Raw genomic sequence first — 45,550 nt, 5'->3', positions numbered from 1 at the left:
CGCCGGGTCCGCCGGGCTCGCCGGGCTCGCCGGGCTCGCCGGGTCCGCCGGGCTCGCCGGGCTCGCCGGGCTCGCCGGGTCCGCCGGGTCCGCCGGGTCCGCCGGGCTCGCCGGGTCCGCCGGGTCCGCCGGGTCCGCCGGGTCCGCCGGGTCTGCCGGGCTCGCCGGGCTCGCCGGGGACGACGGGGACGACGGGCTCGATCCATCGTGCCTGCCAGTCGGCGGGGTCCAGCAGGCCGGTCTCGAACCAGGCCTCGCGTGACCACGCGCTCTCGCCGAGGTCGGTCCAGACCTTGACCCGCCAGGTGATCCGTTCCCCGGAGCCGGGCGGCGGCCCGCCGTACGGCACGTGCGTGCTGTCGGCGGAGCCGACCCGGCCGGAGTCCCAGCCCGCGCTCGTGGCGACGCGGTACGCGAACTGCTCGCGCGAGCCGGGCGGCAGCCACCAGGACAGCCGGGGACGGCGGTTGCCGAGGCCCAGCGGCTGTTCCAGCTCGTCGGCACGCAGAGCGGTGGGAGCGGCGTTCATGCAGGTGACCAAACGTTCGAGGAGGAGTCAGGCCGGGTCGGGAAGCCCGAGGAGGCCGCACACCCGGGAGGCGAACTCCAGGGCTTCGGCGAACACGGTCTCCGGATCGGGCAGCCCGGCCCAGAGATGGTCCGCGTCGTCGACCAGGTGCAGGCTCACCCGGCACCCGTGGGCGCGCAGGGCCGCGGCGAGCTGTTCGCTCTGCCCGCTGGGGACGAACCGGTCGGCGGTGCCGTGCGCGAGCAGGAAGGGCGGGGCGGCGGCGGACACATGGCTCACCGGGCTCGCCGCGGCGGCGCGTTCCGGCGCCGCCGGTACGGGTGCGCCGATGAGCAGCGCCTCCCGCGAGTCCACGGCGTCCGGGGCGCTCACCGCGTCGGGCCGGGACTGGTGCTGCATGGTGCGCAGGTCCGCGGGTCCGTACCAGTCGACGACCCCGGCGACGGTCACGCCCGGACCGGGCTCCGCGACGTCGCCCTCCCACTCGGGCCTGCCGGCGGTCAGCGCGAGCAGGGCCGCGAGATGACCGCCCGCCGACTCGCCCCACAGCACGACCCGTCCGGCGTCGAGCCCCAGCGCGTCGGCGTGCGCGCGCAGCCAGCGCAGCGCGGCCTTGCCGTCGTGCAGCTGGGCCGGGAAGACGGCCTCGCCGCTGAGCCGGTAGTCGAGGGAGGCCACCGCGAAGCCCGCCCGGACGAGACGGTCGAACGGGCCGACCGGCCAGCCGGCGAAGGCCGGGCCGAACTGCTCCCGCCGTCCGGTCCGCCAGCCGCCGCCGTGCAGGAAGACGATCACCGGGGCCGGGCGCTCCGGGTCGTGCGCGGGGCGGTACAGGTCGAGCAGCAGCGGCCGGAATCCGAGCGCCGAGCCGTACTCGACCCCCCGGAGCACCCGGGAGCCCGCGGCGGTGGTCTGCTCCGCCGGGAGGGCGGAAGCGTTCGCCGCCATGTCAGCCGTCCAGGGGACGCAGGTCGAACCGGAACTCCTGCCGGTGCTCGCGGGCGGCCCGGGCCAGCTGCTCGTGGGAGGGGACGTAGGGCGGGTGCGGAAGCTCCGGCGAGTCCGTGCGGGTCCCGGCGTCGCCGAAGAACCGCTCGAAGCCGCCGCTGGACGCGCCCATGATCTTCGTGTCGTCGGCCTCGACCCGGAAGGTGTGCAGACAGCCGGCGGGCACGTATCCGAAGTCGCCGGGCTTCAGGAGCTTTTCGTACGTCTCGCCGTCGCCGTCCTGGATCCACACCCGGGCACGCCCGGACAGCAGATAGAAGGTCTCGTGCACATCGGCGTGGCTGTGGGTGGGGATCGCGTCGCCCTTGGGCGCCGCGTAGGTGAAGAGGCCGAACTGGCCGGCGGTCTCGTCCTCACTGAGCAGAACGGTGATGAGGGCGTCGAACAGATGGGCCCGCTCCCCCTCTCCGGCTTCCAGGAAGAAGGGCACCGGCTTCCCCGGCAGGGGGAGGCGCTTCGCACCGCCGCTCTGGGCGAACTCCGCAGTCATGGGGTCTCCTCGGAAATCTGGTCGGCCCGGCCCGAGGCGGGCAACCCGTCGAGGTGTGTTGCGGGAACGGGCGCCGTACGGACGGGTGCCGTAAGGATGGGTCCGTCGTCACCGCCCCACCAGGCGGAATCCCATTGAATGGCATGCGATCGAAACCTGGACGCCATGCGTTCCTGCTGGCGGAGTGGGTCACACTGCACGGGTGACGAACAATGCGGGCACCTCCCGTGCCGCCGCCCGGGGAAGACGGCCACCGCAGGGCGAGCCGGTGATCGACCGTGCGTTCGCGCTGCTCACCGCCTTCACCGAGGACCGCCGTGCGCTGACCCTCGCCGAGCTCAGCCGCGTCACGGACACCCCGCCGAGCACGACGCTACGCCTGGCCCGGCGGCTCGTGCACTGGGGCGCTCTGGAGCGGGACGCCGACGGCCGCTACGTCGTGGGCCTGCGGCTGTGGGAGGTGGCCTCGCTGGCGCCGCGCGCGCACGGGCTGCGCAGGGTGGCGCTGCCGTACATGGAGGATCTGTACGAGGCGACCCACCAGCACGTCCTGCTGGCCGTACGGGACGGCGCGGACGCGTTGCTCGTCGAGCGGCTGTCGGCGCACACCGCCATCGACGTGCTGTACCGGGTCGGCGGCCGGCTGCCGCTGCACTCCACCGGCGTCGGTCTGGTGCTGCTGGCCCACGCCGGACCCGACTTCCAGGACGAGATCCTCGCGCAGGCCCTGTCGCACGAGCCGGAGGGCGTACCGCTGTCCTCCGCCGCGCTGCGGCGTTCCCTCGCCGAGATCCGCAGCACCGGGGTGGCCGTCGTCAACCGTGCCGAGCCCGTCCCGCTGCACGCCGTGGCGGCACCCGTGCGAGGGGCCGGCGGCGAGGTCGTCGCGGCGCTGTCGGTCGTCGTGCCGGCCGGCCACGCGGAGCCCCGCGTGCTCGCCCCCGCTCTGCGCGCCACGGCCCGGGCCCTGTCCCGCAGCCTCGGCGCCGTCACGGCCCCGCCGGCTCAGACGCAGGGCGGCATCCGCCGGCGGCAGTGAAACCGTGAGCGGATCCCCGTGAGGCGACGTCGTCGCCCCCCGCCCTGGGACCCGGCAGGGGGTGACGGTGGCGGTGCGGCTCGGTCAGGCGGCGCCGGGGGCCGCGTCGCTCTCCGCCGGGTCCCGCAGTGCCGGGATGAACAGGGACACCGCCAGCGCCGCCAGCAGGATCAGCGCTCCGGTCCAGAAGACCCAGGTGTAACCCCCGTCGAGGTAGAAGGCGGTGCCGTTCAGAACCGTGCTGTGCGCGGCGAGGACGGCGAAGCACACGGCGGGGACGACCGTGCCGAAGAAGTTGAAGAGCATCTGCATCAGGCCGCTGCCCTGCCCCTGCTCCTCCACCGAGACCACGCCCAGGACCAGCACGGGAGCGATGGAGACGATGAGGCCGGTGCCGACGTTGGCCAGACACGCCGTCAGCACGAGCTGGGTGGAGCTGGTGTGGAAGAGGCCCATCAGCCCGTATCCCGCCGCGCCCAGCCCCAGTCCGACCGCCCACAGCAGGCGGGCGTCGGCCTTGCGCAGCAGGCGGCCGGCGACGAATCCGGTGCCGAGCATGACCAGGTTCCAGGTCAGACCGACCCGCGCGTTGTGCGTGCTGGTCCAGCCCAGCCCGTCGGAGACCCCGGGGATCCGTGGGTAGAGGGCCAGCAGGATGCCCATGGAGGCCATCGCCAGCGCGGTGGCCTGCCCCACGGCCGCGGCGCCGACGGTCAGCGCGACCGGTCGCCGGCCGAGGACGCGCAGATCGAGGATCGGATGGGCACTGGTGCGCTGGACGAGGACGAAGGCGATGAGCGCCAGCAGTCCGCCGGCCGTCCAGCCGAGGGTCGCACCGCTCGTCCAGCCCCAGCTCTGTCCCTGGCCGACCGCGTACACCACGGCCGTCAGGCCACCGCCGAGCAGCATCCCGCCCAGCCAGTCGAAGCCGTTCTGGAAGTCGTGCCGCGGGGTCTCGGGCACCAGCACGGCCACCAGGACGAACGCCACCGCGGTCGCCGCGGCGATGAACCACAGCGCGGCCCGGTAGCCCCCGGCGTCGATCAGCCAACCGGCGAGCAACGGCCCCACGACGCCCACCAGACCCATGCTGCCGCCGAGGACGGCGCTGGCCTGCCTCACCATCCGGGCGGGGAAGAGGTCACGCACGGCAGGGAAGGACAGGGCGGCGAACGGGGCGTAGCAAGCGGCGATGCCCCGGCCGACCAGCAGCAGCCAGAAGCTGCCCGCCATGGCCGCGATGATGTCGCCGACGACCCCGAGGCCGATCATGGCGAGCATGATCCGCCGCCTCCCGTACCGGTCACCCGCCTTGATGACGAACGGGATGAGCAGGGTCGAGACCATGGTGACGATCAGCGAGAACCAGGCGACCTGGGTGGTGTGGAAGCGTTGCGCGACGTCGGCCGTCGTGTTGGCCGTGACGATGCCGGCCACGGCCAGCAGCTGCGTCGGCCAGATCAGGGCCACCAGCAGGGCCACCAGCCGGGGGTTCCAGCGTTCGGAGGTCCGGGCGGACGATGCCGTGAGCGAGGGGCTTGCAGACGTCGATGTCACGCAGCCGCTCCTTTCGCGAGCCGGGCGGTAAGGGCAGAGCGCTCGGGAGCGGCATGTCCGACACATGACGGTCGGCCCCCACGAGGCGTGCGGCAAGAATGGGCGTCCGCCTCCATGGCCACCAGGCAGATTTCCATTGAATGGCACGCGACCGAAACGTGTCCGCACGCGTGTCCCGCGCCCGGCCGGGTCCGCCGGGCCGGACGCCTTTCCGTCCACGCCCGCGGGTGCGTTGCGGACCGGGGGTGTCCGCAACTGCCGTTACGTTGCCGTACATGACGAAGACGACGTACCCGGCGGGCCCCGTGCTCGGCGCTCGTGCCCTCAACCGCGCCACCCTGGAACGGCAGTTGCTGCTACGGCCGTCGTCGATGTCCGCCGGGGCCGCCGTGGCGCACCTGCTCGGGCTCCAGGCGCAGAACGTCAAGCCGCCGTACTACGCGCTGGCCGCCCGTCTCGACGGCTTCGTCCCCGAGGAGCTGTCGAAGCTGATGGCCGGCCGCGAGGCCGTCCGCATCGTCAGCATGCGTTCGACCATCCATACCCACACCGCCGACGACTGCCTGTCGCTCCGGCCGTTCGTCCAGCCCGCCCGCGACCGTGAGCTGACGTCCTTCCGCAAGGGCCTCACCGGAGTCGACCTCGACCGGCTCGCCGCCCTCGCCCGCGACCTCGTCGAGGCCGAGCCGCGCACCATGAAGCAGCTGCGCGAGGCCCTCTCCGTCGAGTGGCCGGACGCCGCCCCCCAGTCCCTCGCCGTCGCCGCCCGCTGCCGTCTGCCCCTCGTCCAGGTCACCCCGCGCGGACTGTGGGGCGGGAGCGGGCAGGTCGCGCTCACCACCGCGGAGCACTGGCTGGGCCGGCCCGCGCAGCCCGCCCCGACGGCGGACTCCGTGGTCCTGCGCTATCTGGCCGCCTTCGGCCCGGCCTCCGTCAAGGACATGCAGACCTGGGCCGGCCTGACCCGGCTGCGCGACGCCTTCGAACGCCTGCGCCCGCAGCTCCTCACCTTCCTCGACGAGCACGGCGTCGAGCTCTTCGACCTCCCCGACGCGCCGCGCCCCGACCCGCACACCCCGGCCCCGCCCCGCTTCCTCCCCGAGTTCGACAACCTCCTCCTCTCCCACGCCGACCGCACCCGGGTCGTCCCGGCCGAGTACCGGGGGCGCTCCTGGCAGGGCAACCAGGCGTACTGCACCCTGCTCGTCGACGGCTTCCTGGCGGGCGTGTGGAGACGGGAGCAGTACGCCCTGGTCGTCGAGCCCTTCGGCAGCCTCACCGAGGCCCAGCGGCGGGACGTGACCGCCGAGGGCGAGCGGATGCTGGCCACCATGCACCCGGGGCAGCCCCACGACATCCGGTTCGGGACCGTCGTACGGCCGTGACCACCGCGCTCCACCCGGCAGCCGAGAAGCCCCCACCGGCGACCGGTGAGGGCTTGGAGAGGGGGCGCTGCGGGCCGCTCGTGGAGGCTCGCAGCGCCCCCCGGTCTTTCCCTGAGGGGTACTCAGGAGTACTCGGGGACTGCTACGCGGTCACCGGTCAGGAGCTGACCGGCTAGGAGTTGACCTGCGTCGTCACCAGGCTGGAGAAGGTGGTCAGCCGGGTGTAGACACCCGGGTAACCGGCCTCCGCGCAGCCCTCGCCCCAAGAAGTGATCCCTGCCAGGACGCCCCCGATGAGCAGGGGACCGCCGCTGTCGCCCTGGCAGGTGTCTACGCCGCCGGATGTGTATCCGGCGCAAACCATGTCGGTCGCGACGAAGTCGGAACCGTAGGAGCTCTTGCAGCTGGTGTCGGACACGATCGGGACGGTCGCGGTCCGCAGCTGGTTGGAGGAGCTGCCGTTCTCCGAGGTGGTGCCCCAGCCGATGATGCGGGCGGTGGTGCCGGCCGCGTACACGCCGGTCTGGGACGAGGAGACGTACGACGCCGTGGTGTACGGCATCGACGTCGACAGGGTCAGGACGGCCACGTCGTCACCGTTGGTGGCGTCCGTGTAGCTCGGGTTGATCCAGATCTTGCTGACCCGGCTGACCGTGCCGTTGGTGCCGTTGAGGTAGGTGCGCCCACCGACGACGCGCACACTGCTCGTGGTCTCGCCGACCATACAGTGGGCGGCCGTGACCACCTTGGTCGCCGAGACGAGGGTGCCGCCGCAGAACTGGTTCTGCGAGGCGTCCGTGATCTGCATCATGAACGGGTACGACGTGGTCGTGGTCGTCGTGCCGCCGACGATCGGCTGCGGCGCTGCGACAGCGGTGGGGGCGCTGAGCACTGCGGTCGCCGCGGCCGCGGCGGTCGCCGCGAGGACGGCGGCGGTCTTCTTGAACCGGTTGAGCCCGAACATGGATCTCCTCGGTGGGGGATTGCCGGTGGGGGGTCGCGCGGGTGTGGGGGGTTACACGGGGGTCGCGGGACCGACCCCCGTATGCCCGGGCGAGCGGCACATCCCTTAAGCTAGAACCCGGCACCCGCTTCCCCCAATGAGGGAACCCCCTAAGGGAGTTGGGGCAGGGAAAACCCTCGGTCGGCTCAGGGAAGCCACAGACGCCGCCGAGGGGCCGCTCAGAGAACCCGCATCGCGGGGCCCGGCACCCGCCGGGGGTGGGGAGCCCCTGAGGGGCAGTTAACCCGCGGCTTCCTCACTTCGCGTGACGCCCCGCCGCCAGTCGGACGATGTCCACCCGCGAACGGATCCCCAGCTTGCGGTAGACCCGGGTCAGGGTCGCCTCGACCGTCTTGACGCTGATGAACAGGCGCGCGGCGATCTCCCGGTTGGTCGCGCCCTCCATGACGAGCGCGGCGACCTGACGCTCCATCGAGGCGAGTCCCTCCAGCGCCTCGGACGGGGGAGCGCTCTGCTGGGGCACGGCGACCGCCTCGGGCGCGGCCGCCGCGGCCGCCGCGTCCACCTGGCGCAGCCAGGGCAGCGCCCGGCACCGCCGGAACAACCGCGCCGCCTCGTCGTACGACGTCGGACCCGGCCGCCCGGTGCGCAGCATGGCCAGCGCGAACGCCGCCCGTGCCTCCTCCAGGCCGTACCCCAGCTTGGCGAGCCGGTCCTGAACGGACGTCAGCCGGGACAGCGCCGCCTCGTGGTCGCCGCGCGCCGCCCGCACCATCGCCTCCGCCCGGTCCAGCACGGCCAGCACGCTCTCCCGGCCCAGCCTCAGCGCGTGCTCGCGCGTCACGTCGACGACGTCCTGTGCCTCGCCCGGCTCGCCGACCCGGACCAGCGCCTCGGCGAGGTCGCCCTGCCAGCGGCCCCGGGCGGGGTCGGTGATGCCCAGACCCTGCTCCAGTTCCCGCACCCGGCGCAGCGAGCCGACCGCGCCCGCCGCGTCCCCGGCCACCAACTGGGCGTGGCCGAGCGCGGCCAGCGCGCGCGAGACGTACATCTGGTCGCCGTCCTCCTCGGCCTTCCCCGCCGCCTCCCGGGCCAGCGCCAGCGCCCGGTCGACGTCACCGCCGGAGGCCTCGGCGAGGGAGGCCAGCATCGCGGAGGCGCCCAGGCCGATGCCGGAGTCCCGGGCCAGCCGGAGGCTCTCGCGGGCCAGGTCGAGGGCGCGCCCGCAGTGCCCGGAGCGCAATTCGGTCTCGGCGAGGAAGCGCTGGAAGTGCACCTCGCTCTCGACCATGCCGCGCCGGCGCACCTCGCGCAGCAGCGCGGTGATGGTCGACCGGGCCTCGGGCAGCTGATCGCTCATCAGCAGCCAGCGGAACCGCGCCGCCCCGACGCCGTTGTGATGGCACGCCACGTAGGGGTCCTGGGGTTCCCGCAGGGCCCGCTTGATGGTGGTGGGGGCGTTCGGGTGGCCCATCAGGGTCTCGGTCGAGGCCTGGAAGGAGAGCGCCATCAGCTCGGTGCGCCGGTCGTGCCCGCGGGCCGCCAGGTCGGCCGTGTGCGCGGCCTCCTCGCGGGCCTCGGCGAAGTCGCCCTCCACGATCAGCTTGCGCCAGGCCAGCCGGTAGTGGACCAGGGCGAGCAGCCGCGGGTCGTCACCGGCGTCGGCGAGGGCCTGCGGGAAGACGGCGTCGACCTCGCCCAGGGACTGCCCGGCGGCCTCGATCACCACCTCCCAGGCCCGGATCCGCTCGGCGGGCACGGTCGCCCGGGTCAGCACCTCGCGCGCGATGTCCCGGGCGAGGTCCACCTCGCCGGCGGTGATCGCGTCCTCGGCGGCCTGGAGCCGCCGGTCGTCCGGGGCGGGGGCGCCGTCCGGCGGGGTGTGCCGGGCGGCGAGCAGCCCGAGCGAGGCGGCGACCGAGGGGGCGCCCCGGTCGCGGGCGAGCGCGGCGGCCTCGGCGAGCCGGGCGGCGACCTCCGGGTCGGTGCCGGTGGTGGCCAGGGCGAGGTTGCGGGCCCGCTCGATCGGATCGGAGGCGGCGGTGGACAGCGCGGCGTGCGCGGCCCGGCGCTCCTGGGCGGGCGCCTCCGCGTACAGCGCGGCCGAGATCAGCGGATGCGCGAACCGTACGGCCGGCCCCTCGGGTTCCGTCGCCAGCAGCCCGAGCGCCGCGGCCTGCGCCGTCTCGGCCTCGGCGTTCTCGCGGCCGGCCGCGTGCAGCAGGGCCAGCGTGGGGCGGGCGCCGGCGCTGGCCACGAGCAGGGTGCGGCGGGCCTCGTCGGACAGCATGTCGAGGCGGCTGAGGACCAGGGCGCGCAGCGAGGTCGGCACCGGCAGGGGCTCGCCGGGCCGGGGCGGCGTCGGGCTCTCGCCGAGGGCACGGCCCAGTTCCAGGGCGAAGAGCGGGTTCCCGCCGCTGGTGCGGTGGATCTCCCGCATCGTCGAGCGGGGCAGGTCGGTGTAGCCGCGGTGGTCGAGCAGCGCGGAGACCTGGGCGCGGGAGAGGGGGTTGAGCCGGACGGCCAGGGTGTCGGGCGGGGACGCGCGTAGATGACGGTCGTACTCCTGCTCCTCCGTCCGTACCGCGCACAGCAGCTGGACGGGGGTGTCGCCGAGGCGGCGGGCGGCGAAGCCGAGGAGTTCGGCGCTGGCCGAGTCCAGCCACTGCAGATCGTCGGCGACGAGCAGGACGGGACCCGCGGCGGCGAGGGCGCGCAGGGCCGACAGCACGGCCAGACGCAGGGCGAGGCCGTCGCGTTGGAGAGTCGATTCGCCTCGGCCGGTGAGCGCCGACTCCAGGGCCGTGCGCTGGGCGACGGGCAGCTTGTCCGAGATCTCGTCCAGCACGAGGCCGAAGAGGTCGGCCAGAGCCAGGAACGGGAGGTGCGATTCGGACTCGGTCGCCGAGCAGCGCAGGACGGTGCGGGCCGACTCGCCGTAATCCGCGGCCAATGCCCGCAGCACGGTCGACTTTCCTATTCCGGCCGGGCCGTGCAGCAGCACACTGCCGCCCCGCACCAGCTGGTCCCGGGCGGCCGTGAAAAGTTCGTCCCTGCCGATGACCAGGTCGGGGCGGCATCTGGCAGGCTCCTTGAAGTCCCGTCGCACGGTCACCGCTCCCCTCCGAGTGTCGTGTCCGGGCCAAATTCTAGGCAACGTCCCTTTGAAATTCGGAGACACGGCGTGGTGAGGCATATAACAACGGGACGCATAGGGAAATTCATGGAGACGACGAATGAATGGTCACTTGTCGTGAGGGGCCTCCCTGGCTTGATGTGATCGCTGCTCCCAGGCATCTTGCACCGCCCGCGCTACGGGCGTGTTGCGCGCCCCGCGTTCAGGGCAGCAGGCCCGCCCGCCGGGCCGCGACCACCGCCTCTCCCCGGGTGCGCGCGCCCAGCCTGCGCATCGCCGACCTCAGATAGCCCTTGACCGTCTCCGGGCGCAGCCCCAGCCGCTCGGCGGCCGCCGCGTTCGTCGCCCCAGCCGCCACCCACGCCAGCACGTCCAGCTCACGCGGGGCCAGGGCGACCGGCTGCCCCGCCGACCGCTCCGGCGGCCTCGAGGTCAGCAGCCCGCAGACCTCGAGGAGCTCGGCGCGCAGGGCCGGGTCGGCGATCCGCGGAGCCAGGGCGCGCAGGGCCGTGTGCGCCTCGCGCACCTGCTCCCAGCCGGCCCCCGCCCCGGCCCCCGTCCCGGCGCCAGGACCGGCGGCCGGACCGGCGGCCGGACCGGGTCCCGTGCCCGTCGTGCCCGGCCGGGCCGCCGTCAGCAGGTCGCGCGCCTCGTCCCCGACCACCAGCGCCTGCTCCACGTCCCGCGCCGCCTGCACCGCCGCGGTCAGCGTGCGGTCGCCCAGCGGCTGGGCCGTGCGCAGGGCGCCGTACAGCACCCCGCGCACCCGGCGCCGTACGACCACCGGGATCGCCACCACCGAGCGCAGGCCCTCCTCGGCGACGGCCGCGTCGTACTCGTGACTGATCTGCCGGGAGAGGGAGTAGTCGGTCACCGCGCACGGGCGGGCCAGTGCCACCGCCTTGCCGCCGAGGCCGTTGCCGGAGGTCACCGCCAGTCCGCGCAGCGCGAGACCGGCCGCGCCGCTGAACTCGCTGATCCGCATCCGCTGCCGCCCCGGCTCCACCAGACCGCCGAAGGCGACCGGCAGCCCCGTCGTGCGCCGCAGCCGCGCCAGCGCACCGCGAATCTCGACCGTTCCGGCCGCGTCTGCCGCCACGTTCTCGCCCTTTCCGCGCGGCTTGGTGCCGCACACCCCCGTCCGGGGGTAGTGAGACCTGCATCACGGATTACACGATGGCAGAGAGCCGCCCGGCAATGGTCCGGCACCACGGGAGTGCGCCGCAGGGGCTGAGAGCGCCCCGAGGCGGACGACCGGGCAAGCCAAGAAAGCACGGAGGACAGATGACGACGGCGACGGCGACGGCGACGGAGCGTTTCCGCAGGGCCCGCGACTTCCTGCTGGAACACCGCGAGGACTACACAACCGCTTACGAGCGTTTCGAGTGGCCCCGCCCGGAGCGCTTCAACTGGGCCCTCGACTGGTTCGACGTCATCGCCGAGGACAACGGGCGCACCGCCCTGCACATCGTGGAAGAAGACGGTTCCGAAACCCGTCTCAGCTTCGCCGAACTGTCGGAGCGTTCCGACCGGGTCGCGAACTGGCTGCGCGGGCAGGGCGTCGCCGCCGAGGACCGGATCCTCGTCATGCTCGGCAACCAGGCCGAACTGTGGGAGACCGCGCTGGCCGCGATGAAGCTGCGCGCCGTCGTCGTCCCGGCCACACCGCTGCTCGGCCCCGCCGACCTCGCCGACCGCGTCGACCGCGGCCGCATCCGGCACGTCCTCGTGCGCACCGAGGACACCGGCAAGTTCGACGAGGTGCCCGGCGACTACCGGCGCCTCGCGGTCGGCGGCGCACCCGGGGGCTGGCAGTCGTTCGAGGACGCCTACGCCGCCCCGGCCGGCTTCACGCCCGACGGCCCCACCCTCGCCGACGACCCGCTGATGCTCTACTTCACCTCCGGCACGACCGCCCGCCCCAAGCTGGTGGAGCACACCCACACCTCGTATCCGATCGGACATCTGTCGACGATGTACTGGATCGGGCTCCGGCCCGGTGATGTGCACCTCAACATCTCCTCGCCCGGCTGGGCCAAGCACGCCTGGTCCAACCTCTTCGCCCCGTGGAACGCCGAAGCAACCGTTTTCATCCACAACTACACCCGCTTCGACCCGGCCCGGCTGATGACCGAGATGGACCGGGCCGGGGTGACGACGTTCTGCGCCCCGCCCACCGTCTGGCGCATGCTCATCCAGGCCGACCTCACCCAGCTGCGCACCCCGCCCCGTGAGGCGGTGGCCGCGGGCGAGCCGCTCAATCCCGAGGTCATCGAGCAGGTGCGGCGCGCCTGGGGAGTGACCGTCCGGGACGGCTTCGGGCAGACCGAGACGGCCGTGCAGATCGCCAACAGCCCCGGCCAGGAACTGAAGACCGGCTCGATGGGCCGGCCGAGCCCCGGCTACCGGGTGGAGCTCCTCGACCCGGTGTCGGGCGCGCCGGGTGCGGAGGAGGGCGAGATCGCGCTGGACCTGACGGCCCGGCCGGTCGGCCTGATGACCGGCTACCACGGCGACCCCGACCGGACGGCGGAGGCGATGGCCGGCGGCCACTACCGCACCGGCGACATCGGCAGCCGTGACGAGAACGGTTACATCACCTATGTCGGCCGGGCCGACGACGTCTTCAAGGCCTCCGACTACAAGATCAGCCCCTTCGAGCTGGAGAGCGCGCTGCTGGAGCACGAGGCGGTCGCCGAGGCGGCCGTCGTCCCCGCCCCGGACCCACTGCGCCTCGCCGTGCCCAAGGCGTACGTCGTGCTCGCCGAGGGCTGGGAGCCGGGCCCAGACACCGCGAAGGTGCTGTTCGAGCACTCCCGCGAGGTCCTCGCCCCCTACAAGCGCGTCCGCCGCCTGGAGTTCGCCCCGCTGCCCAAGACGGTGAGCGGCAAGATCCGCCGGATCGAGCTGCGGGAGGCGACCGAGGCGGGCTCGCCCGACGAGTACCGCGAGGAGGACTTCCGGTGAGCGAGACGTCGTACGCGCACGGGACGAGCGCGACCGCGCTGCTCGGGGACACCGTCGGCGCCGACCTGGACCGGACCGCGAGGCGTTGGCCGGACCGCGAGGCGCTGGTCGACGTGGTGTCCGGGCGGCGCTGGACGTACCGCCAATTCGTCGAGGACGTCGACCGGCTGGCGTACGCGCTGCTCGCGAGCGGCGTCGCCAAAGGCGACCGGGTGGGCATCTGGGCGGTCAACTGCGCCGAGTGGGTGCTCGTCCAGTACGCCACCGCCCGCATCGGCGCGATCATGGTGAACATCAACCCGGCGTACCGCACGCACGAGGTCGAGTACGTCCTGCAACAGGCCGGGATCTCCGTGCTGTTCGCCTCGCTCAACCACCGGACGAGCGACTACCGGGCGATGGTCGAGCAGGTACGCGGAAGATGCCCGCAACTGCGGGAGACCGTTTACTTCGGGGATCCGAGCTGGGACGCCCTGCTGCGGCGCGGAACGCCCGACCTCCACGAGGACCTCCGCACCCGCCGAAACGAGTTGTCCTGCGACGACCCGGTCAACATCCAGTACACCTCGGGCACCACGGGCTTCCCCAAGGGAGCCACCCTGTCCCACCACAACATTCTCAACAACGGTTACTTCGTGGGCGAGTCGATCGCCTACAGCGAGCAGGACCGGATCTGCGTCCCGGTGCCCTTCTACCATTGTTTCGGCATGGTGATGGGAAACCTCGCGGCCACCTCGCACGGCGCCTGCATCGTCGTCCCGGCCCCGTCCTTCGACCCGAAGGCCACGCTGGAGGCGGTCCAGCAGGAGCGGTGCACCTCCCTGTACGGCGTCCCGACCATGTTCATCGCGGAGTTGAACCTGCCCGACTTCGCGACCTACGACCTCTCCTCCCTGCGCACCGGCATCATGGCGGGCTCACCCTGCCCGGTCGAGGTGATGAAACGGGTGGTCGCCGAGATGAACATGGCGGAGGTGTCGATCTGTTACGGCATGACCGAGACCTCGCCCGTCTCCACCCAGACCCGCCGCGAGGACGATCTGGAGCACCGCACCGGCACCGTGGGCAGGGTCCTGCCGCACATCGAGGTGAAGGTCGTGGACCCGGTGGACGGGGTGACCCGGCCGCGCGGAGTCGCGGGCGAGCTGTGCACCCGCGGCTACAGCGTGATGCTCGGTTACTGGAACGAGCCCGAGAAGACCGCCGAGTCGATCGACGCGGGACGCTGGATGCACACCGGGGACCTGGCGGTGATGCGTGAAGACGGTTACGTCGAGATCGTCGGCCGGATCAAGGACATGATCATCCGGGGCGGGGAGAACATCTATCCGCGCGAGATCGAGGAGTTCCTCTACGGCCACCCGAGGATCCGGGACGTCCAGGTCGTCGGCGTCCCGCACGAGAGGTACGGCGAGGAGGTCCTCGCCTGTGTGATCCCGGCCGACGCGGCGGACCCGCTGTCGCTGGAGGAGTTGCGCGCCCACTGCGAGGGCCGGCTGGCGCACTACAAGATCCCGAGCAGGCTCCGGATCATGGAGGCCTTCCCGATGACCGTCTCGGGGAAGGTACGCAAGATCGAACTGCGTGAGGGGTACGCCCCTTAGCGGTGGCCGTCGCCCGTGGCCCGTGGCCCGTGGCCCGTCGCCTGTCGCCTGTCGCCTGTCGCCTGTCGCCTGTCGCCCGTCGCCCGTGGCCTGTCGTCCGTCGCCCGTAGCCTGTCGTCCGTCGTCCGTGGCCCGTCGTCCGTCGTCCGTCGCTTCAGGCGCCCCCGGCGTCGAGGGCGTCGGCCATCGAATTGACCGGCTGCGGGGTGCCCGTGAGGTCCAGGACGAAGAGCGGGACGCACAGTTGGTCGGCGCGGGCCCGGGCGTCCTCGGCGTACCCGGCGAGGGAGAAGTAGACACAGTCCGCGGATTCCGTCATGGCCGTCAGCCACAGACACTCCACGTCCCGCAGTGAGGCCGGGCGCACGCTGGGGTCCACCTGGGCCACCAGCCCGCGGGCGGCGAGGCCGATGCCGGAGGTGGGCCGCTGATCGGCCCGCCGGATGTCCCCGTGCCCGAGCCAGGTCAGATAGAGCGCTGCGGCGGTGACCGCGTCGCGGGCGGTACGGATGGCGAGCGGCCGGAAGACACGCCGTTGCGCTGCGGGTGCGGGTGCGGGTGCGGGTGCGGGTGTGGGTTCGAGTGGCGGTGCCGGTGCCGGTGGGGATGGCGGCGGAGGTGTCGACGGTGGCATCGGCGCCGTCGGTTCGGGCCCCGCCCCGGGTTTGGGCCTCGGCCCCGCTCCCGGCTCTGGCCCGGGCCCCGCTCCCGGCTCTGGCCCGGGCACCGCTCCAGGTTCGGGCCTCGGCTCTGGCCCGCGCCCCGCTCCAGGCTCTGGCCCCGCCCCCGGTTCGGGCCTAGGCAATGCCCCGGGCGCCGATCCCGGCCCCGATCCCGGCTCTGGCCCGGGCGCCGATCCCGGCCCCGCTCCCGGCTCTGGCCCGGGCGCCGCTCCCGGTTCGGGCCTCGGCTCTGGCCCGGGCGCCGCTTCCGGTTCGGGCCTCGGCCCCGCCTCGGGCCGCGCCCCCGGCTCCGCATCAGGCCCCGCTCCCTCCCCCGGCTCGGGCTCCGGCTCGGGGGGCGGGTCGGTGACCGGGATCCGTATCACCGCTCCGCAGGCGCAGCCCAGTTCAGGGTGCGGCCACTGGTGGCGACGGTGGCAGGCGGGGCACCGCAGGGCGACCCACTCGTCGTCCCACGCCCGGTGCACGACGGTCGTCGGCGTCGTCCGCCGGTCGAGCACAGGCGTGACGGGAGCACCGCACGCGCACGGGTAGCACGGTGCGGTGTACAGGCGCTCGCGTCGGCAGGCCGGGCAGCGCACCGTCACGCTCTCGGACATGGCCCCATCGTCCTCCTCGGGCCCCCGCTTGTCCGTCTCTTGACGACCTTCGCGTGCCCACTTACATTACTTCCAGATAGCAGAAAACGTTTTCCGCATTACGGAAGCATGCGGATGCTCGAAACCGATGGAAGGGCTCACCGCGGGGCGCGACGGGAGAGCGAATCCGACAGCTGAAGCAGCTGAAGCAGTCGAAGCAGGAGTAGCCCATGGCTCGTATGACCGCTGCCCGCGCGGCAGTCGAGATCCTCAAGCGCGAGGGCGTCACCAGCGCGTTCGGTGTCCCCGGCGCGGCGATCAACCCCTTCTACGCGGCGCTCGAGGCCTCCGGCGGCATCAACCACACCCTCGCCCGTCACGTCGAGGGCGCCTCGCACATGGCCGAGGGCTACACCCGTACCCGTCCGGGCAACATCGGGGTCTGCGTCGGCACCTCCGGGCCGGCCGGCACCGACATGATCACCGGGCTGTACTCCGCCATCGGCGACTCCGTCCCGATCCTGTGCATCACGGGCCAGGCCCCGACCGCCGTGATCCACAAGGAGGACTTCCAGGCCGTCGACATCGCCTCCATCGCCAAGCCGGTGACCAAGATGGCGGTCACCGTCCTGGAGGCGGCCCAGGTCCCCGGCGTCTTCCAGCAGGCCTTCCACCTCATGCGCTCCGGCCGGCCGGGCCCGGTCCTGATCGACCTGCCGGTCGACGTCCAGCAGGCGGAGATCGAGTTCGACGTGGACACGTACGAACCGCTGGCCGTCTACAAGCCGGCCGCGACCCGTGCGCAGATCGCGAAGGCGCTCTCCATGCTGAACGCGTCCGAGCGGCCGCTGATCGTCGCGGGCGGCGGTGTCATCACGGCCGACGCCACTGAACTCCTGCTGGAATTCGCCGAGTTGACGGGCACTCCGGTCATTCCGACGCTGATGGGCTGGGGTGCGATCCCGGACGACCACGAGCTGAACGCCGGCATGGTCGGCCTCCAGACCTCGCACCGCTACGGCAACGCGACGTTCCTGGAGTCCGACTTCGTCCTCGGTATCGGCAACCGCTGGGCCAACCGTCACACCGGCCGCATCGACGTCTACACGGCCGGCCGCACCTTCGTCCACGTCGACGTCGAGCCCACCCAGATCGGCAGGATCTTCGCTCCGGACTACGGGATCGCCTCGGACGCGAAGGCGGCTCTGGAGCTCTTCGTCGAGGCGGCGAGGGAGTCGAGGACGGCGGGCACGCTTCCCGACCGTGCCGCGTGGGCGGCCGCCGCGCAGGAGAAGAAGGCGACCCTCCAGCGCCGTACGCACTTCGACGACATCCCGATCAAACCGCAGCGTGTCTACGAGGAGATGAACAAGGCCTTCGGCCCGGAGACCCGGTACGTCACCACCATCGGTCTCTCACAGATCGCCGGCGCCCAGATGCTGCACGTCTACCGGCCGCGCCACTGGATCAACTGCGGCCAGGCGGGACCCCTCGGCTGGACGATCCCCGCGGCGCTGGGCGTGGCGAAGGCCGACCCGGAGGCGCAGGTCGTCGCCCTCTCCGGGGACTACGACTTCCAGTTCATGATCGAGGAGTTGGCGGTCGGCGCGCAGCACAAGATCCCGTACGTCCATGTCCTGGTCAACAACTCCTACCTGGGGCTGATCCGTCAGGCGCAGCGGGCGTTCGACATCGACTTCCAGGTCAAGCTGGAGTTCGAGAACATCAACTCGCCCGAGCTGGGCGTCTACGGCGTCGATCACGTCAAGGTGGCCGAGGGCCTCGGCTGCAAGGCGATCCGGGTGACGGACCCCGCAGAGTTGGCGGCCGCCTTCGAGCAGGCCAGGAAGCTGGCCGCCGAGTTCCAGGTGCCGGTCGTGGTGGAGGCGATCCTGGAGCGCGTCACCAACATCTCGATGAGCGGCACCAACGACATCGGCAACGTGGTGGAGTTCGAGGAACTCGCCACCGAACCGGAGCATGCGCCGACATCGATCAGGACGCTGAAGGTCTGAGACTGAACGGCTGACGCCGAGGGGCTGCTGCCGAGGGGCTGCTGCCGAAAGTCTGCTGCCGAAGGGCTGACGACGAAGGGCTGACGACGAAGGGCTGATGCCGAGGGTCTGCTGCCGAAGGTCTGACGAGCCTCGTCGTCGCGAAGGGGCGGCGCATCCGGGGGATGGGCCGCCCTTTTCCGTATGCGTTTTCCGAAAGCGTCGCCGTGCGTAGGTCCAGCAGGCGTTTTCTGAGCCTGTTTCTGAGGGGGGGAGGGGGGCTCAGTCCGAGCCGCCCCCGCCCCCGCACCCGCTGCCACCCCCGCAGGAGTACATCGCGCCCCCTGTGCCGCCGCCCCGCGGTGAGCGTCGGTGGAATCCCTTGTCCGCCACCTCGGCCCGGGCGATCAGGCCCGCCCTCAGGGCGAAGCGCGCCGCCACAACACTCAGGGCGGACTCGCCGTACAGGGCCACCGTCATCAGGATGTCGTCCGTCGCCGGCCCTTTCCTGTCGGCCGGCAGGGGATGCCCGTCCCGCAGGGCGCGCAGCGCGCGTCGGGCCGCACGGGTCCGGCGCGGGGGAACCGCTCCTCGGTTCGGTCTGTTCCTCGGCCTGCCCTCGGTCTACTCGTCGTGCCGCCGCCCGTGCTCCTGCGACAGTCCCGGCCAGTCGTCGGGCCCGCCGCCCTGCCACTCGATGAGGTCGCTCTCCTCCACCTCGATCCGGTCCAGGTCGGCCAGGCGCAGGATCTCGACGACGTCGTCGAGATGCGAGGCGACTCCGAGCGCGGCGTCACCCGAGGTGACCCGCCGGGACCCGTCCAGCGCCGGAGGGTGGACCACGATGTGCGGATATTGCGGCGAATCGTTCATGTTCGCATTCATATCCAGACCGACGCCCTGTCCGTAGGGCAACGCGCAGTGCTCCCTCGTCGGTCCTGCTGACGGGGGAGCGCTGGGGGGCACGGGTGGCCGTCCGACGGCGCGAGGCTGGGCGCGACAGGGCGTTCGCGCCGCCGGACGGAGCTCTCGGGAGTGGGGCGGGGTGGGGTGTGGCCGAGGTGGGGGCAGGGACCGCGGCGGGTTGCGACGGAGCCGGGAGCGGGCTTCCCTCAGGTCGAGAAGCGGGCCCCGTTCCTTCACCACCGCACTGGCTCGCATGCCGCCGCGGCCCTCGCCCTGCCCGCGCCCGTACCCGGCGGCCACCCCTCATCCGGGTCGCACGGTACGGCCGCGGGCCGCGCGCACGAAGTCATGACCTCCCGTCAGATCCCGTACGCGAGACTGGTGTTCAGTTGTCGCCGGGGCGGCGCGCACGGGGCGTCGACCGGTTGCCGGCAGTGGTTTCCGGGCGGCGCCGCCGCCTGGGCGCGACAGGACAGATGTCAGCGGCGGCGCCGCCCGGAAGTCTCAGAGTCGCGCGCCGGACAGGCGCTCCACGGCCCGCAGCAGCGCCGAGTGGTCGAGTCCGCCGTCGCCCTGCGCGCGCAGGCTCGCGACCAGTTGGGCGACCACCGCGCCGACGGGCAGGGCCGCGCCGACGTTGCGGGCGGCGTCCGTGACGATGCCCATGTCCTTGTGGTGCAGGTCGATCCGGAAGCCCGGCTCGAAGTCGCGGGTGAGGAAGTTGTCCTTCTTGCGGGCCAGCACGGTCGAGCCGGCGAGCCCGCCGCCCAGGACGTCCAGCGCCGCCTTCAGGTCCACGCCCGACTTCTCCAGGAAGACCACGGCCTCGGCGCACGCCTGGATGTTCACGGCGACGATCAGCTGGTTGGCGGCCTTCACGGTCTGGCCCGAGCCGTGCGGACCGCACAGCACGATGGTCCTGCCGAGCGCCTCGAAGACGGGCTTCGCCTCGTCGAAGTCGGCCTGTTCGCCGCCCACCATGACGGACAGCACGGCCTCGACGGCGCCGGCCTCACCGCCGGACACCGGGGCGTCGAGCACCCGGATGCCCTTGTCCTTCGCCGCCCGGGCCAGGCCGATCGAGGTCTGCGGGGTGATCGAGGACATGTCGATCAGGAGTGCCCCGGACCGCGCGTTCTCCAGGACGCCCTCGGGGCCGTAGGCGATGGCCTCGACCTGCGGGGAGGCGGGCACCATCGTGATCACGACGTCGGCGTCACGGACGGCCTCGGCGACGGACCCCGCGGCGCTGCCGCCGGCGGCGGTCAGCCGGTCCAGCTTGTCCTGCTCCAGGGTGAAGCCGGTGACGTCGTAACCCGCCTTGACGAGGTTCTCGGACATGGGCGAGCCCATGATGCCGAGACCTATCCAGGCGATCTTGGGAAGCGCGGGAAGCGCGGGAAGTGCCTTGCTCATCGGGGGTGCCTCTCGGTGCGGGGAATCAGCGGGGCAGCCAGTCGAAGGCCTCGGCGCTCGGGCGGTCGCCCGGCTTGTACTCGAGGCCGACCCAGCCGTCGTATCCGGCCTTCCGCAGCCGGTCGAGGAGGTCCTCGAGGGGCAGCGAGCCGGTGCCCGGCGCGCCACGGCCCGGGTTGTCGGCGATCTGTACATGGCCGGTCCTCGAGGCGTACCGCTCGATCACCGACGGCAGGTCCTCGCCGTTCATCGACAGGTGGTACAGGTCCATCAGGAACTTGGCGTTGCCGAGCCCCGTCGCCTCGTTGACCTTGTCGACGATCCCGATCGCGGCCGGCGCGCTCGCCAGCGGGTAGCGGGGCGACTCGGGCCGGTTCAGCGCCTCGACCAGCAGGATCGCGCCGATCCGGTGCGCGGCCCGGGCCGCGAGGGCCAGGTTCTCCAGCGCGAGCGCGTCCTGCTCGGCCGGGTCCACGCCGTCGAGGCGGTTGCCGTACAGCGCGTTGAGCGCGCCGCAGCCCAGGGACTGCGCGAAGCCGGCGGCCACGTCGATGTTGGCGCGGAACCGCTCCGACTCCTCGCCGGGCAGCGACAGGGCGCCACGGTCGGGGCCCGGGAGCCGGCCGGCGTAGAAGTTGAGGCCCGTGAGCTGTACGCCCGCGTCCTCGATCGCCTTCCGCAGGGCGTCCAGCTCGGACGGCTCGGGGGCGGGGGAGTCGATCCAGGGCCACCACAGCTCGACCGCGGTGAAGCCGGCCGCGGCGGCGGCCGCGGGGCGCTCCAGGAGCGGGAGTTCCGTGAAGAGGATCGACAGGTTGACGTTGAAGCGCCGGTCTTCGAATCCCATGGGGCTTCCGCGCTCCCTTCCGTGTCGAGTATTTCCGTATTGCGGAAGTTGTTTTCTGCTTAATGGAAGATTGCCGTTCGGTCGGGCGGATTGTCAAGGGGATGGGGGAGCGTCGGAGCCCGGCCGAGGTGGAATCCCGACTCCCGCGTGATCGTCCGTCCGGTCCGTTAGGGTCGGGGTCCGGGCGCCGACGGTCCGGTCCCGTCGAGAGAGGTGTGGGGCGCGATGCGACTGAAAGTGGAGTTCACCACCGAGCCCTTCGACCTCGACGAGGCGCCCGCGCACGCGCTGGTCGCCCGTGAGGTGATCGAGGCGGCCGACCTGGACACGGTGGATGTCGGGCCGTTCGGCAACACCGCGGAGGGTGCCTCCGAGGCCGTGCTCGCCGCCGTGGACGCCCTGCTGCGCAAGTCCCTCGGCGCGGGCGCCACCCGTATCTCGCTCCAGGTCAACGTCATCGGGGACGCGGACCGGGACGCGGACGGCGATGTCGTCGGGGAGGGCGTGTGAGCACCTCGGGTGACGAGGCCTTCATCGCGGCCGTGAAGCCGCTGGTCGACGCGATGGGCGGGGAGATGCTCCCGCCGGACGAGGCCGGCGTCGACGACGTCGTCCTGGCCTGGGAGGGCGTCGACGCCGTCGCCGTACGCCTGCCTCAGCTCGCCGACTCCCTCGATCACATCCTCGCCGCCATGGAGCGCAGGAAAGGCAGACCGCTCCCCGACCTGGACCGCAAGGCCAAGCAGGAGGTCGTACGGATACTCGAGGCGCGTGGCGCCTTCTCCGTACGGCACGGCGTGGAGACCGTGGCGAGCGCGCTCGGGGTGAGCCGCTTCACGGTCTACAACTACCTCAACCGGGAGAAAGAGGCATGAGCGGTCTCCCGGGGAGGCTCTCGCGGGGTTGAGTGGCCGACGGGTTTCGTTACCCGGAATTTTCAACAAAGTGTTGACGTGATGTCGCGGAGAGGCGTTAGCTGGCCGCAGCCCGCTCAAGCACGAAGGCCGTCCCGCGGCCACGGAGGCTGCCGTGACTTCGACTTCCCCACCCCCGGGCCTGGCTCGGTTCAACGACCTCACGGAGTCCGTGGCCCGTGCCGCGCTCCACGAGGCGTGCGCCTCCACGGCGTGGGTCACCCGACTGCTCGCGGCCCGCCCCTATGCCGCCGCCGCCGACCTGTACGCCGCCGCCGACGCCGCCATGGCCGGCCTGACCGCCACGGACCTGGCGGAGGCGATGGCCGGGCATCCGCCGATCGGCCGCCCGAAGCCCGGCGACCCGACCTCGGCCCGCGAACAGCGCGGCATGGCCGGCGCCTCCGACGAGCTCAAGGCCGAGCTGCTCGAACTGAACCTGGCCTACCAGGACAAGTTCGGCCATGTGTTCCTGATCTGCGCCACCGGTCGCACCGGCGAGCAGATGCGGGACGCGGTCAAGGAGCGGATCGGCAACGCGCCGGAGCGGGAACGGGAGATCGTCCGCCTCGAACTGGGCAAGATCAACCGTATCCGCCTCGCCCGACTCGTCGAAGAGGACTGACGCACCCCATGAGCACCAGCGGCACCGCATCGGTGTCCACCCACATCCTGGACACCTCCGTCGGCCGACCCGCCGCGGGAGTCGCCGTCCACCTCTCCGCCCGCTCGGGCCGCGATGCCCGGCACGGGCAAGGGGGAGACTGGCGGGCGCTCGGGGGTTCCGCGACCGACGCGGACGGCCGCTGCAAGGACCTGCCGGCGCTGCCGGAGGGGACCACCCAGGTACGGCTCGACTTCGCCGTGGAGGCGTATTTCGAGCGATCCGAGAAGAAGCAAGCCGATGCGCAGCAGGACGCCCCCGCGAATCGGGACAGCGGTGCCACCCCCGCGTTCTTCCCGGAGGTGGCGATCACCTTCGCCGTCGAGCCGGGCGAGCACTACCACGTACCGCTGCTGCTCAACCCGTTCGGCTACTCCGTTTACCGAGGGAGCTAGCTAGATGACTGACCATTCCCACCCGGCCCGCCCTGTGTTCCTGGGACAGAACCAGTACGGCAAGGCCGAGAACCGCGTCGTGAAGATCACGCGGGACGGCGCCACCCACCACATCAAGGACCTCAACGTGTCCGTGTCGCTGAGCGGCGACATGGACGAGGTCCACTACTCCGGCTCGAACGCGAACGTCCTGCCGACCGACACCACCAAGAACACGGTCTACGCGTTCGCCAAGGAGCACGGCATCGAGTCCGCCGAGCAGTTCGGCATCCACCTCGCCCGCCACTTCGTGACCTCGCAGGAACCGATCAGGACCGCGCGGATCCGGATCGAGGAGTACACCTGGGAGCGGATCGAGACGCCCGGCGAGGACGAGCACTCCTTCGTCCGCAAGGGCCAGGAGACCCGCCTCGCCCAGATCACCTACGACGGCTCCTCCTGGGAGGTCGTCTCCGGGCTCAAGGACCTGACCGTCATGAACTCGACGAACTCCGAGTTCTGGGGTTACGTCAAGGACAAGTACACGACCCTGCCCGAGGCGCACGACCGCATCCTGGCGACCGAGGTGTCCAGCCGCTGGCGCTTCAACTGGTCCGACGACGACCAGCAGGCGCCGGACTGGGAGGAGTCGTACGACCAGGTCAAGAAGCACATGCTGCTGGCCTTCGCGCAGACGTACTCGCTCTCCCTCCAGCAGACCCTGTACGCCATGGGCGCGCGGATCATCGATCACCGCGGCGAGATCGACGAGGTCCGCTTCTCGCTCCCCAACAAGCACCACTTCCTGGTGGACCTGAAGCCGTTCGGACTGAAGAACGACACCGCCGACGGAGCCGTCTACCTCGCCGCCGACCGTCCCTACGGCCTGATCGAGGCGACCGTTCTGCGGGACGGCTGCGAGGCGAGGATCCCGGTGGACCTCACCAACCTCTGAGCCGCCCCCTTCTGAGCCGCCCCCTTCTGAGCCGTCCCCTTTTTTCGGCACCCGTGGCCGGCGAGCCCGCGCCTCACCGGCCACGGCACTCAAACTCCCAGGGTCCTGCCGTGCCCTCTCCACCAGAGTCCACTGAGTGAAAAGGACGAAACCATGGCAGCAGACCGGCGCACCGTCATCGAGAACTGTTCGATCGCGACCGTCGACGCCCAGGACACCGAGTACGCGAACGGTCACGTCGTCCTCGCCGGCAACCGGATCGAGTCGCTCGGCCCGGGCAGGGCCCCGGACGGCCTGGAGAACGTCGAGCGCCGCATCGACGCCACCGGGCACCTGGTCACCCCGGGCCTGGTCAACACCCACCACCACTTCTACCAGTGGATCACCCGGGGCCTGGCGACCGACCACAACCTCTTCGACTGGCTCGTCGCCCTCTACCCCACCTGGGCGCGCATCGACGAGCAGATGGTGCGCGCGGCCGCCCAGGGCTCCCTCGCGATGATGGCCCGCGGCGGCGTCACCACCGCCATGGACCACCACTACGTCTTCCCGAAGGGCTCCGGCGACCTCTCCGGCGCGATCATCGGCGCCGCCCGTGACATGGGCGTCCGCTTCACCCTCGCCCGCGGTTCCATGGACCGCAGCGAGAAGGACGGCGGCCTGCCCCCGGACTTCGCCGTCGAGACCCTGGAGGGCGCCCTCGCCGCCACCGAGGAGACCGTCCGGCAGCACCATGACGCCTCCTTCGACGCGATGACCCAGGTCGCCGTCGCTCCCTGCTCGCCCTTCTCCGTCTCCACCGAACTGATGCGCCAAGGAGCCGAGTCGGCCCGCCGGCTCGGCGTGCGCCTGCACACCCACGGCTCGGAGACGGTCGAGGAGGAGAAGTTCTGCCACGAGTTGTTCGGCATGGGCCCGACCGACTACTTCGAGTCCACCGGCTGGCTCGGTGAGGACGTGTGGATGGCGCACTGCGTCCACATGAACGACTCCGACATCGACGCCTTCGCCCGGACGGGGACGGGCGTCGCCCACTGTCCGTCGTCCAACGCCCGGCTGGCGGCGGGCATCGCCCGGGTCCCCGACATGCTGAGGGCGGGCGTTCCGGTCGGCCTCGGCGTCGACGGCACGGCCTCCAACGAGTCCGGCGAACTCCACACCGAGCTGCGCAACGCCCTGCTCATCAACCGCCTCGGCGCCCATCGCGAGGCAGCTCTGAACGCCCGTCAGGCGTTGCGCCTCGGCACGTACGGCGGCGCCCGGGTCCTGGGCCGCGCCGCGCAGATCGGCTCCCTGGAGCCCGGCAAGCTGGCCGACCTGGTGCTGTGGAAGCTGGACACCCTCGCCCACGCCTCCATCGCCGACCCGGTGACCGCCCTGGTCCTCGGCGCCGCCGCACCCGTCACCGCCTCCTTCGTGAACGGCCGTCAGATCGTCGGAGACGGACGTCTGCTGCACGCCGACGAGGACGCGATCGCCCGCTCGACGCGGGACGAGGCGCGGCGGCTGGCCCGCATCGCCGCGCAGGGCTGAACACGCCCGCCCCGTAAGGGACTCGGTCCCCACGGGCACTGAACTCCGGTCGAGGGGGACGGCCCTCGACCGGTAGCCGTGGCCGGGGCGCGCGCGGACGCGCGTGCCCCGGAACGGTTCCCCCGCCGTCCCCGTTGCCAGATGGCTTTCGTTTCCAGGTACCTCTCGTCCTCAGGTGCCTCCCGTTTCCAGGTACTTCCAGCACCGCCGCACCACCTCCCTGACACCCGCGTCAGAGCCGACGTGTACCCGACCGGAGGAGAGCCGCCGTGTCCCCGCATGCAGTCGACCACCCCGTCGACGAGAAACTCCCCGCCCCGAGAATGGCGACGAGCGGCCTCCAGCACGTGGCCGCCATGTACGCGGGAGTCGTCGCCCCGCCCCTGATCGTCGGCGCGGCCGCAGGCCTCACCGGCACCGAACTCACCTTCCTCACGGGCGCCTGCCTGTTCACGGCCGGCCTCGCCACCTTCCTCCAGACGCTGGGCGTCTGGAAGATCGGCGCACGCCTTCCCTTCGTCAACGGTGTCACCTTCGCCGGGGTAGCCCCCATGACGGCGATCGTGGCCGCCACCGACGACAAGCGGGACGCCCTGCCCGTCATCTTCGGCGCGGTGATCGTCGCCGGCCTGCTGGGCTTTCTGGCCGCGCCCGTCTTCTGCAAGGCGGTCCGCTTCTTTCCGCCGGTCGTCACCGGGACGGTCATCACCCTGATCGGCGTCTCCCTGCTCCCCGTCGCCTTCGGCTGGGCACAGGGTCCCGACCCCGCGGCGGCGGACTACGGTTCGACGACGAACCTGGGTCTCGCGGCGGCGACCCTCCTGATCGTGCTGCTCCTGCGCCGCTTCACGCGCGGCTTCGTCAAGCAGGTCGCCGTCCTGCTCGGGCTGGTCGCCGGCACGCTCCTCGCGATCCCCTTCGGCGGCACGGACTTCGGCCCGGTGGCCGACGCGGACGTCATCGGCTTCCCCACCCCGTTCCACTTCGGCGCCCCGCAGTTCCAGCTCGCGGCGATCCTGTCGATGTGCGTGGTGATGGTGGTCTCGATGACCGAATCCACCGCGGACATGCTGGCGTTGGGGGAGATCGTCGAACGCCCGGCGGACGAGCGGACCATCGCGGCCGGCCTGCGCGCCGACACCCTGGGCTCGGCACTCAGCCCGGTCTTCAACGGCTTCATGTGCAGCGCCTTCGCCCAGAACATCGGGCTGGTCGCGATGACGAGGATCCGCAGCCGCTATGTCGTCGCCACCGGCGGCGGCTTCCTCGTCCTGATGGGCCTGTGTCCGGTGGCCGCCTCGCTCATCGCCGTCGTACCCCGTCCGGTCCTCGGCGGCGCCGGTGTCGTCCTGTTCGGCTCGGTCGCCGCCAGCGGCATCCAGACGCTGGTCCGGGCCGGCCTGGAGAGGGACAACAACGTCCTGATCGTCGCCGTCTCCCTGGCCGTCGGCATCATCCCGATCACCGCGCCGGCGTTCTACCACGCCTTCCCGGAGACGGCGAAGATCGTCCTGGACTCGGGCATCTCCACGGGCTGCCTGGCCGCCGTCCTGCTCAACCTGGTGTTCAACCACCTCGGCCAGGGGCGGAACGCGGCGGACGTGACCCACCCGATGGAGGCGGGGGAGGAACTCAACCGGACGACCCGGGCCCCGGCCACGCCATGAGGTTCGCGAGCAACTCGGCCTGTTCCACGGCGTCGTCCAGCGCGTGATGCGTGTGAGGGCGCCGGGACAGCAGGTGCGCCGGCATCGTCCGCTTCGCCACCGCCCGCAGCGGCAGCCCCGCCTTGGTGGCGTACAGCGTCTTCATGTCGAGGCAGCCGGAGTGCCCGAAGGGGCTCTCCCCGGTGAAGCGGATCAGGTACCAGTACAGGAACGTCCAGTCGTACGACGCCGGGTAGCCGCACATCACCGGCTGGGCGTCGGCGCTCACCTCGCGCACCCAGCGGGTGAACTGGGCCAGAGCCAGAGCGGGTTCGAGCCCCTCCTCGACCAGACGATCCCGGTCGAGCCCGCTCACGGCCAGCGCCTCGGGCACGAACTCGTCGCTGACCGGCCGTAGTTCACGGTAGAAGGTCTGCCGGGTGGGGTCGGCGGCGGTGAACCCGTCGGCGTCCTGCCGCCCCGCGACCGCCGCGCCCAGACTCAGCAACGAGTACGGTCCCGGGATCGGACCGTCCGCCTCGACGTCGACGGAGATGTAGAGGCTGGGTTTCACGCGTCGTACGGACATGGGACCGGAGCATCGCAGGTCCGCCCGGCTCCCCGCATCCGAATTCACCGCTGCCGCAGCGCCTGGCAGGGTGTGGCCCGGGGCAGCCGCCCCGTGAAGAACGCCCGTGGCGGGACACCCATCAGGGTGCGGAAGTCGGCCGTCATGTGCGACTGGTCGTAGTAGCCGGTGGCGGCGGCGAGTTCGGCCCACGGGGCGGATGCCGCGTGCGTGAGGATGTGGCGCAGCCGGTCGATACGGGCGTAGTGCTTGGGGGAGACGCCCACGCCGTCGGCGAACAGGTTACGCAACTGGCGTTCGCTGACCGCGAGTTCCCGGGCCACGTCACGTACGGGGGCGGGGGTGCGGTACGGGCGGGTCGACAGGGCGTCGACGGCGGCCCGCAGCAGCCGCTCGCGCGGGCCGTCCCCGGCGGGTGGCAGCAGCTCCGCCAGACGCGCCGTGATCCCGTCCCGCCCGACCCCGGTCAGCTCGCGGGCGAGACGCCGGGCCGTCCCGGCCGGCAGGTCGCCGAGCGGGACCACCCGGCCGACGAGGTCCACTGCCGCGACGCCGAACAGCGGGCCCACCACCCCTGGTTCCAGGCGCAGTTGGACACATGACACCGACCGCTTGTGCAGGTCCGTGTGGTACGAGGCACGAGTGCGCGGGCCCACCACCAGGGTGTCGCGGCGCCCGCTCTCCTCCTCGCGGACGACCACCTTCGTGTCGGCGTCCGGCACGTGCGCGAAGGCGTCGTCGAAGGGGCCGTCGACCGTGACCGCTCCGATGCCGGTGAACCAGGGGCGCAGCGCGGAGGGGACGGGCAGAGCCCGCTCGGACGGGGACGGGGACGTGGAGGGGGAGGGGGACGGGGGCGGCGGATCCGCCGGATCAGCGTTGCTGTTCGTCACGCCTCCACGGTAAGCGCGTCCCGGGCTCTCCCGGGCGGCCGAAGCGTGCCGGAATTTCCTAGCGACGAGGCGTGGGCGGACGTCAGCGTGGTCGACATGATTCTTGTGACCGGTGCCACGGGCACCATCGGCAGCGAACTCGTACGACACCTGGCCGCGCGCGGCGAGAAGGTGCGTGCCCTGACCCGCGACCCGGCGAGGTCGCAGCTGCCTTTGGAGGTCGAGGTGGCACGTGGGGACTACCTCGACCGCTCCTCCCTGGAGGCGGCGATGTCCGGAGTGACGGCGGCCTTCCTGGTGGGCGTGCCGGGACCGTCCGTGCAGCACGACGGCGCGCTGGTGGCGGCGGCGCGGGCCGCGGGCGTGCGGCGGCTGGTCAAGCTGTCCGCGATCGCCACCGGGGATCCCGAGGTGGGTCCGAGCGGGGAGTGGCATGTCGCGGGCGAGCGGGCCGTCCGGGAGAGCGGCGCCCAGTGGGTGGTGCTCCGGCCCTCCTCCTTCGCCTCGAACACGCTCGGTTGGGCGCAGGCGATCGGCGCCGGCGAGCCGGTGCCGAACCTGAGCGGCGACGGGCTCCAGGGCGTCGTCGATCCGCGGGACGTGTCCGAGGCGGCGGCCGTGGTCCTGCTCGACGAGCGGTGGGCGGGGCGGACGTACACGCTGACCGGACCGGAGACCGTCAGCGTGCCCGGCCAGGCCGCCGTCCTCACGGATGTCCTCGGCCGGCCGGTGACGACACACGACCTCGCCCCGGACGAGGTGCGCGAGCACCTCCTCGGCTGGGGGCAGGACGAGGCCGTCGCGGACGGAATCGCGCGGGGCTCCGCGTACGTCCGCCGAGGCGGGAACGCCGTCGTCACCGAGGACCTGCGGGAACTGCTGGGGCGTCCGGCGCGGACGTACCGCGCATGGGCGCGGGACCACCGGGAGGCCTTCGGGACGGCATGAGGAAGCGGGGGCGGCCGACCGGGCTCCACGCCCCACCGCCCGCCCCCACCGCGCCTTCGCCCTCCCGGCCGCCCGCCTCGCTGGCCCTCGCCCGGGTCGGTGTCTGTCTCGCTGGGCCTCGCCCGGGTCGGTCTCAGCCCCACCGCACCTTCGCCCGGCCGCCCGCCCTGCTGGGCCTCCGCTCGCCGGCCCCCGGCCGCTCTCGGCCCCCGCCCCCCTCTCAGCCCCCGTCCCCCTCCGTGCGCCTCGTGCGCAGGGTCGTTGCTGCGAGTGTCAGGGCTGTCGCCGCGGTCACCGAAGCCACCCGGAACGCCAGTTGGTAGCCCTCCGCCGTGGCCGGCAGCAGCTGGGTGCCCGCGCCCAGCAGGTCGTCCGTGCGGCTCGCGGCCAGGGTCGACAGGACCGCGAGGCCGAGCGAACCGCCCACCACCTGGGTGGTGTTGAAGAGACCGGACGCCAGGCCGCCGTCCTCCTCCCGGGCTCCGGACATGGCCAGTCCGGTCAGCGCGGGCATCGCGGCGGCGAATCCGGCGGCCATCAGCAGCATGGGCGGGAGGAAGTCGGCGGCGTAGGAGCCGTCGGCCGGTGCGCGGCTCAGCAGTGCCATGCCGGCGGTGATCAGCGCCAGACCGGCCAGCAGGACGCGGTACGGGCCGAAGCGGCCGATGGTCCGCGCGGACAGGAGCAGCATCAGCAGGCCGATCGCGACCGGCGCGGGCAGGAACGCCGTTCCGGTCGCCAACTCGCCGTATCCGAGGACACGTTGCAGGTACAGCGCGCCGATGAACTGGAAGCCGTACATCGTCGCGATCATCAGTACCTGGACGGCGTTCGCGCCGCTGAGCAGCCGGGAGCGGAACAGCCGCAGCCGCAGCAGCGGGCGCGCGGCCCGGGCCTGGCGCAGGACGAACCCCGTGAACAGGGCCACGGCGAGCAGGGCCAGGAGCGCTGTGGCGGTGCCGTCGCGGTCGCCGGCGCCGACGATGACGTACACGGTCAGCATGAGCGCGCTCGTGACCAGGGCCGCGCCCGGGTAGTCGGCGCCCTTGCCGAGCCCGGCGCCGTTCTCCGGCGCGAGGACACGGACGGCCGCGAGCCAGGCCACGATGCCGATCGGCAGGTTGATGAGGAAGATCCAGTGCCAGTTGACGAGTTGGGTGAGCGCCCCGCCGAGGAACGTGCCCAGCGCGCCGCCCCCCGCGCCGACCGCGCTGAACACCGCGATGGCGCGGGCCTGTTCGCGCGGCTCGGGGAAGAGCGTCACGAGCATGCCCAGGACCACCGCCGAGGTCATCGCCCCGCCGACGCCCTGCAGGGCACGCGCCGCGATGAGGACCCCCTGGCTGCCGGCGACCCCGCACAGCACGGACGCCGCGGTGAACACCGCGAGGCCCGCCGTGAACATCCGCTTGCGTCCCACCAGGTCGCCGAGCCGGCCGACCAGCAGGAGCAGACCGCCGAAGGGGATGAGATAGGCGTTGACGACCCAGGCCAGACCCGGGCCGCTGAACCCGAGGTCGCCCTGGATGGCGGGCATCGCCACGGTGACGATGTTGCCGTCCAGGATCGTCATCAGGGTTCCCGCGCACAGGACGACGAGGGACGCCCAGCGGGAGTAAATTCGTTTCGACGCCGACGGGTGTGCCGGTGTCGGTGCAGGTGTCTGTGTCTGTTTCGGGGACTCGGCTGTGGCCGTCATGGCGGCGTGGCCTCCACTTTCTCCAGGGGAACCCTTGGTGCACGACTTGTAACGGGGTCCATCGTGGGTAACCATGGAGAACGGCATAAGGAGGCACTTCGATGTCCCAGGGGAACACCGGTGTTACCTCGCAGGTCGTGAACGCGCACGCCTGCCCGGTGCGAGAGGTTCTTGACAGGGTCTCGGGGAAGTGGAGCGTGCAGATCCTCGTCGCGGCGGCGCACGGTCCCATGCGTTTCACGGAGCTGGAGCGCAGCATCGAGGGCATCAGCCGTCGCATGCTGACACTCACGCTGCGCAACCTGGAGCGCGACGGACTGGTCACCCGCACGGTGCATCCGACGGTGCCGCCCAAGGTCGAGTACGAACTGACCCCGGTGGCGCAGGAGTTGCACGAGACCCTGCAGCGTCTGACCAACTGGGCCGAGCGCAACAGGGTCTATATCGCCGAGGCGCGGGCGGCCTACGACACCGAGCGGCAGACCGAACCGGTGTGAACTACAGGCCGAACAGGCCGGGATCCGAGGCCAGTTCCTTGAAGTAGACCGTCGGGTCGGCGACCATCCGGCGTTCCGTGAGGTCCAGCAGCCCGCCGACCGAGGTGAGTTCGGCGGACACCGTACCGTCCGCCTTGGTGATGGTCTGCCGGATCCGGAACGTCTTTCCGTCGCCCCACTCGAAGAGGCAGGTCACGTCGACCTCGTCGCCCGCGAGGAGTTCGCGCTGGTAGCGGATGGTCGTCTCCAGGGCGACCGGGCCCACCCCCTTGGCGCGCAGACCGGCCTGGGTGATGCCCGCGGCCTGGAGCAGCGCCCAGCGAGCGTGTTCCGCGTAGTTGATGTACACGCTCTGGTTGAGGTGCCCCTGCACGTCGGTCTCGTATCCGCGCACGGTGATCCGGACGGAGAACGGCTCGCTCACGGTGTCCCCTTCTCGCTTTCTCGATGTCGGTGCCTGACCGTTGATCTTGGCATGTCCCTCACACCCGGCGCGGGGAGGCCAGCAGATAGCGCGCTCTCGTGCGGGGATCGGTGTGTTCGCCGGCCTGCCAGCCCGCCTCCTCCAGCGTCGCCGCGCAGGCCCGCAGTGTCGCGTCGTCCGGTCCGTGCACGGCGACCGCTTCCGGCTGCGGGGTCGCCCGTACCCGGTAGCCGTCGGTGCCCCGCGGCCCGGCGGGAGGGTGGCCGGCCGCCTCCAGGGCCAGCGCGGCGGCCCGCACGAGGTGGGTGCGCTCCCAGCCGCACGGCCGGTCCGTACCGCCGTCCGGGTTGGTCATCCGGCGCAGCTCGAGCAGGCCCTGCCAGGCGCTGTGCACCTCGCGGGCCCGGGAGGGAGCGGCCTGCCCGGTGTCCTCCTCGCCGCCGACGCGCGCGGCGAAGCCCCCGGTGTCCGCCGGCGGCGGCTCGGGAGCGACCCGGGAAGTGTCCTGCGGAGCGGCTTCGGATGCGGCCCCGGGCGCGGGGACCTCCTCCCGTGTCCGATGCCCCGCCGGGGTCAGGAAGTGATCGTTCGGCGGGCGCGGGTGCCGGAAGGCGAGTCCGTGCCGCACCAGCGCCGCCAGCTGGGTCGCCGTGCCCCGCAGCCGCCCGGTGACCGGGTCGGCGGCGTCGATCACACGCCGCTGGGCGGCGGTCGGCGGTCGTGTCACGGCGTGCTCCCCTCGAGTGCCGCCCCCGGCGGGGGCCTCATCGAAGGCTACGACCCGGGTCTGACATTCCAGGCGGCGATCACCGGCCGCCCGTGCTCCGTGCCCAGCCGGCACAGCGTTCCCGTCGCCAGCTGGAACAGCGCCCCGGCCGACGCCGGCAGGCCGAGCCGGCGGGCGGTCAGCACCCGCAGGAAGTGCCCGTGCGCCACCAGCACCACGTTTTCCTCGGCGTCGGCCTCGGCGTGCGCCGCGTCGACCTGGGCCAGCACCCGGTCGGCCCGCTCGCCGACCTGCTCGGGCGTCTCCCCGGGACGGTCCGGCGGGCCGGGTGCGACCCCGTCCGTGAACAGGAACCAGCCCGGTCGCGTCCGCTGGATCTCGGCCGTCGTGACGCCCTCGTCGCCGCCGTAGTCCCACTCCCGCAGACCGGCGTCGACCTGGGCCTCACGCAGTCCGATCAGGTCCGCCGTCTCCCGCGCCCGCTGCGCCGGGCTGACGAACGCGGCCCCGATCCGGTGCGAACGGATCAGCGGTTCCAGTCGTCGTGCCTCGTCCCGGCCGCGCTCGGTGAGCGGGACGTCCGTCGATCCGGTGTGCCGGCCCGAGCGTGACCATTCGGTCTCCCCGTGCCGCACGAGAAACAGGTCGCCCACGCGCGCGTGCCCCTTCCTGCCGTGCCTGTGAGCACCGTGACACAGGACCTGGGCCTGCGCACGTCAGCGATCCACGGCCGGGGGAACAGGGTCCGACGGCCCCGCCGCCTCGCCGCCTACTGCCGGTACCCGCTGAGGAACCGTCCGATCCGGCCGATCGCCGCCTCCAGGTCGTCCGCGTACGGCAGGGTCAGGATGCGGAAGTGGTCGGGGGTCGGCCAGTTGAAGCCGGTGCCCTGGACGACCTGGATCTTCTCCCTCAGGAGCAGGTCCAGAACGAACTTCTCGTCGTCGTGGATCTTGTGAACCTTGGGGTCGAGACGCGGGAACGCGTACAGCGAGCCCTTCGGCTTCACACACGAGACGCCGGGGATCTCGTTGAGCTTCTCCCAGGCCACGGTGCGCTGTTCGTGCAGGCGCCCGCCGGGGGCGGTCAGCTCATGGATGGACTGGCGGCCGCCGAGCGCGGCCTGGATGGCGTACTGCGCGGGCGCGTTGGCGCACAGCCGCATGGAGGCCAGCATGGTCAGGCCCTCCAGGTAGCTCTTCGCGTGCTGCTTCGGGCCGGTGACGACCAGCCAGCCCGAGCGGAAACCGGCCACCCGGTACGTCTTGGACAGGCCGCAGAAGGTCAGGACCACGAGGTCGGGCGCGAGCGCGGCGGCCGAGTGGTGGACGGCGTCGTCGTAGAGGATCTGGTCGTAGATCTCGTCGGCGAAGACCATCAGACCGTGCCGGCGGGCCAGGTCGAGGATGCCCTCGATGATCTCCTTCGGGTAGACGGCGCCGGTGGGGTTGTTCGGGTTGATGATCACGACGGCCTTCGTGCGGTCGGTGATCTTCGAGGCCATGTCGTCCAGGTCCGGGTACCAGTCGGCCTGCTCGTCGCAGAGGTAGTGGACCGCCTTGCCGCCCGCGAGCGTGGTGACCGCCGTCCACAGCGGGAAGTCGGGCGCCGGGATCAGGATCTCGTCGCCGTCCTCGACCAGTGCCTGTACCGCCATCGAGATCAGCTCGGAGATGCCGTTGCCGAGGAACACGTCGTCGACGCCCACCTCCAGTCCCAGCGACTGGTAGCGCCCCGCCACTGCCCGGCGGGCCGAGAGGACGCCCCGCGAGTCCGTGTAGCCGTGCGCCTGGGGGAGCATCCTGATCATGTCCTGGAGGATCTCCTCGGGCGCCTCGAAGCCGAAGAGCGCGGGGTTGCCGGTGTTCAGGCGCAGGACGCTGTGGCCCGCCGCCTCCAGCGCGTCTGCGTGCTCGATCACCGGGCCGCGGATCTCGTAACAGACCTCGCTCAGCTTGTTCGACTGCCGGAACTCCATGCGCGCTCGCCCCTCCGGTTCGTTGTGATGCTTGGTTTTACCAAGCTCAAGCTTGGAAAGTCCAACGACATGTCTAGACTGCGTGCCATGTCACCTCGCCGAAGCTACGACCAGTACTGCTCCGCCGCCCGTGCGCTCGACGCCGTGGGCGACCGCTGGACCTTGCTGATCGTCCGGGAGCTGCTCGCCGGCCCGCGCCGTTACACGGACCTGCACGCCGATCTGCCGGGTGTGAGCACGGACGTGCTCGCCTCGCGGCTGAAGGACATGGAACGGGACGGGCTGGCCACCAGGCGCCGGCTGCCTCCGCCGGGCGCGGCCTACGTGTACGAACTCAACCGACGCGGCCGGGAGTTGCTGCCCGTCCTCCAGGCCCTGGGGGAGTGGGGTGAGGGCGAACTCGGCGAGCGGCGGCCCACCGACGCCCTCCGTGCGCACTGGTTCGCGCTGCCCCTGCTGCGCGGGCTCGACCGCGAGGGGGCCGGGGGCGCCGGGCTCGTCGAGGTCCGGCTCGACGAAGGGGCCTTCCACCTGTACGCCGGCGCGCAGGACGGGCAGGTGTACGGCGACGGACCCGCGCCCGGTGAGCCCGACGCGCGACTCGTCCTGGACACGGACACCTGCACGGCGGTCGCGCAGGGCGAGTTGGGCGTGCTCGACGCGGTACGGGCCGGGCGGATCGAGGTCGGCGGTGACGGCACCCTGGCCAAGGCCCTGCGGGAGGCCTGAGGGCAGGCGCGGGGGAACGTTCGGGGGAGGGCGTCACGGAGGGCAGGGGAGGGCGGTACGACAGAAGGCCCGCCGCTGTGTCGCGGCAGGCCTTCTGATGAGCTGTCAACCGACGCTCACGCGCCCGGCGGTACGTGCCGTGGCCGTCCGGATCCCCGTGTCAGCGTGTACCCGCCGATCCCGGCGAGGGCGGCCAGTATCGCGCCGATCGCCGTCCAGACCCAGCGGTCGGACCACCAGCCGGACGCCCAGCCGTCGTCCGGCTCGATGCTGGACAGCACGGCCGTGGCCGACGAGTCGTCGGAAGCGTCCTCCTCGGCTTGGGACTTGACGGCGATGCCCGGAACCAGCGGCTCCGCCAGTGAGCCGTCGACGGCCGCGGCGCCCCCGATGTCCTTGGAGTCCACCCGCAGTTCCGTGCCGACCGGCAGACCCAGGTCGGCCGCCTTCAGATCGATGGCGGTCAACCGGACGTAGTACGTGCCCGGCAGCGGGTCGTCGGCCCACGGCTCCGACCAGGCGCGGACCGTGCGCAGCACACAGGCCAGTTCCAGCGAGGCCGTGCCCTGGGCGGCGGTGCGCGTCTGGGCGCCGTACTGGCAGGCCTGGCGGCGCCGCAGGCCGTCGTACACGTCGATCTGCCAGGTCTGCGTGGTGTGGGCCTGAGGCAGCTTCACCGTCGCCTTGACGGTCGGGCGTTGCCCGGTGTCCGCCGGGAACGACCAGTAGAGGTAGTCGCCCGCGGACCCGCTCGCCGTCGCCGTCTGCCCCTGGTCGATCTCCGTCGCCGTACGGAACGAGGTGCCCGCCTCGGTCGGCGCGGAGCTGTCGCCCGACGGGCTCGCCGACGGGGTGGAGTCGGCGGCGGCCGGTACGGCCGCCGGCCCGAGCGCCGGCCCGAGCGCCGGCCCGAGCGCCGGCCCGAGCGCCAGCCCGAGCGCCAGCCCGAGCACCGGCCCGAGCGCCAGCAGGGCGCCGCTCAACACTCGTGTGATACGCATCAGTTGGTCCTCCAGACCGCGACCCGCCAGCGGGACACCCAGCCCCACAGCACACCCGCGAGGAAGCCGAACAGCACCAGGACACCCAGCAGCCACCAGCCGCGCCCGAGGCCGAAGGAGGCCACGTCGCCCGCCTGCGACGGACCGTCGACCACGTCCACGGTCAGCTCCAGCGGCATGCCCGGCGTGGTCTTCACGCCCGCGGCCGCCGAGTAGGAGTTGGTCACCTGCACGCACACCGTCTCGGCGGGAGCCTCGTCCTCGTCGCTCTCCGCCTTCGGGTAGCGCAGACCGGCCGAGATGACGTCGGTACGGCCGTTGCCGGCCGCTTCGCCGCGCACGATCTCCCGGCCGTGCACCGTGACCGCGCGCAGCAGCACCCCGTAGTCGGGATTCATGGTCCGGTCCGCCGACACGCTCACCGAGGCGCGCAGCTCCTGGCCCGGCTCGACGTCGACCTTGTACCAGCGCTCCTGGCCGAACTCCTCGCGGTCGGTGTACAGGCCGGACTTCAGGGCCGGCGCCGCGGAGCAGGAGGCCGCGCCCTCGGTGGCGACCGGCGTCACCACGGGGTCGGCGGCCCGGTCGACCAACTGGTTGACCCGGTCGGTGAGTTCGTCGGTGTGCTCCACCGAGGTGTAGGTGCCGCCGGTCGCCTCGGCGATGCAGCTGAGCTGCTGGCGCATCTTGACGTTGGGCACCAGGCCGAGCGTGTCGATCGTCAGGCCGATGCCCTTCGCCGCGATCTCACGGGCCACCTCGCACGGGTCGAGCGGAGCGCAGGTGTCCTCGCCGTCACTGATCAGCACGATGCGCTTGGAGCCGGTGCCGCCGTCGAGGTCGTCGGCCGCCTTCAGCAGGGCCGGGCCGATCGGCGTCCAGCCGGTCGGCGACAGGGTCGCCACCGCGGTCTTGGCCTCGGTCCGGTCCAGCGGGCCGACCGGGTAGAGCTGCGCGGTGTCCTTGCAGCCTGTTTTCTGGTCGTCGCCCGGGTAGTTGGCGCCCAGGGTGCGGATGCCCAGGAGGACGTTCTCCGGGGTCGCGTCCAGCACCTCGTTGAACGCCTGCTTGGCCGCGGCCATCCGCGTCCCGCCGTCCATGTCCTTCGTCCGCATCGAACCGCTGACGTCGAGGACCAGGTCGACCTTGGGCGCGGTGGCGGTGGTCTCGTCGGCGACCGCCCCGGCCGGGAACGCGATCCCGGCCATGAGCGCGGCGAGCAGGGCGCAGACGCCCGCCGCCAGCCGTTGTGTTCTGATCATCGGCGGATCCTATTGATCAGAGGCGTCCGGCCACAAAACGGCGGCGGAACCGGTTTCGGCATCCGGGTCGGACCTCGTCGACGGCGGGCGCTCGTCCACCGGTCAACACGCCTCCACGGTCAGCGGATTGGGCAGCGCCGCCCACTGGTCCCCGGGCACCCACGCCGACAGCCGCATCAGCGTCAGCGCCTTGGCCGGAAGCGGTTCCTCGCGCAGCGCGACGAGGTCCGGCGAGCGCGGGAGATCCCGTACGGCCGTCTCCAGGGCCGCCCGCAGGACCGGGAGGCTGCCCGCCGTCCCGGCCAGCGCTCCCGCGACCAGGGAGCCGAACAACTTGCGCCGCAACGCGGTCACGTCGTCCGTGCGGATCCGCTCGGGCAGTTCGTCCGGCAGCGGGATGCCGTGCCGGGCCAGCCGGGCCGGGCTGACCCGGATGTCGGCCAGGTCGCGGTAGACCAGCCGCAGCGGGGCGCCCGACGCCGACAGCACGACCAGCAGGTTCTGGCCGTGCGCCTCCAGCGCCACGCCCAGCTCCAGCAGCCGCAGCCCTACGGTGAGCGCGAGCCGCGCGAAGTCCGCCAACCAGGAGGGGGAGCCGGGCAGTTCGGTGCCGGCGAGGGCGGCCACCGGGACGACGTGCTCGCCCGGCGCGCCGAACACGCGCGGCGACTCGCGGAACACGGCCGCCAGATCCGGGGAGTTCGCCGTTGCCGCGCCCAGGGTGCGGGTCATGTGCAGCAGACCGCCGGTGTGCGGGGTCAGGGTCTCCGCGAACGCCGAGAGGGCCGCGGAGGCGGCGATGGAGCCGATGGAGATGTCCCGGACGGAGGACGTCAGCCGGGTGCTCAGGGCGGTCTTGACGTGCGGACCGCCGGAAAGGGCGAGCGTGCGCAACGACATCAGCGGATGCGCGGGGACCCCCCGCTCGCAGGATCGCTTGAGCACGTGCGCCGCCTGCCACGGATGCACCGGGATCACCAGCCGCGTCCCGTCCCGAAGCTCCCGCGGCCACTCGCCGGACACCAGGCACTCGGCGGCCGGCACCGGCAGCAGGCCCAGCCGCACCGAGGGCCGGTGCTCGGGCCCGTACGCCAGTTGCTCCGCCACCGAGAAGCCGGGCCGCGCACGGCAGTTGGGATGGTAGGGGTGCCCGTCGACCACCCGCTGCTCCCACTCCCAGTCGTGCACCGGCCACTCGCCCGGATCCTTCAAGGAGGCGAGAGCGGGCTCCTGCCCGGCTCGCGACAGTGCCAACGACGCGACACTGTGGCCGAGTTCGCCGGCGAAGCCCGCGCCGTGCGGCACCGCAAGGTCTGTCATCAACCGCGCGGGATCCTCGTACGCCACGCCGTCCAGCCGTACGTCCGTCACGTAGGCGGCGGTCGCGTACGGATCCGCGCGCGGGCCGTGCAGACGACGGCCGTCGCGCAGCCGCAGCAGGCTCTCCCCGCCGGACTCCCCGCGGTGCGCGATCCACGGCAGGGGCTCGTGGACGAGCGCCCGCCACAGCCGGGTCAGCACGGCCGCCCTCGCCCCGGGCAGCGCGGCCGTGAACCGCGGGCCGAGCGAGGGACGGACGGCGGCCAGTTCCGCGGCCAGCTCGGCCTCGGCGGTGGGGGGACGGTGCACGGGTGGGCTCCTGAAGGTGCGGGTACGACGTCACGGAGGGGCCGTGACGACAGCGATACTGATCGTCTCCGCCCGGAAGAACCGTAGGGAACCAGGGAACCAGTGGATCGCGTGGACCTCATCCCCCCGCCCGCCGAGGCCGCGGCGACCGCCGACGGCATCGCCGAGCGCGCCGACGCCCTCGCGGCCGCGCCGCTGCTGAACTGCCTGCTGCGGGAGGTCGCCGAACCGCTGCCCCGCCCGCCGGGCGACGACGGCCGGTTCGTGTACCGGCTGCCCGGCGACGGGTCGCCCGGCAGCGACCGGCTGCTGCGCGTGCGCGGCACCCGGCGGCCCGCCGAGCCCGAGGTGTACACGGCGGGCGCCTGGCACCGCCTCGGCCATGCCGAGCTCGTCGCAACCGTCGCCGAGGTGCTGCGCGGGCACACCGGGCTGGACAACCACGAACTGCCCGCCGAGATGACCGACAGCAGGGACGTGGTGGCCGCGATGCTCACCGCACGCGCCCGTGCCACCCCGCCGCCCGGCCTCTATCTGCGCTCCGAGCAGTCGCTCCTCACCGGTCACCCCCACCATCCCGCGCCCAAGGCGCGCGGCGGCGGCCCGCCGGCCGGCTGGCTGCCGTACGCCCCGGAGGCCTACGCCCGCTTCGGACTGGTCCTGCTGGGGCTGCGCGAGGACGCGGTCGTCGAGGAGGGCGACACCTGCGCGCTGGACGCCCTCGGTACGGCCCCGCCCGGCTACCGGCTGCTGCCCGCCCACCCCTGGCAGCTCGAGCTGGCCGGCGGGGAGCTCGCCCCGGCCTTCGCCGACGGCCGCCTGGTCCGGCTCGGCACGACCGGCTTCGAGGCCTGGCCGACAGCCGCCGTGCGGACGCTCTACGCACCCGAGCGGGACCTGTGCCTGAAGTTCAGCCTCGACGTCCGCATCACCAACGACGTCCGCCGGCTGTGGCGGCACGACCTGCTGAAACTGCGCCGGACCGACGAGGCGGTGGTCCGGGCCTTCGCGGCGGGCGGTGGCCCCGATGCCCGCCGCCCGGCGGTCTGGCTGAGCGACCGCGGCTACCGCACCGCCGCGTTCGCCTTCGAGGAGCTCGCCGTCCTGGTCCGCGACGGGCTGGAGGGCGCTCTGCCGCCCGGCGCGACCCCGCTGCTGGCCGCCGGTCTCGTGGAGGGCTTCGACGGCAGCCCGCTGGCCACCGCGGCGGACCCGGCGGCCTGGTGGGAGGCGTATCTGGCCGTCGTCGTCCCGCCGGCGCTGACGGCCTTCGCCGACCACGGTGTCGTCCTCGAGGCCCATCTCCAGAACACGCTCATCGCCGTGGACGCCGAAGGCACCCCCGTGCGGGCCCTGTTCCGGGACGCCGAGGGCGTGAAACTGCTGCCGGACGTGGAGCGGGCGGCCGGCTGGGAGCGGCTGGTGTACTGCCTGGTCGTGAACCATCTGTGGGAGGTCGCGGCGGCGCTCGCCGAACGTCACCCCGGCCTCGACCCCTGGCCGGCCGTCCGCCGTGAACTGGCCCGGCACGACCTTCCCGAGGCCGCCGCCCTGCTGACCGCGCCCACCCTGCCCGGCAAGACGAACCTGCTGCTGCGCTGGACGGGCGCGGACGGCGCCGACGCCCGCTATCTGCCGCTGCCCAACCCCCTCATTCGGTGAGGCTCATTCGGTGAGGCTCATTCGGTGGGGCAGACCGGGGGACGGAAGCGCGATCACCAGATAAGGTAAGCCTAACTTTACCTGGCGGGTTCCGGGGTGTGGAGAGACGCCCGTCGCAGAGAGAGGCTCTCATGGCGGACTACGCGAGCGAGGCGCTGACGCTCGACCGGGTACGGCTCGGCGCCGGCGGGCCGCTCGCCCGGCTGCGGATCGCGGACGGCAGGGTCACCCATGTCGTCGCGGAGGCGGAGACCGGGGGAGCGGCGGCGCAGGCCGACGGCGAGCGCGTCGTCGATCTGGACGGGCGGGTGCTGCTGCCGGGCCTGTGGGACGCCCACGTCCACATGGCGGAGTGGGCGAGCGCCCGGCACCGCCTGGACCTGGCCGGAACCACCTCCGCGCGGGCGGTGGCCGAACTGGTGCGGGAGCGCGGCGGCGCGGCGCCCGACGGCACGGTGCTCTTCGGGTACGGGTTCCGGGACGGGCTGTGGCCCGACGCCCCGCACAAGCGGCTCCTCGACGCGGTGCTGCCCGACCGGCCGGTCGCCCTCGTCAGCGCCGATCTGCACGCGGCCTGGCTGAACTCCGCCTGTCTCGCCCTCGTCGGCCGGGGCGACCACCCCACCGGCCTGGTCAGGGAGACCGAGTGCCACGAGGTCCTGTCCGCCCTCCCCAAGGCGCCGGCCGCGGTGGTCGACGGCTGGATCGCGGACGCCTGCGAGGCCGCCGCCGCACGCGGGGTCACCGGCGTCATCGACTTCCAGTTCGGTGACACGGTCGCGGACTGGGAGCGGCGCTCGGCCGCGTTCCGGCCGGCCGTGCGGGTGTCGGCCGCGATCTACCCGAGCCGCCTGGACACGGCCGTGGAGCGTGGACTGCGCACGGGGGACGAGGTCGGCGCGCCCGGCGGCCTGGTGCGGGTGGGCCCGCTGAAGCTCTTCACCGACGGCTCGCTCAACACCCGCACCGCCCTGTGCCGCGACCCCTATCCGGGGCTGGAGGGCACGGACGGTTCGCACGGCATCGAGGAGACGCCACCGCACGAGCTGGTGCGGCTCATGCGGCGGGCCGCCGCGCACGGCGTCGAACCCGCGGTGCACGCCATCGGCGACCACGCCAACACGCTGGCCCTGGACGCCTTCGAGGCGGTGCGCTGCCGAGGCCGGATCGAACACGCGCAGCTGCTGAGCCCCGAGGACGTCCCGAGGTTCGCGCGGCTGGGCGTCACGGCGGGCGTCCAGCCCCGGCACGCGACGGACGACCGTGACGTGGCGGACCGGCACTGGGCCGGACGCACCGGACGCGCCTTCGCCTACGCCGATCTGCTCGCCGCCGGGGCCCGTCTGGAGTTTGGTTCCGACGCCCCGGTCTCGCCGCTCGACCCGTGGCTCGCCATCGCGTCGGCCGTCAGCCGGACCGACGACGAACGCCCCGCCTGGCACCCGGAGCAGCGTCTGTCCGTCCAGGACGCGCTGGTCGCGGCGGCCCGCGGACGCCGGCTCATCAGGGTCGGGGACCCGGCCGACCTGGTGGTCGTCGACGTGGACCCGTCGGGGGCCGGCCCGGACGCCCTGCGCGCGATGCCCGTGCACGCCACGATGACGGACGGCCGCTGGACCCATGGGCCGTACTGAGGCGGGGAGCGGCGGCCCGGTCGCGAGACCGAGGTGCGCCGGCACGTCGAGGTCCCGGTCGCCGGGTACGCGGCGCTGCGCCGCGCCCCGGAGCTCCGCGCGTGCTCGACGTGGTCGGACGACCGGTGAGAGGCCGATGCGCATGCCGTCACCCGACATGGTCCCGTACGTCATGCCCCGCCCGGCCACGCTGCCCCCGGACCGGTCGGGGGCGTTGTCCCGGGCCGGGGCGCCGAGCCCCTCGGGCGGCGCCCGGGGCCGAAGCGGGCCCCGGGCCCGGAAGGGACCGTACCCTCCGGGCCCGGGAAGTCGGGGTGGGTCAGTCCGGCGGCCTCCCGGCCAGCACGGAGCGGTGGATCTCCTCCGCCCGGACGGCGACGGTCGACAGCAGGGTGCTGGTCAGCCCGTGGGTGTGCTCGGTTCCGCCCTGGAGATAGAGGCCGGCCGTCACCTCCGGCAGGGTCTCCACCCGGTGGTCCCGGCCCACGCGGACGGCGTCCCCGTCGTCCCGGAGGCAGAGCTTGGCCGCCTCGCCGAGCAGCGAGGCCAGATCGCGCGGCCGGTAGCCGGTGGCGAGCACCAGCACGTCGGCGGCGAGCACCTGCCGCTCACCGGTGGGCAGGAACTCCACGGCGACCTCGAGACCGCCGTCGGCGCCGGGGTCCACGGCGCGGACCCGCGAGACGTTGAGGAAGCGCAGCCGTTCCCGGCCCGCAACCTTCTCCCGGTACGAGGTGGCGTACAGCGCCTCGATCAACTCCATGTCGACCACGGAGTAGTTGGTGGACCGGTGATAGTCGATCAGCGACTGCTTGACCTCGGACGGCGCCGAGAAGTAGACGTCGACGGCCTCCGGGTCGAAGATGCGGTTCGCGAACGGGCTGTCGTCGGCCGGGGTGTAGCCGTACTTGGCGAAGACCGAGCACACCTCGGCCTCGGGGAAGGTGCGGTGCAGGTAGTCCACCGCCTCGGCGGCGCTCTGCCCGGCGCCGAGCACGACGGCCCGCCGTACCGGGGCACCCGCCTCACCCAGTCGCGTGGCACGCGGGATCAACTCGCTGTTGTGCCAGACGCGTTCGGCGAGTTCCAGACCCGGCGGCACATGCGGCTCAAGACCCATGGCCACGCTGACGTTGCGGGTCCGGCGGGTCCGGCGGGTCACGGTCTCGCCGGAGCCCGCGGTGTCGCGGGAGGTGACGTCGAAGAAGGCCACCTCGCCGTCGTCGCCGCGCACCGGGTCGACGGAGACCACCTCGCTGCCGTACGAGACCAGGTGGGAGACCCGGGCGGCGGCCCACTCGAAGTACTCGTGGAACTCCATCCGCAGCGGGAAGAGGGTCTTCTGGTTCAGGAAGTCGATCAGTCTGCCCCGCTCGCGCAGGAAGCAGAGGAAGCTGTAGTCGCTCGTCGGGTTGCGCAGGGTGACGAGGTCCTTGAGAAAGGACACCTGCATCGTGGCGTCGTCGATGAGCATGCCCCGGTGCCAGCCGAAGCGCGGCTGGCGTTCCAGGAACAGCGCGTTGAGGCGGCGGTCTGCCGAGAGGCCCGTGCTGTGCTCCTCGACCGCTATGGACAGCGCGAGATTTGATGGACCGAATCCGATTCCGATGACGTCGTGGATGACGTCGGAACCCGTGAGCGGTGACTTCACCTTGGCATCGCCTCCTCAGGCAGGCCCATGCTAGATAAGGTAAGGCTTACCTTGCAATGAGTCGTTGAAGGGGAGGACGTCATGCGGGTCGTCATGCTCGGCTACCAGACCTGGGGTCACCGCACGCTTCAGGCGCTGCTGGACTCCGACCACGAGGTGGTCCTCGTCGTCACCCATCCCAAGAGCGAGCACGCCTACGAGAAGATATGGGACGACAACGTCGCCGAACTCGCGGAGAAGAACGACGTCCCCGTCCTGCTGCGCAACCGGCCCGACGACGCCGAACTGCTGGCCGCGGTGGCGGACGCCCGGCCGGACATCATCGTCGCCAACAACTGGCGTACCTGGCTGCCGCCGGAGCTGTTCGACCTGCCGCCGCACGGCACCCTCAACATCCACGACTCGCTGCTGCCGTCGTACGCGGGGTTCTCCCCGATCATCTGGGCGCTCCTCAACGGCGAGGAGCGCGTCGGCGTGACCGCGCACCGCATGAACACCGAACTCGACGCCGGGGACGTCCTGGTGCAGCGTTCGGTGCCGGTGGGGCCCGCCGACACGGCGACCGACCTGTTCCACCGCACCGTCGACCTCATCGCGCCCATCGTGCGCGAGTCGCTCGACCTGATCGCCTCCGGCCGGGACGCCGGCCAGTGGGTGCCGCAGGACCGCGCCCGGGCCAGCTTCTTCCACAAGCGGTCGGCGCAGGACAGCCGGATCGACTGGAGTTGGCCCGCGGAGCGGCTGGAACGGCTCGTGCGGGCCCAGTCGGACCCGTACCCGAACGCGTACGCCTTCCACCGCGGTCAGCGGCTGAGGATCGTCTCGGCGGCCGTGTCGCAGGGGTGCTACGGCGGCACCCCGGGCCGGATCTTCATCCGGGAGGGGGACGGCGTCGTCGTGGTGGCGGGAGCCGAGTCCTGGTCGGGCCGCTGCCGGGGTCTCCTCGTGCGGCGGGTGCGCACCGACGACGGCGCCGAGTACGCGGCTGCCGACCACTTCCGCACCATGGGCGGGTATCTGACGTCCCGGCCCTGACGG

Annotated in this window: 40 protein-coding genes and 1 pseudogene; 18 read left to right on the top strand and 23 right to left on the bottom strand. The window is 72.5% G+C overall.

The window, feature by feature from the left end:
* From ACFWBD_RS16615 to ACFWBD_RS16605, 3 genes and pseudogenes are all read right to left on the bottom strand, one after another.
* Positions 1–529: pseudogene (locus tag ACFWBD_RS16615) on the bottom strand (hypothetical protein); the annotation flags it as partial.
* A 27-nt stretch (positions 530–556) separates the two neighbouring features.
* Positions 557–1,477, bottom strand: a complete 921-nt coding sequence (locus ACFWBD_RS16610; RefSeq protein ID WP_385667297.1) for an alpha/beta hydrolase fold domain-containing protein — start codon at positions 1,475–1,477, stop codon at positions 557–559.
* Position 1,478: 1 nt separating this feature from the next.
* Entirely contained in the window at positions 1,479–2,027 is a 549-nt protein-coding gene (locus ACFWBD_RS16605) for a quercetin 2,3-dioxygenase (RefSeq protein WP_385667296.1), read from the bottom strand.
* Positions 2,028–2,229: 202 nt separating this feature from the next.
* Between ACFWBD_RS16605 and ACFWBD_RS16600 the strand changes: the two genes are divergently transcribed.
* Positions 2,230–3,066, top strand: coding sequence for an IclR family transcriptional regulator (locus ACFWBD_RS16600; RefSeq protein WP_385667295.1), 837 nt, complete (start codon positions 2,230–2,232; stop codon positions 3,064–3,066).
* An 84-nt stretch (positions 3,067–3,150) separates the two neighbouring features.
* Here ACFWBD_RS16600 and ACFWBD_RS16595 read toward each other — a convergent pair whose 3' ends face one another.
* A complete protein-coding gene (locus ACFWBD_RS16595) occupies positions 3,151–4,623 on the bottom strand; it encodes an MFS transporter (protein ID WP_385667294.1) in 1,473 nt (490 codons plus the stop codon).
* Between the two features lie 275 nt (positions 4,624–4,898).
* Here ACFWBD_RS16595 and ACFWBD_RS16590 point away from each other — a divergent pair, with 275 nt between their 5' ends.
* Positions 4,899–6,008: a winged helix DNA-binding domain-containing protein gene (locus ACFWBD_RS16590; RefSeq protein WP_385667293.1), complete on the top strand. Its 1,110-nt coding sequence runs from the start codon at positions 4,899–4,901 to the stop codon at positions 6,006–6,008.
* A gap of 172 nt (positions 6,009–6,180) precedes the next feature.
* Here the strand turns inward: ACFWBD_RS16590 and ACFWBD_RS16585 are convergent, their stop codons facing one another.
* The 3 genes from ACFWBD_RS16585 to ACFWBD_RS16575 all read right to left on the bottom strand — a co-directional run bounded on the left by ACFWBD_RS16585 (position 6,181) and on the right by ACFWBD_RS16575 (position 11,207).
* Entirely contained in the window at positions 6,181–6,972 is a 792-nt protein-coding gene (locus tag ACFWBD_RS16585) for a S1 family peptidase (RefSeq protein WP_385667292.1), read from the bottom strand.
* Between the two features lie 295 nt (positions 6,973–7,267).
* Entirely contained in the window at positions 7,268–10,087 is a 2,820-nt protein-coding gene (locus tag ACFWBD_RS16580; RefSeq protein ID WP_385667291.1) for an AAA family ATPase, read from the bottom strand.
* Between the two features lie 223 nt (positions 10,088–10,310).
* Positions 10,311–11,207, bottom strand: coding sequence for a LuxR C-terminal-related transcriptional regulator (locus tag ACFWBD_RS16575; protein ID WP_385667290.1), 897 nt, complete (start codon positions 11,205–11,207; stop codon positions 10,311–10,313).
* A 185-nt stretch (positions 11,208–11,392) separates the two neighbouring features.
* Here ACFWBD_RS16575 and ACFWBD_RS16570 point away from each other — a divergent pair, with 185 nt between their 5' ends.
* Together ACFWBD_RS16570 and ACFWBD_RS16565 are read left to right on the top strand one after the other, a co-directional pair.
* Positions 11,393–13,075: an AMP-binding protein gene (locus ACFWBD_RS16570; RefSeq protein WP_385667289.1), complete on the top strand. Its 1,683-nt coding sequence runs from the start codon at positions 11,393–11,395 to the stop codon at positions 13,073–13,075.
* Positions 13,072–14,679, top strand: a complete 1,608-nt coding sequence (locus ACFWBD_RS16565) for an AMP-binding protein (protein ID WP_385667288.1) — start codon at positions 13,072–13,074, stop codon at positions 14,677–14,679. Before ACFWBD_RS16570 ends, ACFWBD_RS16565 begins: the two co-directional genes overlap by 4 nt.
* Before the next feature lie 154 nt (positions 14,680–14,833).
* Here ACFWBD_RS16565 and ACFWBD_RS16560 read toward each other — a convergent pair whose 3' ends face one another.
* Complete coding sequence (locus tag ACFWBD_RS16560) at positions 14,834–15,484, bottom strand: hypothetical protein (RefSeq protein WP_385667287.1); 651 nt, start codon at positions 15,482–15,484, stop codon at positions 14,834–14,836.
* Positions 15,485–16,170: 686 nt separating this feature from the next.
* Here ACFWBD_RS16560 and gcl point away from each other — a divergent pair.
* Positions 16,171–17,955 carry a glyoxylate carboligase gene (gene gcl / locus ACFWBD_RS16555; RefSeq protein ID WP_385667286.1) on the top strand — a complete coding sequence of 595 codons (1,785 nt, stop codon included), beginning with the start codon at positions 16,171–16,173 and terminating at the stop codon, positions 17,953–17,955.
* Between the two features lie 261 nt (positions 17,956–18,216).
* Here gcl and ACFWBD_RS16550 read toward each other — a convergent pair whose 3' ends face one another.
* From ACFWBD_RS16550 to ACFWBD_RS16535, 4 genes are all read right to left on the bottom strand, one after another.
* The gene (locus tag ACFWBD_RS16550; RefSeq protein WP_385667285.1) at positions 18,217–18,414 is read right to left on the bottom strand and encodes a hypothetical protein; all 198 of its coding nucleotides are present in this window, start codon (positions 18,412–18,414) and stop codon (positions 18,217–18,219) included.
* A 144-nt stretch (positions 18,415–18,558) separates the two neighbouring features.
* Positions 18,559–18,807, bottom strand: a complete 249-nt coding sequence (locus ACFWBD_RS16545) for a hypothetical protein (protein ID WP_385667284.1) — start codon at positions 18,805–18,807, stop codon at positions 18,559–18,561.
* A 537-nt stretch (positions 18,808–19,344) separates the two neighbouring features.
* Positions 19,345–20,256, bottom strand: a complete 912-nt coding sequence (locus ACFWBD_RS16540) for a 2-hydroxy-3-oxopropionate reductase (RefSeq protein WP_385667283.1) — start codon at positions 20,254–20,256, stop codon at positions 19,345–19,347.
* Positions 20,257–20,281: 25 nt separating this feature from the next.
* Positions 20,282–21,103: a TIM barrel protein gene (locus tag ACFWBD_RS16535; RefSeq protein ID WP_385667282.1), complete on the bottom strand. Its 822-nt coding sequence runs from the start codon at positions 21,101–21,103 to the stop codon at positions 20,282–20,284.
* A gap of 225 nt (positions 21,104–21,328) precedes the next feature.
* Here ACFWBD_RS16535 and ACFWBD_RS16530 point away from each other — a divergent pair, with 225 nt between their 5' ends.
* From ACFWBD_RS16530 to ACFWBD_RS16500, 7 genes are all read left to right on the top strand, one after another.
* On the top strand, positions 21,329–21,613 hold the full coding sequence (locus ACFWBD_RS16530) for a hypothetical protein (RefSeq protein WP_385667281.1): 285 nt from the start codon (positions 21,329–21,331) through the stop codon (positions 21,611–21,613).
* Positions 21,610–21,978 carry a helix-turn-helix domain-containing protein gene (locus tag ACFWBD_RS16525; protein WP_385667280.1) on the top strand — a complete coding sequence of 123 codons (369 nt, stop codon included), beginning with the start codon at positions 21,610–21,612 and terminating at the stop codon, positions 21,976–21,978. The genes ACFWBD_RS16530 and ACFWBD_RS16525 overlap by 4 nt, the downstream gene beginning before the upstream one ends.
* Before the next feature lie 154 nt (positions 21,979–22,132).
* A complete protein-coding gene (gene uraD, locus ACFWBD_RS16520; RefSeq protein WP_385667279.1) occupies positions 22,133–22,642 on the top strand; it encodes a 2-oxo-4-hydroxy-4-carboxy-5-ureidoimidazoline decarboxylase in 510 nt (169 codons plus the stop codon).
* A gap of 8 nt (positions 22,643–22,650) precedes the next feature.
* A complete protein-coding gene (gene uraH, locus ACFWBD_RS16515; RefSeq protein WP_385667278.1) occupies positions 22,651–23,076 on the top strand; it encodes a hydroxyisourate hydrolase in 426 nt (141 codons plus the stop codon).
* 4 nt (positions 23,077–23,080) lie between these two features.
* Complete coding sequence (pucL, locus tag ACFWBD_RS16510) at positions 23,081–24,010, top strand: factor-independent urate hydroxylase (RefSeq protein WP_385667277.1); 930 nt, start codon at positions 23,081–23,083, stop codon at positions 24,008–24,010.
* Positions 24,011–24,163: 153 nt separating this feature from the next.
* The gene (locus tag ACFWBD_RS16505) at positions 24,164–25,543 is read left to right on the top strand and encodes an 8-oxoguanine deaminase (RefSeq protein WP_385667276.1); all 1,380 of its coding nucleotides are present in this window, start codon (positions 24,164–24,166) and stop codon (positions 25,541–25,543) included.
* A gap of 323 nt (positions 25,544–25,866) precedes the next feature.
* Positions 25,867–27,210 carry a nucleobase:cation symporter-2 family protein gene (locus tag ACFWBD_RS16500; RefSeq protein ID WP_385667304.1) on the top strand — a complete coding sequence of 448 codons (1,344 nt, stop codon included), beginning with the start codon at positions 25,867–25,869 and terminating at the stop codon, positions 27,208–27,210.
* On the opposite strand, the gene ACFWBD_RS16495 is transcribed toward ACFWBD_RS16500, so the two are convergent.
* Both ACFWBD_RS16495 and ACFWBD_RS16490 read right to left on the bottom strand, forming a co-directional pair.
* Positions 27,176–27,778, bottom strand: a complete 603-nt coding sequence (locus ACFWBD_RS16495; protein WP_385667275.1) for a 3'-5' exoribonuclease domain-containing protein — start codon at positions 27,776–27,778, stop codon at positions 27,176–27,178. The genes ACFWBD_RS16500 and ACFWBD_RS16495 overlap by 35 nt on opposite strands.
* A 44-nt stretch (positions 27,779–27,822) precedes the next feature.
* Positions 27,823–28,671 carry a helix-turn-helix domain-containing protein gene (locus ACFWBD_RS16490; protein ID WP_385667274.1) on the bottom strand — a complete coding sequence of 283 codons (849 nt, stop codon included), beginning with the start codon at positions 28,669–28,671 and terminating at the stop codon, positions 27,823–27,825.
* Positions 28,672–28,767: 96 nt separating this feature from the next.
* Between ACFWBD_RS16490 and ACFWBD_RS16485 the strand changes: the two genes are divergently transcribed.
* On the top strand, positions 28,768–29,619 hold the full coding sequence (locus ACFWBD_RS16485) for an NAD(P)H-binding protein (RefSeq protein ID WP_385667273.1): 852 nt from the start codon (positions 28,768–28,770) through the stop codon (positions 29,617–29,619).
* Positions 29,620–29,839: 220 nt separating this feature from the next.
* Here ACFWBD_RS16485 and ACFWBD_RS16480 read toward each other — a convergent pair whose 3' ends face one another.
* Positions 29,840–31,192, bottom strand: a complete 1,353-nt coding sequence (locus tag ACFWBD_RS16480) for an MFS transporter (protein ID WP_385667272.1) — start codon at positions 31,190–31,192, stop codon at positions 29,840–29,842.
* 227 nt (positions 31,193–31,419) lie between these two features.
* Here ACFWBD_RS16480 and ACFWBD_RS16475 point away from each other — a divergent pair, with 227 nt between their 5' ends.
* On the top strand, positions 31,420–31,815 hold the full coding sequence (locus ACFWBD_RS16475; protein WP_385667271.1) for a winged helix-turn-helix transcriptional regulator: 396 nt from the start codon (positions 31,420–31,422) through the stop codon (positions 31,813–31,815).
* 1 nt (position 31,816) lies between these two features.
* Here the strand turns inward: ACFWBD_RS16475 and ACFWBD_RS16470 are convergent, their stop codons facing one another.
* From ACFWBD_RS16470 to ACFWBD_RS16455, 4 genes are all read right to left on the bottom strand, one after another.
* Entirely contained in the window at positions 31,817–32,239 is a 423-nt protein-coding gene (locus ACFWBD_RS16470; protein ID WP_385667270.1) for an acyl-CoA thioesterase, read from the bottom strand.
* Positions 32,240–32,297: 58 nt separating this feature from the next.
* Entirely contained in the window at positions 32,298–32,966 is a 669-nt protein-coding gene (locus tag ACFWBD_RS16465; RefSeq protein WP_385667269.1) for a hypothetical protein, read from the bottom strand.
* Positions 32,967–33,013: 47 nt separating this feature from the next.
* Complete coding sequence (locus tag ACFWBD_RS16460) at positions 33,014–33,619, bottom strand: histidine phosphatase family protein (RefSeq protein WP_385667268.1); 606 nt, start codon at positions 33,617–33,619, stop codon at positions 33,014–33,016.
* Positions 33,620–33,735: 116 nt separating this feature from the next.
* On the bottom strand, positions 33,736–34,944 hold the full coding sequence (locus tag ACFWBD_RS16455) for a pyridoxal phosphate-dependent aminotransferase (protein ID WP_385667267.1): 1,209 nt from the start codon (positions 34,942–34,944) through the stop codon (positions 33,736–33,738).
* Positions 34,945–35,031: 87 nt separating this feature from the next.
* Here ACFWBD_RS16455 and ACFWBD_RS16450 point away from each other — a divergent pair, with 87 nt between their 5' ends.
* Positions 35,032–35,673 carry a winged helix-turn-helix transcriptional regulator gene (locus tag ACFWBD_RS16450; RefSeq protein ID WP_385667266.1) on the top strand — a complete coding sequence of 214 codons (642 nt, stop codon included), beginning with the start codon at positions 35,032–35,034 and terminating at the stop codon, positions 35,671–35,673.
* A gap of 116 nt (positions 35,674–35,789) precedes the next feature.
* Here the strand turns inward: ACFWBD_RS16450 and ACFWBD_RS16445 are convergent, their stop codons facing one another.
* The 3 genes from ACFWBD_RS16445 to ACFWBD_RS16435 form a co-directional block, all read right to left on the bottom strand.
* Positions 35,790–36,674: a hypothetical protein gene (locus tag ACFWBD_RS16445; RefSeq protein ID WP_385667265.1), complete on the bottom strand. Its 885-nt coding sequence runs from the start codon at positions 36,672–36,674 to the stop codon at positions 35,790–35,792.
* On the bottom strand, positions 36,674–37,936 hold the full coding sequence (locus tag ACFWBD_RS16440) for a VWA domain-containing protein (RefSeq protein WP_385667264.1): 1,263 nt from the start codon (positions 37,934–37,936) through the stop codon (positions 36,674–36,676). Before ACFWBD_RS16440 ends, ACFWBD_RS16445 begins: the two co-directional genes overlap by 1 nt.
* Positions 37,937–38,038: 102 nt before the next feature.
* Positions 38,039–39,565 carry an IucA/IucC family protein gene (locus tag ACFWBD_RS16435; protein ID WP_385667263.1) on the bottom strand — a complete coding sequence of 509 codons (1,527 nt, stop codon included), beginning with the start codon at positions 39,563–39,565 and terminating at the stop codon, positions 38,039–38,041.
* Positions 39,566–39,667: 102 nt separating this feature from the next.
* On the opposite strand from ACFWBD_RS16435, the gene ACFWBD_RS16430 reads away from it, so the two are divergent.
* Together ACFWBD_RS16430 and ACFWBD_RS16425 are read left to right on the top strand one after the other, a co-directional pair.
* Positions 39,668–41,227 carry an IucA/IucC family protein gene (locus tag ACFWBD_RS16430; RefSeq protein ID WP_385667262.1) on the top strand — a complete coding sequence of 520 codons (1,560 nt, stop codon included), beginning with the start codon at positions 39,668–39,670 and terminating at the stop codon, positions 41,225–41,227.
* A gap of 131 nt (positions 41,228–41,358) precedes the next feature.
* Positions 41,359–42,861 (top strand): amidohydrolase family protein, encoded by a 1,503-nt coding sequence (locus ACFWBD_RS16425; RefSeq protein WP_385667261.1) that lies wholly within the window; start codon positions 41,359–41,361, stop codon positions 42,859–42,861.
* A gap of 319 nt (positions 42,862–43,180) precedes the next feature.
* On the opposite strand, the gene ACFWBD_RS16420 is transcribed toward ACFWBD_RS16425, so the two are convergent.
* Positions 43,181–44,512 (bottom strand): lysine N(6)-hydroxylase/L-ornithine N(5)-oxygenase family protein, encoded by a 1,332-nt coding sequence (locus ACFWBD_RS16420; protein WP_385667260.1) that lies wholly within the window; start codon positions 44,510–44,512, stop codon positions 43,181–43,183.
* Between the two features lie 81 nt (positions 44,513–44,593).
* On the opposite strand from ACFWBD_RS16420, the gene ACFWBD_RS16415 reads away from it, so the two are divergent.
* Positions 44,594–45,547, top strand: a complete 954-nt coding sequence (locus ACFWBD_RS16415; RefSeq protein ID WP_385667259.1) for a methionyl-tRNA formyltransferase — start codon at positions 44,594–44,596, stop codon at positions 45,545–45,547.
* Positions 45,548–45,550 lie beyond the last annotated feature (3 nt).

The organism is Streptomyces sp. NPDC060002 (genome assembly GCF_042737245.1).
Classification (GTDB): domain Bacteria; phylum Actinomycetota; class Actinomycetes; order Streptomycetales; family Streptomycetaceae; genus Streptomyces.
Note: the sequence above shows the minus strand (reverse complement) of the source record. Positions and strands in the feature narration are given on the sequence as shown.

Excerpts from the sequence above, each read along its gene's own strand:
- ACFWBD_RS16610 (WP_385667297.1), bottom strand. The coding sequence starts at position 1,477 with ATGGCGGCGAACGCTTCCGCCCTCCCGGCGGAGCAGACCACCGCCGCG.
- ACFWBD_RS16605 (WP_385667296.1), bottom strand. The coding sequence starts at position 2,027 with ATGACTGCGGAGTTCGCCCAGAGCGGCGGTGCGAAGCGCCTCCCCCTG.
- ACFWBD_RS16590 (WP_385667293.1), top strand. The coding sequence starts at position 4,899 with ATGACGAAGACGACGTACCCGGCGGGCCCCGTGCTCGGCGCTCGTGCC.
- ACFWBD_RS16585 (WP_385667292.1), bottom strand. The coding sequence starts at position 6,972 with ATGTTCGGGCTCAACCGGTTCAAGAAGACCGCCGCCGTCCTCGCGGCG.
- ACFWBD_RS16570 (WP_385667289.1), top strand. The coding sequence starts at position 11,393 with ATGACGACGGCGACGGCGACGGCGACGGAGCGTTTCCGCAGGGCCCGC.
- gcl (WP_385667286.1), top strand. The coding sequence starts at position 16,171 with ATGGCTCGTATGACCGCTGCCCGCGCGGCAGTCGAGATCCTCAAGCGC.
- ACFWBD_RS16550 (WP_385667285.1), bottom strand. The coding sequence starts at position 18,414 with ATGACGGTGGCCCTGTACGGCGAGTCCGCCCTGAGTGTTGTGGCGGCG.
- ACFWBD_RS16545 (WP_385667284.1), bottom strand. The coding sequence starts at position 18,807 with ATGAACGATTCGCCGCAATATCCGCACATCGTGGTCCACCCTCCGGCG.
- ACFWBD_RS16540 (WP_385667283.1), bottom strand. The coding sequence starts at position 20,256 with ATGAGCAAGGCACTTCCCGCGCTTCCCGCGCTTCCCAAGATCGCCTGG.
- ACFWBD_RS16535 (WP_385667282.1), bottom strand. The coding sequence starts at position 21,103 with ATGGGATTCGAAGACCGGCGCTTCAACGTCAACCTGTCGATCCTCTTC.
- ACFWBD_RS16530 (WP_385667281.1), top strand. The coding sequence starts at position 21,329 with ATGCGACTGAAAGTGGAGTTCACCACCGAGCCCTTCGACCTCGACGAG.
- uraH (WP_385667278.1), top strand. The coding sequence starts at position 22,651 with ATGAGCACCAGCGGCACCGCATCGGTGTCCACCCACATCCTGGACACC.
- pucL (WP_385667277.1), top strand. The coding sequence starts at position 23,081 with ATGACTGACCATTCCCACCCGGCCCGCCCTGTGTTCCTGGGACAGAAC.
- ACFWBD_RS16505 (WP_385667276.1), top strand. The coding sequence starts at position 24,164 with ATGGCAGCAGACCGGCGCACCGTCATCGAGAACTGTTCGATCGCGACC.
- ACFWBD_RS16500 (WP_385667304.1), top strand. The coding sequence starts at position 25,867 with ATGGCGACGAGCGGCCTCCAGCACGTGGCCGCCATGTACGCGGGAGTC.
- ACFWBD_RS16495 (WP_385667275.1), bottom strand. The coding sequence starts at position 27,778 with ATGTCCGTACGACGCGTGAAACCCAGCCTCTACATCTCCGTCGACGTC.
- ACFWBD_RS16485 (WP_385667273.1), top strand. The coding sequence starts at position 28,768 with ATGATTCTTGTGACCGGTGCCACGGGCACCATCGGCAGCGAACTCGTA.
- ACFWBD_RS16480 (WP_385667272.1), bottom strand. The coding sequence starts at position 31,192 with ATGACGATCCTGGACGGCAACATCGTCACCGTGGCGATGCCCGCCATC.
- ACFWBD_RS16475 (WP_385667271.1), top strand. The coding sequence starts at position 31,420 with ATGTCCCAGGGGAACACCGGTGTTACCTCGCAGGTCGTGAACGCGCAC.
- ACFWBD_RS16455 (WP_385667267.1), bottom strand. The coding sequence starts at position 34,944 with ATGGAGTTCCGGCAGTCGAACAAGCTGAGCGAGGTCTGTTACGAGATC.
- ACFWBD_RS16450 (WP_385667266.1), top strand. The coding sequence starts at position 35,032 with ATGTCACCTCGCCGAAGCTACGACCAGTACTGCTCCGCCGCCCGTGCG.
- ACFWBD_RS16445 (WP_385667265.1), bottom strand. The coding sequence starts at position 36,674 with ATGCGTATCACACGAGTGTTGAGCGGCGCCCTGCTGGCGCTCGGGCCG.
- ACFWBD_RS16440 (WP_385667264.1), bottom strand. The coding sequence starts at position 37,936 with ATGATCAGAACACAACGGCTGGCGGCGGGCGTCTGCGCCCTGCTCGCC.
- ACFWBD_RS16425 (WP_385667261.1), top strand. The coding sequence starts at position 41,359 with ATGGCGGACTACGCGAGCGAGGCGCTGACGCTCGACCGGGTACGGCTC.
- ACFWBD_RS16415 (WP_385667259.1), top strand. The coding sequence starts at position 44,594 with ATGCGGGTCGTCATGCTCGGCTACCAGACCTGGGGTCACCGCACGCTT.